At 70.4% G+C, this 54,259-nt stretch carries 62 protein-coding genes (2 of these 62 cut by a window edge); 31 read left to right on the forward strand and 31 right to left on the reverse strand.

Annotated features, from left to right (window positions below):
• From ACIBP6_RS43035 to ACIBP6_RS43045, 3 genes are all read right to left on the reverse strand, one after another.
• Nucleotides 1-584, reverse strand: the 5' portion of a protein-coding gene (locus ACIBP6_RS43035) for a conjugal transfer protein (protein WP_397060533.1). It extends 172 nt beyond the left edge of the window; 584 of the gene's 756 nt are visible here — the first part of the coding sequence; the start codon lies at nt 582-584; its stop codon lies off the left edge, out of view.
• 587 nt (nt 585-1,171) lie between these two features.
• Entirely contained in the window at nt 1,172-1,471 is a 300-nt protein-coding gene (locus tag ACIBP6_RS43040) for a hypothetical protein (protein ID WP_397060535.1), read from the reverse strand.
• A 344-nt stretch (nt 1,472-1,815) separates the two neighbouring features.
• Nucleotides 1,816-2,073, reverse strand: a complete 258-nt coding sequence (locus tag ACIBP6_RS43045) for a type II toxin-antitoxin system prevent-host-death family antitoxin (protein WP_397060536.1) — start codon at nt 2,071-2,073, stop codon at nt 1,816-1,818.
• 88 nt (nt 2,074-2,161) lie between these two features.
• On the opposite strand from ACIBP6_RS43045, the gene ACIBP6_RS43050 reads away from it, so the two are divergent.
• The 8 genes from ACIBP6_RS43050 to ACIBP6_RS43085 all read left to right on the forward strand — a co-directional run bounded on the left by ACIBP6_RS43050 (nt 2,162) and on the right by ACIBP6_RS43085 (nt 7,375).
• A complete protein-coding gene (locus ACIBP6_RS43050; RefSeq protein ID WP_397060538.1) occupies nt 2,162-2,350 on the forward strand; it encodes a hypothetical protein in 189 nt (62 codons plus the stop codon).
• A 112-nt stretch (nt 2,351-2,462) separates the two neighbouring features.
• Complete coding sequence (locus ACIBP6_RS43055; protein WP_397060540.1) at nt 2,463-2,933, forward strand: HNH endonuclease signature motif containing protein; 471 nt, start codon at nt 2,463-2,465, stop codon at nt 2,931-2,933.
• A gap of 79 nt (nt 2,934-3,012) precedes the next feature.
• On the forward strand, nt 3,013-3,756 hold the full coding sequence (locus ACIBP6_RS43060) for a DUF6907 domain-containing protein (RefSeq protein ID WP_397060542.1): 744 nt from the start codon (nt 3,013-3,015) through the stop codon (nt 3,754-3,756).
• Nucleotides 3,753-4,037, forward strand: a complete 285-nt coding sequence (locus ACIBP6_RS43065; RefSeq protein ID WP_397060544.1) for a hypothetical protein — start codon at nt 3,753-3,755, stop codon at nt 4,035-4,037. Before ACIBP6_RS43060 ends, ACIBP6_RS43065 begins: the two co-directional genes overlap by 4 nt.
• Complete coding sequence (locus tag ACIBP6_RS43070; protein WP_397060546.1) at nt 4,034-4,765, forward strand: DUF2637 domain-containing protein; 732 nt, start codon at nt 4,034-4,036, stop codon at nt 4,763-4,765. Before ACIBP6_RS43065 ends, ACIBP6_RS43070 begins: the two co-directional genes overlap by 4 nt.
• Nucleotides 4,762-4,995, forward strand: coding sequence for a hypothetical protein (locus ACIBP6_RS43075; RefSeq protein WP_397060548.1), 234 nt, complete (start codon nt 4,762-4,764; stop codon nt 4,993-4,995). The genes ACIBP6_RS43070 and ACIBP6_RS43075 overlap by 4 nt, the downstream gene beginning before the upstream one ends.
• A complete protein-coding gene (locus tag ACIBP6_RS43080) occupies nt 4,992-5,378 on the forward strand; it encodes a hypothetical protein (RefSeq protein ID WP_397060550.1) in 387 nt (128 codons plus the stop codon). Before ACIBP6_RS43075 ends, ACIBP6_RS43080 begins: the two co-directional genes overlap by 4 nt.
• Nucleotides 5,378-7,375 (forward strand): hypothetical protein, encoded by a 1,998-nt coding sequence (locus tag ACIBP6_RS43085; RefSeq protein WP_397060551.1) that lies wholly within the window; start codon nt 5,378-5,380, stop codon nt 7,373-7,375. The genes ACIBP6_RS43080 and ACIBP6_RS43085 overlap by 1 nt, the downstream gene beginning before the upstream one ends.
• 167 nt (nt 7,376-7,542) lie before the next feature.
• On the opposite strand, the gene ACIBP6_RS43090 is transcribed toward ACIBP6_RS43085, so the two are convergent.
• Nucleotides 7,543-7,815, reverse strand: coding sequence for a winged helix-turn-helix domain-containing protein (locus ACIBP6_RS43090; protein ID WP_397060553.1), 273 nt, complete (start codon nt 7,813-7,815; stop codon nt 7,543-7,545).
• 236 nt (nt 7,816-8,051) lie between these two features.
• Here ACIBP6_RS43090 and ACIBP6_RS43095 point away from each other — a divergent pair, with 236 nt between their 5' ends.
• Entirely contained in the window at nt 8,052-8,288 is a 237-nt protein-coding gene (locus tag ACIBP6_RS43095; RefSeq protein WP_397060554.1) for a hypothetical protein, read from the forward strand.
• A 70-nt stretch (nt 8,289-8,358) separates the two neighbouring features.
• Here ACIBP6_RS43095 and ACIBP6_RS43100 read toward each other — a convergent pair whose 3' ends face one another.
• The 12 genes from ACIBP6_RS43100 to ACIBP6_RS43155 all read right to left on the reverse strand — a co-directional run bounded on the left by ACIBP6_RS43100 (nt 8,359) and on the right by ACIBP6_RS43155 (nt 14,307).
• A complete protein-coding gene (locus tag ACIBP6_RS43100) occupies nt 8,359-8,607 on the reverse strand; it encodes a hypothetical protein (RefSeq protein WP_397060556.1) in 249 nt (82 codons plus the stop codon).
• Nucleotides 8,597-8,890 (reverse strand): hypothetical protein, encoded by a 294-nt coding sequence (locus ACIBP6_RS43105; RefSeq protein ID WP_397060558.1) that lies wholly within the window; start codon nt 8,888-8,890, stop codon nt 8,597-8,599. The genes ACIBP6_RS43100 and ACIBP6_RS43105 overlap by 11 nt, the downstream gene beginning before the upstream one ends.
• Before the next feature lie 206 nt (nt 8,891-9,096).
• Nucleotides 9,097-9,441: an HNH endonuclease signature motif containing protein gene (locus ACIBP6_RS43110; RefSeq protein ID WP_397060559.1), complete on the reverse strand. Its 345-nt coding sequence runs from the start codon at nt 9,439-9,441 to the stop codon at nt 9,097-9,099.
• Entirely contained in the window at nt 9,434-9,823 is a 390-nt protein-coding gene (locus tag ACIBP6_RS43115) for a DUF7715 family protein (RefSeq protein WP_397060561.1), read from the reverse strand. Before ACIBP6_RS43115 ends, ACIBP6_RS43110 begins: the two co-directional genes overlap by 8 nt.
• Complete coding sequence (locus ACIBP6_RS43120; protein WP_397060562.1) at nt 9,795-10,022, reverse strand: hypothetical protein; 228 nt, start codon at nt 10,020-10,022, stop codon at nt 9,795-9,797. Before ACIBP6_RS43120 ends, ACIBP6_RS43115 begins: the two co-directional genes overlap by 29 nt.
• 88 nt (nt 10,023-10,110) lie before the next feature.
• Entirely contained in the window at nt 10,111-10,863 is a 753-nt protein-coding gene (locus ACIBP6_RS43125) for a hypothetical protein (protein ID WP_397060564.1), read from the reverse strand.
• A gap of 291 nt (nt 10,864-11,154) precedes the next feature.
• Nucleotides 11,155-11,592 (reverse strand): helix-turn-helix domain-containing protein, encoded by a 438-nt coding sequence (locus ACIBP6_RS43130; RefSeq protein WP_397060566.1) that lies wholly within the window; start codon nt 11,590-11,592, stop codon nt 11,155-11,157.
• Nucleotides 11,589-13,124, reverse strand: coding sequence for an AAA family ATPase (locus ACIBP6_RS43135; protein ID WP_397060568.1), 1,536 nt, complete (start codon nt 13,122-13,124; stop codon nt 11,589-11,591). The genes ACIBP6_RS43130 and ACIBP6_RS43135 overlap by 4 nt, the downstream gene beginning before the upstream one ends.
• Complete coding sequence (locus tag ACIBP6_RS43140) at nt 13,121-13,303, reverse strand: hypothetical protein (protein WP_397060569.1); 183 nt, start codon at nt 13,301-13,303, stop codon at nt 13,121-13,123. Before ACIBP6_RS43140 ends, ACIBP6_RS43135 begins: the two co-directional genes overlap by 4 nt.
• The gene (locus tag ACIBP6_RS43145) at nt 13,303-13,551 is read right to left on the reverse strand and encodes a hypothetical protein (RefSeq protein ID WP_397060571.1); all 249 of its coding nucleotides are present in this window, start codon (nt 13,549-13,551) and stop codon (nt 13,303-13,305) included. The genes ACIBP6_RS43140 and ACIBP6_RS43145 overlap by 1 nt, the downstream gene beginning before the upstream one ends.
• 79 nt (nt 13,552-13,630) lie before the next feature.
• Complete coding sequence (locus ACIBP6_RS43150; RefSeq protein ID WP_397060573.1) at nt 13,631-14,056, reverse strand: GIY-YIG nuclease family protein; 426 nt, start codon at nt 14,054-14,056, stop codon at nt 13,631-13,633.
• Nucleotides 14,056-14,307, reverse strand: a complete 252-nt coding sequence (locus ACIBP6_RS43155; RefSeq protein ID WP_397060575.1) for a helix-turn-helix transcriptional regulator — start codon at nt 14,305-14,307, stop codon at nt 14,056-14,058. Before ACIBP6_RS43155 ends, ACIBP6_RS43150 begins: the two co-directional genes overlap by 1 nt.
• A 30-nt stretch (nt 14,308-14,337) precedes the next feature.
• Between ACIBP6_RS43155 and ACIBP6_RS43160 the strand changes: the two genes are divergently transcribed.
• Together ACIBP6_RS43160 and ACIBP6_RS43165 are read left to right on the forward strand one after the other, a co-directional pair.
• A complete protein-coding gene (locus ACIBP6_RS43160) occupies nt 14,338-14,934 on the forward strand; it encodes a helix-turn-helix domain-containing protein (RefSeq protein WP_397060577.1) in 597 nt (198 codons plus the stop codon).
• A gap of 7 nt (nt 14,935-14,941) precedes the next feature.
• Entirely contained in the window at nt 14,942-16,078 is a 1,137-nt protein-coding gene (locus tag ACIBP6_RS43165) for a tyrosine-type recombinase/integrase (RefSeq protein ID WP_397060579.1), read from the forward strand.
• Nucleotides 16,079-16,091: 13 nt separating this feature from the next.
• Here ACIBP6_RS43165 and ychF read toward each other — a convergent pair whose 3' ends face one another.
• Nucleotides 16,092-17,168, reverse strand: coding sequence for a redox-regulated ATPase YchF (ychF, locus tag ACIBP6_RS43170; protein ID WP_397060581.1), 1,077 nt, complete (start codon nt 17,166-17,168; stop codon nt 16,092-16,094).
• Between the two features lie 11 nt (nt 17,169-17,179).
• A complete protein-coding gene (locus ACIBP6_RS43175; RefSeq protein WP_397060582.1) occupies nt 17,180-17,917 on the reverse strand; it encodes a hypothetical protein in 738 nt (245 codons plus the stop codon).
• A 96-nt stretch (nt 17,918-18,013) separates the two neighbouring features.
• On the opposite strand from ACIBP6_RS43175, the gene rmuC reads away from it, so the two are divergent.
• Both rmuC and ACIBP6_RS43185 read left to right on the forward strand, forming a co-directional pair.
• A complete protein-coding gene (gene rmuC, locus ACIBP6_RS43180; RefSeq protein WP_397060584.1) occupies nt 18,014-19,270 on the forward strand; it encodes a DNA recombination protein RmuC in 1,257 nt (418 codons plus the stop codon).
• Between the two features lie 14 nt (nt 19,271-19,284).
• Nucleotides 19,285-19,797 carry a DUF6542 domain-containing protein gene (locus ACIBP6_RS43185; protein WP_132618195.1) on the forward strand — a complete coding sequence of 171 codons (513 nt, stop codon included), beginning with the start codon at nt 19,285-19,287 and terminating at the stop codon, nt 19,795-19,797.
• On the opposite strand, the gene ACIBP6_RS43190 is transcribed toward ACIBP6_RS43185, so the two are convergent.
• Complete coding sequence (locus ACIBP6_RS43190) at nt 19,794-20,759, reverse strand: 4-hydroxy-3-methylbut-2-enyl diphosphate reductase (RefSeq protein WP_132618193.1); 966 nt, start codon at nt 20,757-20,759, stop codon at nt 19,794-19,796. The genes ACIBP6_RS43185 and ACIBP6_RS43190 overlap by 4 nt on opposite strands.
• A 101-nt stretch (nt 20,760-20,860) precedes the next feature.
• On the opposite strand from ACIBP6_RS43190, the gene ACIBP6_RS43195 reads away from it, so the two are divergent.
• Nucleotides 20,861-21,919, forward strand: a complete 1,059-nt coding sequence (locus ACIBP6_RS43195; protein ID WP_397060586.1) for a hypothetical protein — start codon at nt 20,861-20,863, stop codon at nt 21,917-21,919.
• A gap of 27 nt (nt 21,920-21,946) precedes the next feature.
• Entirely contained in the window at nt 21,947-23,164 is a 1,218-nt protein-coding gene (gene xseA, locus ACIBP6_RS43200; RefSeq protein ID WP_132618189.1) for an exodeoxyribonuclease VII large subunit, read from the forward strand.
• Between the two features lie 3 nt (nt 23,165-23,167).
• Here the strand turns inward: xseA and ACIBP6_RS43205 are convergent, their stop codons facing one another.
• The 3 genes from ACIBP6_RS43205 to ACIBP6_RS43215 are packed head-to-tail and all read right to left on the reverse strand — an operon-like array spanning nt 23,168 to nt 24,562.
• A complete protein-coding gene (locus tag ACIBP6_RS43205; protein WP_187368248.1) occupies nt 23,168-23,401 on the reverse strand; it encodes an exodeoxyribonuclease VII small subunit in 234 nt (77 codons plus the stop codon).
• Nucleotides 23,402-23,411: 10 nt separating this feature from the next.
• Nucleotides 23,412-23,942 carry a DUF4245 domain-containing protein gene (locus ACIBP6_RS43210; protein WP_132618185.1) on the reverse strand — a complete coding sequence of 177 codons (531 nt, stop codon included), beginning with the start codon at nt 23,940-23,942 and terminating at the stop codon, nt 23,412-23,414.
• A gap of 11 nt (nt 23,943-23,953) precedes the next feature.
• A complete protein-coding gene (locus ACIBP6_RS43215) occupies nt 23,954-24,562 on the reverse strand; it encodes a TetR/AcrR family transcriptional regulator (protein WP_397060589.1) in 609 nt (202 codons plus the stop codon).
• Between the two features lie 169 nt (nt 24,563-24,731).
• Between ACIBP6_RS43215 and glpX the strand changes: the two genes are divergently transcribed.
• Entirely contained in the window at nt 24,732-25,766 is a 1,035-nt protein-coding gene (gene glpX, locus ACIBP6_RS43220) for a class II fructose-bisphosphatase (protein ID WP_397060591.1), read from the forward strand.
• A gap of 3 nt (nt 25,767-25,769) precedes the next feature.
• Here glpX and ACIBP6_RS43225 read toward each other — a convergent pair whose 3' ends face one another.
• Entirely contained in the window at nt 25,770-26,420 is a 651-nt protein-coding gene (locus ACIBP6_RS43225; RefSeq protein WP_165970001.1) for a DUF1707 SHOCT-like domain-containing protein, read from the reverse strand.
• Between the two features lie 571 nt (nt 26,421-26,991).
• Between ACIBP6_RS43225 and ACIBP6_RS43230 the strand changes: the two genes are divergently transcribed.
• A complete protein-coding gene (locus tag ACIBP6_RS43230; RefSeq protein WP_397060593.1) occupies nt 26,992-27,648 on the forward strand; it encodes a DUF998 domain-containing protein in 657 nt (218 codons plus the stop codon).
• A gap of 88 nt (nt 27,649-27,736) precedes the next feature.
• Nucleotides 27,737-28,894, forward strand: coding sequence for an MFS transporter (locus tag ACIBP6_RS43235; RefSeq protein ID WP_397060595.1), 1,158 nt, complete (start codon nt 27,737-27,739; stop codon nt 28,892-28,894).
• Nucleotides 28,895-28,940: 46 nt separating this feature from the next.
• Here ACIBP6_RS43235 and ACIBP6_RS43240 read toward each other — a convergent pair whose 3' ends face one another.
• Both ACIBP6_RS43240 and pdxR read right to left on the reverse strand, forming a co-directional pair.
• On the reverse strand, nt 28,941-29,879 hold the full coding sequence (locus ACIBP6_RS43240; RefSeq protein WP_397060597.1) for a Gfo/Idh/MocA family protein: 939 nt from the start codon (nt 29,877-29,879) through the stop codon (nt 28,941-28,943).
• 22 nt (nt 29,880-29,901) lie between these two features.
• Complete coding sequence (pdxR, locus tag ACIBP6_RS43245) at nt 29,902-31,278, reverse strand: MocR-like pyridoxine biosynthesis transcription factor PdxR (protein WP_397060599.1); 1,377 nt, start codon at nt 31,276-31,278, stop codon at nt 29,902-29,904.
• 68 nt (nt 31,279-31,346) lie between these two features.
• On the opposite strand from pdxR, the gene ACIBP6_RS43250 reads away from it, so the two are divergent.
• Both ACIBP6_RS43250 and ACIBP6_RS43255 read left to right on the forward strand, forming a co-directional pair.
• Nucleotides 31,347-32,222 (forward strand): DMT family transporter, encoded by an 876-nt coding sequence (locus ACIBP6_RS43250; RefSeq protein ID WP_397060601.1) that lies wholly within the window; start codon nt 31,347-31,349, stop codon nt 32,220-32,222.
• 79 nt (nt 32,223-32,301) lie between these two features.
• Nucleotides 32,302-33,954: a fumarate hydratase gene (locus ACIBP6_RS43255; protein WP_397060603.1), complete on the forward strand. Its 1,653-nt coding sequence runs from the start codon at nt 32,302-32,304 to the stop codon at nt 33,952-33,954.
• Nucleotides 33,955-34,022: 68 nt separating this feature from the next.
• Here ACIBP6_RS43255 and ACIBP6_RS43260 read toward each other — a convergent pair whose 3' ends face one another.
• Nucleotides 34,023-34,211: a DUF5999 family protein gene (locus ACIBP6_RS43260; protein WP_132618170.1), complete on the reverse strand. Its 189-nt coding sequence runs from the start codon at nt 34,209-34,211 to the stop codon at nt 34,023-34,025.
• Between the two features lie 740 nt (nt 34,212-34,951).
• Here ACIBP6_RS43260 and ACIBP6_RS43265 point away from each other — a divergent pair.
• The 3 genes from ACIBP6_RS43265 (at nt 34,952) to ACIBP6_RS43275 (ending at nt 39,461) form a co-directional block, all read left to right on the forward strand.
• Nucleotides 34,952-36,061 (forward strand): serine/threonine-protein kinase, encoded by a 1,110-nt coding sequence (locus ACIBP6_RS43265; protein ID WP_397060605.1) that lies wholly within the window; start codon nt 34,952-34,954, stop codon nt 36,059-36,061.
• 35 nt (nt 36,062-36,096) lie between these two features.
• On the forward strand, nt 36,097-38,001 hold the full coding sequence (locus ACIBP6_RS43270; protein ID WP_397060607.1) for a serine/threonine-protein kinase: 1,905 nt from the start codon (nt 36,097-36,099) through the stop codon (nt 37,999-38,001).
• 74 nt (nt 38,002-38,075) lie between these two features.
• Nucleotides 38,076-39,461 carry a class II fumarate hydratase gene (locus tag ACIBP6_RS43275; RefSeq protein WP_397060609.1) on the forward strand — a complete coding sequence of 462 codons (1,386 nt, stop codon included), beginning with the start codon at nt 38,076-38,078 and terminating at the stop codon, nt 39,459-39,461.
• 12 nt (nt 39,462-39,473) lie between these two features.
• On the opposite strand, the gene trpD is transcribed toward ACIBP6_RS43275, so the two are convergent.
• Entirely contained in the window at nt 39,474-40,535 is a 1,062-nt protein-coding gene (trpD, locus tag ACIBP6_RS43280; RefSeq protein ID WP_397060611.1) for an anthranilate phosphoribosyltransferase, read from the reverse strand.
• Between the two features lie 242 nt (nt 40,536-40,777).
• Between trpD and ACIBP6_RS43285 the strand changes: the two genes are divergently transcribed.
• Genes ACIBP6_RS43285 through ACIBP6_RS43305 form a run of 5 tightly spaced genes read left to right on the forward strand, consistent with a single transcriptional unit; the run spans nt 40,778 to nt 46,854 of the window.
• Nucleotides 40,778-41,530 carry a 3-hydroxybutyrate dehydrogenase gene (locus tag ACIBP6_RS43285; protein ID WP_397060613.1) on the forward strand — a complete coding sequence of 251 codons (753 nt, stop codon included), beginning with the start codon at nt 40,778-40,780 and terminating at the stop codon, nt 41,528-41,530.
• Complete coding sequence (locus tag ACIBP6_RS43290; RefSeq protein WP_397060614.1) at nt 41,530-43,392, forward strand: helix-turn-helix domain-containing protein; 1,863 nt, start codon at nt 41,530-41,532, stop codon at nt 43,390-43,392. The genes ACIBP6_RS43285 and ACIBP6_RS43290 overlap by 1 nt, the downstream gene beginning before the upstream one ends.
• 31 nt (nt 43,393-43,423) lie before the next feature.
• Nucleotides 43,424-44,698 (forward strand): MFS transporter, encoded by a 1,275-nt coding sequence (locus tag ACIBP6_RS43295; RefSeq protein ID WP_397060616.1) that lies wholly within the window; start codon nt 43,424-43,426, stop codon nt 44,696-44,698.
• Nucleotides 44,695-45,699, forward strand: a complete 1,005-nt coding sequence (locus ACIBP6_RS43300) for an alpha/beta fold hydrolase (RefSeq protein ID WP_397060618.1) — start codon at nt 44,695-44,697, stop codon at nt 45,697-45,699. The genes ACIBP6_RS43295 and ACIBP6_RS43300 overlap by 4 nt, the downstream gene beginning before the upstream one ends.
• Nucleotides 45,700-46,854, forward strand: a complete 1,155-nt coding sequence (locus tag ACIBP6_RS43305) for an alpha/beta hydrolase family protein (protein WP_397060620.1) — start codon at nt 45,700-45,702, stop codon at nt 46,852-46,854. It abuts the gene before it with no gap.
• On the opposite strand, the gene ACIBP6_RS43310 is transcribed toward ACIBP6_RS43305, so the two are convergent.
• The gene (locus tag ACIBP6_RS43310) at nt 46,839-48,833 is read right to left on the reverse strand and encodes a glycosyltransferase family 2 protein (RefSeq protein WP_397060621.1); all 1,995 of its coding nucleotides are present in this window, start codon (nt 48,831-48,833) and stop codon (nt 46,839-46,841) included. The genes ACIBP6_RS43305 and ACIBP6_RS43310 overlap by 16 nt on opposite strands.
• A gap of 70 nt (nt 48,834-48,903) precedes the next feature.
• A complete protein-coding gene (locus ACIBP6_RS43315; protein ID WP_397060623.1) occupies nt 48,904-49,623 on the reverse strand; it encodes an aggregation-promoting factor C-terminal-like domain-containing protein in 720 nt (239 codons plus the stop codon).
• A 266-nt stretch (nt 49,624-49,889) separates the two neighbouring features.
• On the opposite strand from ACIBP6_RS43315, the gene ACIBP6_RS43320 reads away from it, so the two are divergent.
• Genes ACIBP6_RS43320 through ACIBP6_RS43330 form a run of 3 tightly spaced genes read left to right on the forward strand, consistent with a single transcriptional unit; the run spans nt 49,890 to nt 52,476 of the window.
• Nucleotides 49,890-50,564 carry a response regulator gene (locus ACIBP6_RS43320; protein ID WP_397060625.1) on the forward strand — a complete coding sequence of 225 codons (675 nt, stop codon included), beginning with the start codon at nt 49,890-49,892 and terminating at the stop codon, nt 50,562-50,564.
• Nucleotides 50,561-51,973: an ATP-binding protein gene (locus tag ACIBP6_RS43325; RefSeq protein ID WP_397060627.1), complete on the forward strand. Its 1,413-nt coding sequence runs from the start codon at nt 50,561-50,563 to the stop codon at nt 51,971-51,973. The genes ACIBP6_RS43320 and ACIBP6_RS43325 overlap by 4 nt, the downstream gene beginning before the upstream one ends.
• Nucleotides 51,970-52,476, forward strand: coding sequence for a hypothetical protein (locus ACIBP6_RS43330; protein ID WP_397060629.1), 507 nt, complete (start codon nt 51,970-51,972; stop codon nt 52,474-52,476). The genes ACIBP6_RS43325 and ACIBP6_RS43330 overlap by 4 nt, the downstream gene beginning before the upstream one ends.
• Here the strand turns inward: ACIBP6_RS43330 and ACIBP6_RS43335 are convergent, their stop codons facing one another.
• Nucleotides 52,477-53,796 (reverse strand): PhoH family protein, encoded by a 1,320-nt coding sequence (locus tag ACIBP6_RS43335; protein ID WP_397060631.1) that lies wholly within the window; start codon nt 53,794-53,796, stop codon nt 52,477-52,479. It abuts the gene before it with no gap.
• A gap of 207 nt (nt 53,797-54,003) precedes the next feature.
• Nucleotides 54,004-54,259, reverse strand: the final stretch of a protein-coding gene (locus tag ACIBP6_RS43340) for an isoprenyl transferase (protein ID WP_132610418.1). The gene runs 506 nt beyond the window's last position; only the last 256 of its 762 coding nucleotides appear in the window; its start codon lies beyond the right edge, outside the window — the gene reads right to left on this strand; its stop codon occupies nt 54,004-54,006.

The following is a 54,259-nucleotide window of genomic DNA, read 5'->3' on the forward strand; positions in this document are numbered from 1 at the left end:
TGGATCTCTCGGGTGGCACCCCCCACAGGCACCACGACTTCCTTGAGCTGCGAGAACGTGAACGCGCCCGCGAAGCTCGGCAGGCTCTTGCCCGCCGCGACGTAGCGTTCCAGCCCGGCGGCCTCGCCGGACGCGTAGTCCTTGAAGAAGCCCTCCAGCTGGGGCTTCAGCTCCGCGGCGGCCGCCTCGTCGATCTCCGGCTCGGCGACCTGCGGCAGCTCGGCCGGAGCGGGCGCCGGCAGGATCGCCGGGCGGCCCGCCACCACGAACCTCCTGCCGGCCTCATCGCCGGAGTAGTAGATCGGCACCGACAGCATCAGCCTGCGCGGACCCGTCTGGAAGGCCACGCTGACCACGGCGTTGTGGGCGTCGGTCGCCTCGATGTCGTACGGCTGGATCGCGACGGCCGCGTAGCTGCCGAAGCCGTCCCAGCCCATTTGCGGGTCCATGCCCTCGGCCAGGAACGCCGTCAGTTTACGCGACCTGCTCGCCGCGTCTTCCGGGTTGAAATTGAGATAGACCCCAGCGAACTGGGCGGCGAAAGCCATGCCCTGCGCAGCGGGGAATCCGTTGTACGCCGGCACGGCACTGTTGGACGTAACGGGCCCTTGCTGGGTAAACCTCTCAAATGGGGCACGAACCCCATTCACCAGGATGACCAGGATAAGCGCCCAGAGAATGATGCGGCCGGTCCACACCAGCCACCGCCCGCCGCCGCCGGACCAGCCGCCGCGCCGCGGCCTGCGGGGAGGCGGCGCTTCGTAGTCGGCCGGGTCCAGGGTCGCGGAAAGCCCGGGCCCGTCAGCGATCCGAGGATCGTGGACGGTAGACCTACGAGCCATCACGCCTCCGCTCGCGCCGATCCCCCCGGCTGGCGCGGTGTCGTCCGTTGCCGATCCCCATCATCCGCGGTGAAGTAGTCACCCTATCCGGTCTCCGCCATTGTTCCAGGAAAGCCACGCCCATGCTGCGGCATGACGGTCCTGCACGGCAAACCGGGCTCGGACGACAGGCCCCAGTGCCGATTCCTGTCAGTTCCCGGTCGAATCCCCTTTCGACCAGGCCATTCGCCTAAAAGTGCATAGCCCGGTGGCCACGGATTCCTGTCCAAAACAGGCAAGTACTCTCACGACCTGCGGATTCGGTATGGGTCGCGAACGGAGAGACCGGGTCAGGCCGGCTCGGGGTCCTGACGGGTGCGCGCCTGGCGCCTGCTCTGCAGGTCGACGACCGTGGGCCGGACCGAACGCTCCAGCGAGCCGCGCAACTCGGCCAGCATCTCGGCCGGCTCGGTCTCCCGCATGCGCGTGGCCATCTCGTTGCGCTCGTCCACCTTCCTGCGCAGGTACGCCTCCCGGTTGACGCGCAGGCCGTACATCAGCTCGACCCTGATGAGGGCGAGCTCCTCCTCGAGGCTGATGCCGGTGAGGGTGGGCGCGGGGCGTCGTTTCCGGATGATGCGACGGATCATGAGGGGCCTCCCGAGTCAGCGTGAACGCCGTGTCGATTCGACGCGCGGCGACCCGAACCGGTTGACGCCGCAGCAGTCCCGGGGTCAACCGATCAGCCGCCGCAGGCGTGCCAGGACGGGAAGCGGGCACCGGTCAGGCCCATGAGTCGCGCAGTCGTCCTGACCGTGTGCTCGCCGACGCACCGGCCGCGGGCGAGCACACGCGCACAGTCAGGCGGCCACTCCCCCGGAGTGGCTCGGGCCCCTGGTGGCAGGGTCAGACGTTGAAGCGGAAGCTTTGACACACTGCGATGACCTGCACAAACGCGGCGATCGTCAGCCTGACCTGCGTCTATGCGCGTTGGCTAGCGTTGATCGTCTTCGAGCGTCTTCGAGGGTTCTGCGGACTGGTTGCGGACCGCTGCCGTCAAGAGCGCCACTGCGGCATCTACTCCTCCGGCCGCCACGACTGCATCTCCCAGTTCCGCCGGCACGATCGCTGCCTGAGGCTTGCCTCTGCTCGTCAGGAAGTACACGCGACGCAGCAGGCGCACAGCGGCCAGCAGCTCGGAGAGGTTCGCACGGGCCTCGGCGATGGGGTGATCAAGCTTCTCAGCGTCCATAGCGAAAATCTTAGCATCGGGTCTTGATGTACATGAAGACCCGATGTACATTTAAGTCAGAGCAAGGGACGCCGACCAGGGAGACGAGATGACGATCACCGAGCTGAAGGCCAAGAGGGACCAGGTGCAGGCCGAGATCGAGGCGGACCTGCTCGCCGAGGGCATCGACCCCGAGGCCGGCGACTGGCTGCACCCCAGGAACGAGGAATGGCTGCTCCTCGACGAGGCGGTCACGGAGGCCACCCGCGAGGCCGTGAACGCGATCTTCCGCCGCTAGACCCAGGGGCCCGGGTAGCCGGGCCCCCAAGCCCCCTACCAGCAGCCAGCCGGGCGCGAGGCCCGCAGGGGGCACGCAAGACGAACGGGCCAAACCGAAGGGAGCGATGCCCGTGCCGACAATCCCCAAGCCCCGTCCTACGCTCCGGGAGCGCATCCTCGCCAAGGTTGAGGAGAACGAGGCCGGCTGCTGGATCTGGCAAGGCGCCCGCGACAGCAAGGGCTACGGCAAGATCAAGGTGGACGGCATCCAGCGAGGTGCCCATCGCGTGGCCTATGAAGCGCTCGTCGCTCCCATCACGCCAGGTCTGGTCATCGATCACCTGTGCCGGGTCACGTTATGCGTGAATCCCGAGCATCTGGAGCCGGTGACGTACCTCGTCAACAATCTGCGCGGTGAAGGGCTGCCGGCTCGATACGCCGAACGTACGCACTGCGACAAAGGGCACGAGTTCACCCCCGAGAACACCTACTTGTGCAAGCAGCCCAGAAATCCATCCCGGTTCAGTCGCCGATGCCGGACGTGTGAGCGCATACGGGACGGCGAACGGCGCAGAGCGAAGAAGGCTCTCAACCGGTCCTAATAGGCGACCTCGGCACAGCGATTCCAGCGCTGCACCGAGGTCTTGATCCCCAACCTGGCTAAACAGGAGGAGACCCAACGTGGATTCCATCACACGCACGTACGACCCGGCCACGCTGACGCCCACGCAGCTCGACGGGATCGCCTGCGTCGCCTGCCACGCCGAGGCCGACACGATGCGGCCGGTCGGCATCATCAACGGCGCCCAGGTGTTCGCCTGCCTGGGCTGCGTCACGACCATCGTGACGCAGGAGCCCCAGGCCGCGCCGCAGCTCCCGCCCACCGTCGAGGCTCGCGCCCACGACGCCAGCGTCTACGCCTACCTCGGCTTCAAGGCCCAGTGGAACGCCGAGATGGAGGCGTACGAGACGCAGAGAGCGCGCAAGGCGAACGGCGAGCTGCCGCCGCCCGCGTGGCTGGCCGAGGACCCGTGCCCGGCCTGGTGCGTCGGCGACCTCGACCACGAGGCGTCCACCCACCCGGCTGACCGCAGCCACTTCGGCGCCACGATGACCGTGCCGCTGGTCACTGAGGAGCCCGTCGCGGCCGGCCACCCGTACGAGTGGACGCAGCCCGAGCTACAGGTCTCGATCGATCAGCGCTACAGGGAGAAGGAGGCCCGCGTCCGGCTGGCCAAGGACGACGACAACGGCGTCTACGCGACGCTGGAGGAGGCCGAGCAACTCGCGTTCACGCTCCTCGACCTCGTCCGGCAGGCGCGCGGCCAGGAGCCGCCGAAGCTGCAGTTGTTCGACTCTCAGGGCCGGTGCGTCACCCGCGAGTGCGTCACCTGCCACGCCGAGCACCAGACGGGCGCAGCGTGAGCCGTAGCCCGCGGCCCCGCCGGCGGAACGTTGACCTGATCGTGCACCTGGACAACCGGGACTGCTTGATCGAGGTCAACGTTTCGCTCGGCGACGAGCCGCACGTACAGGTCATGTTCACCGACATGGACGGTGAGCGGACCGACCTGCAGCTCACCAGAGACGAGGCATGGACGGTCGCTCGAATCATCGACCTGTTCGACCGCCGCGGCCTGCGCGAGTTCGGCCAGGCCCTCATGGAGTCCGTTCACGACATCACCGCCGAGGAGTCTGAGCAATGATCCGCTGGTCTACGACCTTCGTCGTCGTCGTCCTCGCCGGCGTGGCCGCGGTCGTCTCCTACCGCCACGCGTACGAGGTGATCGTGGCCAACGGTGAGACGGGATGGGTTGCCTACCTGGTGCCGCTCACCATCGACGGCCTGATCTTCGCGTCGTCCATGGTGATGCTCGACGCCGCCCGGCGAGGCCTCGGGGTGCCGTGGCTGGCACGGGTGGCGCTGGTGCTCGGCATCGCCGCCACCCTCGCGGCGAACGTCATGCACGGGTGGGCGAACGGTCCGATTGGTGCCATCGTCGCCGCCTGGCCGGCCGTCGCGCTGGTGCTGTCGTACGAGCTCCTGATGGGGCTGATCCGGAGGACGGCCGCTGTACCCGCAACTGTGGGCGTAAGCCCCACGGTTGAGCCCGAGAGCGTCACCAGTGACACTCTCCAGGTACACGCCCCCCTCGTACCTGCGCAGGTAGAGCCGCTGACCCTGACGGCAAATCGGCACCATGGTGCCGATCTTGATGAGCCTGCCCCCGAGGTCGAGGTACAGCCCGATCTTGTACCTGAGGCCGACCCTGACGCGCCTTACAAGCCGGTCGCGGTGGCTACCTTCCTCGCCGAAGTCACGCAGGGAGAGCCGCCCACCGTACGCACCATCAAGGACCGGCTCAACGTCGGCACCGACCGCGCCCGCCGGCTCAAGGCTTACCTGGACGGCCTCGTGGCGGTGACCCAGTGAGAACCAAAGTTCACGTCGACCGGCGCGCCCTGCTGCAGCACGCCCGGCTCCTGACCCTCCGCGCCGCCGTGGGCCTGGTGCTCATGATGGCCATCCTCGGCCACGTCCTCGTACTCCTCCTCGGCGCGCTCGACGCGCTCCTGACGGCGTGGCTCGGTGTGCCGCGCCTGTCCTCCACCACCCGCCGATTCGTGCAGGTCGTCCGTGAGACCTGGGAGGCAGACCTATGAGCGACAAGACCGGCCGAGGCCGGATCCCCGAACTGTCCGGCATCCCATGGGAAGGCCCCGTGGCCGTCACTCAGTACGCGCGTGTGGGCCGTGACTTGTGCCGCGACCTCGGCGAAGAGTTCAACATCGGCTCTGACGAGCTGTACGCCGTGCTCATCCGCAGCTTCAAGGGTCACCCGATCCTCGCGGTGCTCGGCGCCCCCGACGTGCGCATGAGAGCGCGGCGGGTGGTGAAGCGGCTCAAGCGGGCCGCGGAGCTGCAGAAGGGCGCCGGCGTCGAGCTCGTGAAGTTCCACGCCCAGTTCAGGAAAGAGTTCGTCGACGTCCTCCCGCAGGCCAAGCCCGAGAAGCGTAAGAGCACCTTCGACTGGAAGAACGTGTGATGTCGCGCACCAAAGAGATCGCCGTACAAGAGGAGTCCTCCCTGGCCAAGGTCGCGGCCAGGGAGGTTTCCCGCCTCGTCGCGCTCGTCACGCCGTGGGTCGTCGGCATGTTCGCCTTCGGCCTCGCCGCGGCGCTTCACTACATCCTGTTCAGCCCGGACACGATCGCCGGCTGGTCGAGCTTCACCACGATCTGCGTCCTGATCCTCACCGGCGTCACGTACGGCCAGAGCCACGCCCGCGGGGTGTGGGGGAAGGCGCACACGACGCTGTCGACGTTCCTGGCCGGCATGTGGACGGTGGCGGTCGTCATCTCCGGGCCTGGGCATCCGATCCTGTGGCGGCTCGGTGTCGTCGGCGGCATCACCATGGCGTTGACGTGGAACATCCGGACCGTTATCCGCATGAAGGGCTGGGATCAGCCGGGCGCCATCTCCGACCCGCTGTCGATCCTGTTCGGCCAGGGCGCCGAGCGGGCCGGCATGCGGGAGGCCGAGGCCAAGACCATCAAGGCCAGCACGCACAAGGTCGAGGGAGAGGTGCAGTTCGACCCCGGCCGGCACATCGCCGAGGACCTGCAGAAGAAGGTTGCGTACGTCGAGTCCGGCATCGGCCTGCCGCCCGGCTCGATCACGGCGAGCGTCGACCCCGACCGCGCGGACAAGGCGCGGGTGGTCATCTCCGACCCGCGGGTGATGAAGCGTCCGATTCCGTGGGATGCCCCGTCCCGGCCTGGCCTGTCGATCGCCGACCCGTTGGGGATCGGGCTGTGGCAGGACTTGGACCCGATTGAGTACGTGATCGTTGGTCACCACCTGCAGATCATGGGCATGACCGGCGCCGGCAAGTCGATCGGCGGGGCGTGGAACATCCTCGCGGAGGTCGTGACCCGCTACGACGTGGCGGTGTTCGCGGCCGACGTCACCAAGGGGAAGCAGACGCTGGGCCCGTTGGAGGAGTCGCTGCACCGGTTCGAGACGACCAAGGCCGGCGTCAAGAAGATGCTGTCGGAGATCCAGGCGAAGGTGCAGGAACGCACCAATTACCTCGCGTCCAAGGGGCTGCAGAAGTGGAAGCGCGGGTGTGGGCTGACGTACTGGCTGGTCTGGCTGGAGGAGTGCCCCGACATCCTCGACGCGCTCAGCGACAAGGAGATGGAGGCGTTCCTGTCGATGATCAAAGCCATTCGTTCGGCCGGCGGCACGGTGGTGTTGTCCCTGCAGCGGTCCGACTTCACGCAGATGCCGACGCTCGCGCGAGGCCAGCTCGCGAAGATGACGTTCGGCGTGGAGAACGCGGCCGACGCCTCGTTCGGTCTGTCGGAGCGGCAGCAGGACGCCGAGTGCCGTCCGGAGCTGTGGACCAACGCTCAGCCTGGCATGGCCTACATCGACGCGCCCACGCTCGGCGATGGCCGGTTCGCGATGCCGCTCCGCACGTATGCCTGGGGTGTGGACGACACGGGGCAGTTCGACGATGAGCGCGCCAACGCAGCGATGCGCGCTCACGCCGCACAGTGGCCGGCCGCGGCCAAGCAGGTCGACCCCACCACCGCGGAGGTGTCCCGCCTCGCCGGCGGCGCCAGCGCAGCGGCCACGATGCCGGCCGAACTGGAGGAAAACGACGATGATGAAGAGGTGCGCGACGTGACCAAGGAGTACCTGGAGACCGACGACCCCGACCCGGAGCTGCAGGCCGGCCTCGACGACGAGATCCCAGACCTGGAAGACGGAGAGCCGCCGCTGACGTTCGCTCCGCCTGCCCAGTCGATGACGCCCGAGGAGCGCGGAGCGGCACTCATGAAGCGACTGCAGGAGATGTGGGACGATGGCGCCCGCGACTTCTCCTCAGGCGACCTGAAGCCGCTGTGGGAGACCACCGACATGTCGAGGGCGTGGGTGCAGAAGACCCTCAAGAAGCTCACCGAGGCGGGCATCCTCGGCGGCTACGACGACGAGGCCCAGCGCTACCTGATGCCGGAGCGCCCGGAGGCGTGACGCGCGCGGCTGCGCGTGGGCTGCGCGGCCACGACTTTTGATCTTGCTGCCACGGGGTGCCACAGCGGGTGCCACGAAGGGGTGCCACAGACCGTGGCACCCCTTCTGAGCTGTAACACCACCCCCAAGCCCCCGCTCGTGGCACCCTGCGTGGTCCAGAGCACCATTCAGGCGTCCTGCGGCCAGTCCTCGGCGGCCTTCACGTACGTTCCCTTCGCCGGCAGGGTGACGAGCCACCCGCCATCCCGAAGGTGCTCGATCGCGCGGCGGATGGTGCCGAGCGCAACCCCGTACTCCTCCGCAAGAGCACGTTCACCGGCGAGGCGGGCACCCGGCGAGATCTCGCCCGCCTTGATCCTGGCCACGACGTGATTCGCCAACGCGACGTAGGTGTACTCCAGCCGCGGCGCGTCCGGTTCCCACTGCGGTGCATCCGACATGCAGAACACCCTAGAAGGGCCTTGAGCTGCATATATGTATAGGTAGCGGCCTGCCGCTGTACACCGCTCTATACCGCGTCATACGATCCGGGCATGCACCCGCTGTGCCTCAACTGCGGCGCCGAACTGGAGGCCTCCCCGGACGGTTGGGCAGGCCCGGACGGCAGCACGGCATGCCCGCGGGGCGGCTCTCACCGGGTGGAGCAAGTCATTCCGGACCCTCCGGAGGACCGGCCATGAGCGGCGCCATCATCACCGCGTGGCTGGACATGCAGGGCCGCGTCTGGCTGGAGACCGGCCACCTGCACCCCAAGACCAAAGAGCCGCTGATAGAGCTCCTCAACGGCGCCGCCAGGGGCGCACTGAGTTGGGTCGACAAGGAGTTCGGCCCACTCGAACAGCTCGGCGTCCAGAGACGATCGAGCACCGAAGCTCCTCGGCGCGTCACCGCCGAGGACGGCCCCGCCCGCTGAACTGGAGGGTTCCCACGGGTGGGGCCACCATCGCGCACGCGCGCGTAGAGCCTCGCAAAACTCTCAATACCTACAGGCTGCACTCGTCGCGCCACGCATCCAACGGCGTGTACGACCCCGACAAGCCCATATCCTCCAGCGGCGGTGGCGCCGGCAACCCCAACCGCTCGACAGCGGCCACCAGACGCCCATACGAGACGTTCGCCATCTCCTCAAGATCCGGGTTGAGCATCTGCGCGTACATAGCCAACATGGCCTGTTCCTGCACCTCGTCGCGCAGCTCCCCCAGATCATCAGCCTCGATCCACCTACGCGCCACGATCCCACCTCGCCCTCGACGCCTTCCGCGCGTTCTGCGCCACCGTCAACTGTCCGCCGGCGCCACGCGACCCCAGCTCATCCGGCAATGCCAGCGACGAGGCCAGACCACGCAACGCCAACCGCTGCTGCCGGATCTCCGCGAACAACCTGTTAGGCACCAAGCCCTGAGACGGGCTTTTCACCATCGTCGGGGCGTCCTGCAACTCCTCGGCGAGTCGTTCCAGCACATCCAGAGTCCGGCAGAACTCCCGAACCACCTGCAGCTCGTCCGTACGGAACACGTACTCAACCGTGAGCCGATTCCACGCCTCCAAACCACGCTCAGCGAGCCCAGGAGGAGCCGGAAGAGGCTTCCTGACCGGCGCCATACGCGCCCTCCCCTCGAAACTTTGTCATGGATGGTCAGCCGGAAGCGCTATACCCGTCCGCGCTCGCGGTGAGATCAAACCGGGGGTTACCCCCCAGGTTGGCACGAATCGCACATGGATCATGTGGTGAGTCCGGGATGCGGCTCGTCGGGTCGCTTGCGGGGGTTGCGTGCTCGCCATGCCGCAGCTGCTTGCGCTCCCTGCTGCCCTGTACGCCTGCGGTGGTGGCTGCGGCATAGCAGCCTGAGGTTGTCGAGACTGTGGTCTGCCGGGTCGTTGATGTGGTCGACCTCGACGTTCTCCACTGAGCCGCACACGTTGCCGTTGTCGATCCATCGGCAGGACTTGTCTCGCTTCTTGATCGCCTCGACTCTGGCCGGCCAGTCGACGGGCCTGGCTGTGGTGCGCCACATCTGCTGTGACTCGACGCGGTCGCGTGGGTTCTGCTGGATGCGCCTAGCCACGGTCGACCTCCAGTGCGTCGAAGACGTGGCTGTCGCCGTCGATGTCGATGGTGACGAGCGCGCCTGCTCCGAAGTGTTCGGCGGTGTCGGCGAGCTCTGCGGCTTCGGTGAAGGCGTCCTGGTCGCTGTAGCCCCAGGCGTCCATGAGATACAGGCCGATGGTGCCGAGGTATTCGGCTCTGGTCATGTGGGGCCGGTCAACGACCTCGGCAAGGGTGGTGGCCTTCTGGCTGCCGATTCCTGCCCAGCTTCGCTCGCACCCGCATCCGCCGTCTCGGCCGGCGTCGCAGACGATGGGACGGCAGAGGAGTTCGCCGGGGATGGCGTGGTTGAATCCGCCGTCTCTGGGGTCGTCAGTCTTCGGGGCTGTGAGTACGAGCATCGGCGTTCCTTGTCTGCTGCTGGACGAGTGCCTCGAATTCGGCGCGGCCGAGCCGGTGTTGGGTGGCCCATCGGTCCTGCGCCTGCCGGAATTTCTCCCAGGCTCGGCTGGTGGGGAAGTGGCAGACCCTCTCGACTTGGGGTAGCCATCGCGCTGGGTCGTAGGTGAGCAGGTGGTCTGGGATGACGAGGTCGCTCATGTGCGCTCCTGTTTGGTGAGGCGGACCAGCCGCACGGGTAGCTGGTCCGCCTCGCTCGCCCCGTGCCTGCGGTGCGAGTGATCTGTGGTCAGTAGGTCTGCTTGACCCACGCGTCGAGGTCGTCGTACAGCTGCTCGGGCGGCTGGCCGCTGAGGCTGATGTCGATGGAGGACGCGTGGAGGCCGGCTTCTCTGAGCGCGATGAGGAGGGCGTTGCTGATGGAGAAGCCGTAGTACTTGGCTTTGATGGTGCGGTCGTCGACGAAGACGGCGTTCTTCGTCCATGAGGAGTCCCGCAACTGCCAGCCGAGGTGGGCGTGTTCGGGGCTGACCTCGCGGTAGATGGGGATCTCGTTGCCGTCGCTGTCGAACCGCCGCTTGGCGCCGGGCTGCAGGAGCGGCACCTTCTCCTCTTGCAGGGCTTTGATGTCGGCTCGCAGCGCTTGGTCGGTGATGACCTCCAGGCGGAGGAGTTCCGCGGCGCCTTCGGCTACCTTGCGGATGGCTGCGGCGATCTGGTCGTGGTCTCCGACGCGGGCGAGGATGCCGGCCTTGACGTTTTCGAGGCGGGCGAGGCGGGCGGCTTTGATGGCTGCGTCGACTCGGAGGCGGGCGGCTTCGACGATGAGGTCTGCGGCTTCGACGGCGTGGACTGCTGCGCCGAGCTGGGCGCCGTCTACGCTGTCGTCGCCGTCGAGGAGGCGGGCTTTGAGCGTGTCGAGGTGTCCGCGGACGGTCGCGGCTTCGGTCTGGGCGGCCTGGAGGGCTTCGAGTGCGTCGAGTTCAGCGCGCTGGGTGCGCTGGATCTCGTCCTCCGGGGGTGCTGTCGTCTTGGTCGCCACGGGCGCCGGCCTCCACTGTGATGGTCCATTCGCGGCGGTTGAGCCGTCGCGCTTGCAGGCGTCCGGTGCGGCATAGGTGGCGGACCCATTGCGGGCTGCATCCCATGTAGATCGCCATTTCGGTAACGCCTACATCTAGGGTCTCAGTGGGGCCTGAAAGGCTTTCTTTAGCGAAAGTGTGTTCGGTCATGAGGTCGCGGACGACTTGGGGTAGTTCGGCTGGGACGGCACGCCCGCGCTCGATGTCGGCGCGGGCGTGGTCGAGCATCCACGCGACCAGGTCGCGTTGGGTCATGCGTTGCCGTACCGCCGTTCGAGGCGGCGGGCGAGGGCCATGGCGACGCGGGGGTCGCGGGCGATGACGTCCATGATCCCGTCAACGATGAGTTCGGCGCGTTCGTCGAGGACCTGCTCGATGAGCGGGCCGGCTTCCTCGGGGGTGAGGCCGTAGTCAGCCGGGTTGGGCACGGTCACGGGGTCTCCTTGGGTCGGTTGTGGGGCGCCGCCGCGCAGGATCGCGGCGGGCACCGAGGGGCTCCATCGGAGTGCGGAGGCGATGGCGTGCATGCTGCGCGGGCGTACGGCAATGCCACGTTCGGCGTTGTTCCAGGTGTTGAGATGGACGCCCGCAAGGGTGGCGGCTTCCTGCTGGCTGGCGATGCCCAGATCTATGCGGCGCTCGGCGATGCGCCGGCCGAGTTCCTTGTGCCTGTCGGACGTTCGGCTCATGAGGTCCCCTTGGTCCTGGCCTTGGCGCGGGCCTTGTACGCCTTCTGCTGGCAGGGCTTGCCGCAGTACTTGGCGTCCTTGCGGGCGCCCTTGGGGATGGCCTTGCGGCACACCTCGCACTTGGGCCTAATGGCGCGGGCAGGTGCGTCCGGGGTGACGGCTACAGGCTCAGAATCGGTAGGCAGGGTGCCAGGGTGCCAATCCTGTGTGACGTCACCCTGGTTGGCACCCTGGCTATCTGCCCTGGTCAAGGCGTCACCCTTGGCACCCTGGCTACCGGGGGTGGCATCCTGCCCTTCGCTATCCGTCTCTGTGGCACCCTGCGGTTCACCCAGCTCTTCCACCTGAGAAGCGAGCGTCAGCCACCACTCGTTCTTGCCGTTCTTGCCGGTCGGGAACTGCTGCGCATGGACGTTCAACTCTCGGCGCGCCCGGTTGAGCGTCCGCTCCGAGATGAGCGCCTTGTGCTTCGCCAGGTCTTGTATCTCTGCGGTCCTGCGCCACTGGTTTCGCAGCTCCTCCAAGAGGAAGCCCTTGGCGTCGACCTTGTCCTGTCGCTGGTCTCCGTCGTCTCCGCCGGCAGACAGGATGTCCTGAACGGAGCGGGCGGCCTCTCCGTCGAACACGAATTTGCCGACGTCGGCCATGCCCTTCTTCGTCTCGATCTTCGCCGAGTCGATCCGGTAGGCCAAGCTCGGGATGTCAAGCTTGCCGAGCGAGTTCTTCGTCTGCGTCATGACGCGCGAGTCGTCCTCGGGATCTACGGCGAACCCGAACACTGACCGGGGTACGTCCTTGAACGCTCCCGATCCGGTGATCAGCGACGAGGGGTCCGAGCTTGATCCCTTGTTGAAGTGGGCGATACCGAGCACCACGGCGCCAGTGCGGTCTGCCAGCGCCGCGAGCGGGTCGAGGGCGGTACGCACGGGCCTCGACTTGTGGGTGTCGATGCCTTCCGAGATGAGACTCAGCAGCGGGTCCAGCACAATCAACTTCACGCCGTTCTCGCTGACGGTCGCCTCAAGCATGCTGAGGTCCGTAGGCAGATTGAGCGTGCCCAACTCCAGTTCGCTCACGGCCACCTCGGCACGCCAGACCCGAGTCAGGTCCGCGCCGGCGGCCATCAGCCTGGGGACAAGGGTGAACTTCCACGAGTCCTCAACGGCCACGTAGATCACGTCGGCGGGCCTGCCGAGCATCGGACCTGACAGCGTGCCCGTGGTGATGCCCGCGGCCATCCAAATGCCGAACGAGGACTTGCCGGTGCCCTCCCTGCCTGCAGCCACCGACAACGAACCGGCGGGGATGCGGCCGTGGCCGTTCTCCTCCCACGCCCACACCACCGGCTCGGGCTCGATCGTCGAGGCGCGGGTGAGCTTGATGTGCCGGACGAACGGCGTGTCAGCCGCGGCCTTCCGCACTTCGCACCCGCAGTCGTCCGGCTCCTTCTCGCACACGGGGCATGCCTCGTACGAACCCTGCTCGTCGAGCAGTTCGACGAGCAGGGCACCGCAACGACAACGGCTGGTCACGCGGCCTCCTGTCGGGCCTGCTGGATCTCGTCGAGCGTCCGCATGCGGGCGTGCTTCTGGACGTGCTCGGCGAGGGCCTTCCACTCGGCCTCTTCCTCAGCGCAGCGGCGGCCGTAGCCGACCTCGACGCCGGCGGCGAAGCCCAGGCGGTAGGCGATCTCGAACTCCTCGTCGGTCATCACGCCGCCCTTCGGTTGCGGCGCGACTTGGGAGCGTGCAGAACGAGCTCGTACCGCTGTCCGCACCGTGCCTTGCGCGCGACCAGGACGGGCGCCGGCCACTTGATGCGGTGGCTGTGCCAGAACCCGCACGCCGGACAGGCGTCGTCGGGCACGACCAGGGCGAGACTCATGCCGTACGCGGGGGTGTAGATCGTTGCGCCCAGCACTAACGGAAGTTGCTGGGAGCTGTTCCTCTTGTCGTTCACCTCGGTTACGCTGTCCCTGTCGTTGGCGTCCTGATGGGCGTTTGTGCGGGCTTCGGAGGTGGTGCTCCGGGGCCCGTTTTTATTTGTGGGCGGCGGCATCGACGCCCTCCTCTGCGAAATTGGCGATCAGCTTCGTGACGAAGTCGTAGGGGTCGAGCCCCGTCTTCGCCTTGCGCTCAGCACGAAGCTGGTCTCTCTCGTGGCTCCTGGAGACCAGCTCGTCGATGTGCACGCAGCTTGCAGGCGCCGGGCTGCGGCGGCCGGCGTGCTGGGTGTTGTACTTCGGCCCCTCGGCCTCGATGGCGGCCTTTTCGGCGGACAGCGCCTCCAGGCGGTTCGGGTGGCGCTCAACCCGGAGTGCGGCGACTTCCGGCCACCACCACTGGCAGATGTGCTGCCGGAGGCGCTTCTTTAGGTCGATGGCGATACCGACATAAAGCAGCTCTCCACCGTCCCCAAAGAGCCGGTAGAGCGTCGTCCTGAAGTGCTCGTGACGGTGCGACATCAGGCCGCACTCTCCGCCAGCTCGCGCTCGCGCTCCCAGCGCTGCACCTCCGACTCGCGGTACAGAACCTTCGTCCCGAACTTGGTGCCGCGGGGACCAGCGCCGATGTGGCGCCAGTACCGGACAGTGCTCGGAGACGTCCGGAAACGCGCTGCGACCTCGGCTGTCGTCAGAAACGAATCCTGTGTCGTCATGACACTAACCTCCAATGGTTGTGAGTCACAGACACACGCTCTCAAACGCCGTCGCATTCTGTCAACGCGAGTGGTTATTGTGTCCCTGTGACACAGAACGAGTGGCCGGCGCGATTGGCCCGAACGATCGCCAAGGAAGTCCAGCGCCGACGAAACGCGCGAGGGATGAGCGCGCAGGAGTTGGCCAACGCCTGCGAAGCCCTGGGCGTACCGCTCTCGCGGTCGGCTATCGCGAACTTCGAGAGCGGCCGGCGTCCAAGCATCAGCGTTGCTGAACTGCTTGTTTTTGCTCGGGCGCTTGATGTGCCGCCCGCCCTGCTCGTCTTCCCTCTCGGGATCGAGGAGGAGGTCGAGGTCCCTCCTGGCGAGACGATCGACACGTGGGAAGCCGTTCGATGGTTCGGCGGCGACCATGTCAAAGGCCTCTCGGCTGACGCAGACGCCACCATCGTCGAGGACTACCGCTGGCATGACGACCTGGTGCAACGCTGGCGTAGCACTCAAGAGGAGCTGAACCGGCTCATCCTGATCGGCGGACCCGAGAACGATGAGCTGATTGCCGCCAACAATCGACTGCTAGGGGCCATCAGGCAAAACCTCATGGCCGGCAGGAAGCGAATGCGTTCCGACGGAATGAAGCTGCCCAAGCTGCCAGCAGCGCTCGCCGATCCAGACGCAGAGTAGAGGTCCTATGGCCAGCATCAAGAAGCGACCCAACGGCAAGTGGCGTGCTCGATACCGCGATGTCGAGGGCAAAGAACACGCTCGCCACTTCGACAAGAGGGTCGATGCTCAGCGGTGGCTCGATGAGGTGACCGCGAGCATTCTCACGGGCCAGTACGTCGACCCGCGGGCCGGCCGTGAGACGTTTGAGACGTACGCCGAGCAGTGGCGCGCTGCCAAGCCGCACCGGCCTGGGACTGCGAAGGCGGTCAAGCAGCACCTGACGCGGTACGCGTATCCCGTGCTCGGCCGGCGGCATCTGTCAGCCATCACGACGTCGGACATGCAGAGCTGGGCCACCGGCCTGACGAAGACGCACAAGCTGGCGCCCTCGACGGTCCGCACGGTGTTCAACACGGTGGCCGCGGTGTTCCGTGCTGCGGCGAAGGACCGCAAGATAGCCCGTACGCCGTGTGAGGACATCGACCTACCGGCGGTGCCTCGAAAGAAGATCGTGCCTCTGTCGGTCGCTCAGGTGCTCGCGCTCGCCGAGCAGATGCCGGCGCGGTACCGCGCTCTGGTCATCTTCGGGGCTGGTACCGGGTTAAGGCCTGGCGAGCTGTTCGGCGTGCAGGTGCGCCACATCAACTTCTTCAAGCGGACGTTGGACGTCGAGCAGCAGGTCCAGCAGACGCCCGGACAGGGAGTCCGGGTGTGCGAGCTCAAGACGGCCAGCTCGTACAGGACCGTTCCGCTCCCCCAGGTCGTCATAGACGCTCTGGCGCAGCACCTACAGGCTTTCCCTGCCGAGCATGACGGTTTTGTGTTCACGGCGCCTGAGGGCGGCCCGATCACCTACTCGCACTTCATGGACAACGCGTGGCGGCGGTCGGTGAAAGCCGCGGGCCTGCCGGTCGGCACCGGTCCGCACGCTCTACGCCACGCGTACGCCTCGGCGCTCATCGCCGCCGGCGAGTCCGTGAAGGCGGTGTCGGAGCGCCTGGGGCACACGAACGCGGCCATGACGCTGAACGTCTACGCCCACTTGTTCCCGGACTCTGAGGACCGGACTCGCCGAGCGATCGACGCCGCTTTTCAAGATCATGCGGACTCTGTGCGGACTGGGACGGACGGCGTAACCACTCCGCCCCAGGTCAACCCCTAGAAAACAAGATCCATCACACGTTGAAGCGGAATTCGACCACGTCGCCGTCGCGCATGACGTAGTCCTTGCCCTCGATGCGGGCCTTGCCGGCCGCGCGGGCGTTGGCGATGGAGCCGACCTCCACCAGGTCGTCGAACGAGACGACCTCGGCCTTGATGAAGCCGCGCTGGAAGTCGGTGTGGATCACGCCGGCCGCCTCGGGCGCGGTGGCGCCCTTCGGGATCGTCCAGGCCCTGGTCTCCTTGGGGCCGGCGGTGAGGTAGGTCTGCAAACCGAGCGTCTCGAAGCCGACCCGGGCCAGCTGGCGCAGGCCCGACTCCTCCTGGCCGACCGACTGGAGCAGCTCCAGCGCCTCCTCCTCATCGAGCTCGACCAACTCGGACTCGATCTTGGCGTCGAGGAAGACGGCCTCGGCCGGGGCGACCAGCTCGGAGAGCTGCTTCCGCAGCGCGGTGTCGGTCAGCTCGTCGGCGTCGAGGTTGAACACGTACAGGAAGGGCTTGGCCGTCAGCAGGTGGAGCTCGCGCAGCTCCTCGCGGTCGAGGCCGCTCTCGAAGATCGTCTTGCCGGTCTCGAGGACGGCGAGCGCCGCCTCGGTGGCCTCCAGGGCGGCCTTCTTGTCCTTGTTGTTGCGCGCTTCCTTCTGCAGGCGCGGGATGGCCTTCTCGACCGTCTGGAGGTCGGCCATGATCAGCTCGGTGTTGATCGTCTCGATGTCGCGCTTGGGAGAGATCTCACCGTCGACGTGGGTGACGTCGGGGTCGCCGAAGACGCGGATGACCTGGCAGATCGCGTCGGTGTCGCGGATGTTGGCGAGGAACTGGTTGCCCCTCCCCTGGCCCTCGGAGGCGCCCTTGACCAGGCCCGCGATGTCGACGAACTCGACCTTGGCGGGCAGGATGCGGGCCGAGCCGAAGATCTCGGCCAGCACGGGCAGCCGGTCGTCTGGCACGCCCACGATGCCCACGTTGGGCTCGATCGTGGCGAACGGGTAGTTGGCCGCGAGCGCGTTGCCGGTCTTGGTCAGCGCGTTGAACAGCGTGGACTTACCGACGTTGGGCAGGCCGACGATGCCGATGGAGAGACTCACGGAGCCTGAGTTTACTTGCTCAGCACGTCCAGACAGGTCACCGGCCGGTAGGCCCCCTCGGCCCTGAGGTAGCGCTGCGCGCTGGACGGGCAGTCGCCGGGCGCGCGTTCGAACGACACGACCGTCGCCCACGCCTGCCGGGAGTCGCACGGCACCCGTACGACGGACGAACGGGAGATCACCTCGGTGACGGGCCTGGCCACGCAGTCCCCCCGGTCGAGCACCTGGCCGCCGCGGCCCAGGCAGATCGCACGGGGGTCGTCGTCGAGCGTGTCCAGGGTGCCGGAGGGGCAGGAGGCGGCGTCGCGGGCGATCGCGATGGCCTTGCCGTACCAGCCGGGGCGGTCGCAGGCCTGCTCGCGGCCGTTCAGCGTGACGCAGTCGCCCGGGCGCAGCAGTCCGCCGCCGCCGCCGGGGGCGCCGGGGTGGGGCTCCAGGAAGTTGCGCACGCACGCCGTACGGTTGGCGCCGATGCGCAGCACGTTGTCGGTGTCCACGGGGCAGTCGCCGGGCCTGGGCGGGTCGGGGGCGAGGGCCACGACCTCCGACTCGCCGCCGTTGCACGCGGTCAGCGCGTAGTCGCGCGTCACGCACGCGCCGGGTGTCCAGCGCAGCACCGGACGGGGGTGCCCGGCCGGGGCGGCGGCCTGACGCCCGTCGGCCGCGTCGCTCCCAGCGCAGGCGATCAAGGTCGCGGCCAGCACCACCAGAGCGGCCCCCACCGCCGCGGGTCTCGCTAGCGTGCTCATCCCCTTACTCTGTGTGACTCCGGACGCGGCGCACAAGCGGAACGCCCAAGCGTGTCGGGAAGATTCGCGCCCCGCGGTGCTGCAATCATCGATCGAATGGACGTCGTCGCGCTTCTCATAGGTCTCGCGGTCGGGTTGCTCGTCGGGTTCCTCGTGGCACGGACGCGGTCGGCGGTCAGGGTCGCCGAGGCGGACGCCAGGGCCAAGTCGGCCGCCGAGAAGCTGGTCTACGTCGAGGAGCAGCTCGCCGAACGCTTTCAGGCCCTGTCCACCCGCGCCCTCGACGTCAACAACGTACGGTTCCTCGAACTGGCCGAAACCCGGCTCGCGGCCAGCCGCGCCGAGGCCACCGGTGACCTCGACCAGCGCAGGCAGGCCGTCGAACACCTGGTGGAGCCGCTCAAGGACGCCCTGACGCGGGTCGAGGCGCAGCTGCGCGACACCGAGTCGGGCCAGCGCGCGGCGCGGGCGGAGCTGGCCCAGCAGATGGAATTCGTCCGGCAGAGCCACGAGCAGCTGCGCGCCCAGACCAACGCACTCGTACGCGCCCTGCAGCGGCCCGAGGCGCGCGGCCGGTGGGGCGAGCTGCAGCTGCGCCGGGTCGCCGAGATCGCCGGCATGCAGCGTCACTGCGACTTCGACGAGCAGGTGACCGAGGGCTCGATGCGCCCCGACATGGTGGTCAGGCTCGCCGGCGGCAAGAACATCGTGGTCGACTCCAAGGTCTCGCTGGCCGCCTACCTGGAGGCCGCCGAGGCGGGCGACGAGTCGCTCGCCTCCGTACGGCTCGACGCCCACGCCCGTCACCTGCGCGAGCACGTCGACCGGCTGGCGGCCAAGTCGTACTGGCAGGGGTTCAACCCGTCGCCGGAGTTCGTGGTGCTGTTCATCCCCGGGGAGGCGTTCCTCGCGCCCGCGCTGGAGCGCGACCCGAGCCTGCTGGAGCACGCCATGTCACGGCGCGTGCACATCGCCACCCCGACGACGCTGATCACGATGCTGCGCACCGCCCACTACGCCTGGCAGCAGGCCGCGCTCAGCGAGAACGCCCGCGCCGTCTTCGAGCTGGGCAAGGAGCTGTACGAACGCCTGTCGTCCCTCGGCAGGAACGTCGATTCGCTGGGCCGGGCGCTGACGCGCGCCGTGGAGGCGTACAACAAGTCGGTCGGGTCGCTCGAAAGCCGCGTGCTGGTCACCGCTCGCAAACTGCACGATCTGGGCGTCGTGGACGGCGACCTCGACTCGCCCGAGATGCTCGAAGGGCTGCCCAGACCACTGGCATCGCCCGAACTGCTCGAAACCTCACCTCTGATTTCCCACGCGAACGGTAAGTTGGCCCACGGGTCGCAGTAAATGGGGGTGGGCCAGTGGCTGAGAAAGGCAGGCGTTCGACCGTACGGTTGACCGCTCGCGGCGCCATCGCGCTCGCCCTGATCGCCACCCTGGCGGGCTACGTGCTGACGGCGCTGATCGGTGTCGAGCAGATCGTGGGGGCGGCGTTCGTGGTGGCCACCACGCTCGGCGTGCTGCTGGTCAACCGGCGCGAGCTGCTGTCCCTGGTGGTGACGCCGCCGCTGGTGTTCTTCTGCGCCACGCTCTTCGTCGAGCTCGGGCGGGCGTTCGGGTCGGTGTCGATCGTGCAGTCGCTGACGCTCGGGCTCTACACCTCGCTCACCCGCGGCGCCCCGTGGTTGTTCGCCGGGTCGGCGATCGTGCTGGGCGTGGCCTGGCGGCGGGGGCTGCGTGACAACGTACGGGAGCTGCGCGAGGAGCTGAAGGCGGGCGCGGAGGTGTCGCGCCCGCGCCAACAGCCGTTCGTGCCGGAGCCGGAGGGCTACTTCGAGCCCCGCGTCTACGGCACCCCGCGCGGCGAGGACTAGGAAGCCCGCAGGTCCTTGCGCAGCTCGTGGGGCAGGGAGAAGCGCATGCTCTCCTGCACCGGCTCGACCTCGCTCACGTCACCGAACCCGTGCTCGGCCAGCCGCGCCAGCACCCCGTCGACCAGCTCCTCCGGGACGGACGCGCCGCTGGTCACGCCGACCGTGGTGACGCCGTCGAGCCACTCGTCGCGGATGAGTGAGGCGTCGTCGACGAGGTAGGACGCCTTCGCGCCGTAGTCCTTGGCCACCTCGACCAGGCGCTTGGAGTTGGAGGAGTTGTCAGAGCCCACCACGATGACGAGGTCGGACTCGGCGGCGATCTCCTTGACCGCCGTCTGGCGGTTCTGCGTGGCGTAGCAGATGTCGTCGCTCGGCGGGTCGATCAGCGACGGGAAGCGCTCCTTGAGACGGGCGACCGTCTCGTTGGTCTCGTCGACCGACAGCGTGGTCTGCGACAGCCACACCAGCCTGCTCGGGTCCTTGACCTGCACCTTGTCGACGGAGTCGAGCCCGTCGACGAGCTGGATGTGCTCGGGCGCCTCACCGGAGGTGCCCTCGACCTCCTCGTGGCCCTCGTGGCCGATCAGCAGGATGTCGTAGTCTTTCGCGGCGAACCGCTTGGCCTCATTGTGCACCTTGGTGACCAGCGGGCAGGTGGCGTCGATCGTGCGCAGGCTCCGCTGCCTGGCCTCCTGGTGCACCGCGGGCGACACGCCGTGGGCGGAGAACACCACGATCTCGCCCTCCGGCACCTCCTCGGTCTCGTCGACGAAGATGGCGCCCCTGGCCTCGAGCGTCTTGACGACGTGAGTGTTGTGGACGATCTGCTTGCGCACGTAGATCGGCGCGCCGTACTGCTCCAGCGCCTTCTCGACCGCGATGACGGCTCGGTCGACTCCGGCGCAGTAGCCGCGCGGCTTGGCCACGAGGACTCGGCGGGAAGTGGGGGTCTGGGGCTCCATACTTTCTATGCTACGTGGAATGGCCGACAGGCCCCAGCGTGCGTGCTTGCCTGCGATTTGCCAGACTGGCCGTCCAATACTGACCTCCCAGGGAGACGTTCATGTCCCTCAGCGACGTGATACGCAACATCGCCAAGACCGTCACCGACAAACAGCAACTGAAGGAAAAGGCCAAGGACCTGCCGCTGCTGGTGGTCCAGGGCACGCTGAGCGCCGCCGGGCAGGTGCTGCTCGTCGTCGACCGGGTGAAGAACTCCATCAAGGGCTCGGGCCGCAAGGAGGAGCGCGAGGAGGAGTACGACTCCCGTCCCTCCGCGGCCGAGCAGGTGGCCGCCGGGCCCGCGGAGACGGCGGAGGAGAAGCCCGCGCGCAAGGAGCCGGTCATCTTCGCGCCCCGTTCCGGTGAGGCGGAGCCGAACGGCGCCGCCAGGACCAAGCCGGAGCCCGTCATCTTCACCCCGGCCGCCAAGGCGGAGCCGGAGACCACCGCCGAGCCCACCGCGAAGCCGGAGACCGTCGCCGAGACCAAGGCCACCGCGCAGCCCACCGAGTCGAAGGCCGCCGCCCCCGCGAAGCAGGAGGCCCCCGCGCCCGCGAGGCAGGAGGCCGCCGCCCCCGCGGAGCCGGAGGCGCCCGCGGCCGCCAAGCCGGCGGCCGTGGCCGCCGCCGAGCCGGAGGTCGCGGCCGCCGCGCCAGCGCCCGTGGCAGAGCCCGCCGTCGAGCCCGCTGTCGAGCCCGCTCTCGCGGAGCCCACGGTGGAGAAGCTCGCTGCGACGGCCACCGAGAAGCCCGTCGAGGAGGCCACGAAGAAGGCCGCCGAGGAGGCAGCTGAGAAGCCGGCGAAGAAGGCCGCGGCCAAGGTCACCGGGAAGACGGCCGAGAAGGCGACCGAGAAGGCCGGAAAGGCCAAGAAGGCCGAGCAGAGCACGGAGAAGACCGAGCCCGCCAAGCCCGCCGACAAGCCCGCCGCCGCCGGGGAACTGGCCGAGCCGCTGCCCGGGTACGCCACGCTCACCGTCGCGTCGCTGCGCGCCCGGATGCGCGGCAAGACCGCCGAGCAGATCGGCGACCTGCTCGCCTACGAGAAAGCCACGTCGGCGCGGCCCGAGGTCGTCCGGATGTTCGAGAACCGCCTCGCCAAGCTCCAGGCCGGCGAATAGGTCGTACCGAGCCCGTAGTCTTCCGCCATGACCTCGAAGACCACGCCAGAGTCTCCGCTGCCGATCCGCACGGTGCTGCAGATGGTGGGTGGCTGGATCGGCAGGCTCGGCACGATCTGGGTCGAGGGCCAGATCACCGACCTGAGCGCGCGTGGCGGCACGGTGTTCCTGACCCTGCGCGACCCGGTCGCCAACGTGTCCGCCCGGGTCACCGCGCCCAGGGGCGTCTACGAGGCGGCCGTGCCGAGGCCGGCCGACGGCGCGCGGGTCGTGATGCACGTCAAGCCCGACTTCTGGGTCAACAAGGGCTCGTTCGCCTTCACCGCGATGGAGATCCGTCCGGTGGGCGTGGGCGAGCTGCTGGCCAGGCTGGAGCGGCTCAGGCAGCTGCTGGCGGCCGAGGGGCTGTTCAACGCCGACAGGAAGCGGCGGCTGCCGTTCCTGCCGGGCACGATCGGGCTCGTCTGCGGGCGTGAGTCGGCGGCCGAGCGCGACGTGCTGGAAAACTCCCGCCGGCGCTGGCCGGCCGTGCGGTTCAAGGTCGAGGAGGTCGCCGTCCAGGGCCCGTACGCCGTGGGCGAGGTGACCGAGGCGCTGCGCAAGCTCGACGCCGACCCCGAGGTCGAGGTGATCGTCATCGCGCGTGGCGGCGGTTCGCTGGAGGACCTGCTGCCGTTCTCCGACGAGACGATGGTGCGGGCGGTGTCGGCCTGCCGCACTCCCGTGGTGAGCGCGATCGGCCACGAGCAGGACAGCCCGCTGCTCGACCTGGTGGCCGACGTGCGCGCGTCCACCCCGACCGACGCGGCCAAGAAGGTCGTGCCCGACGTCGGCGAGCAGCTCACGCTGGTGCGCCAGCTGCGCGACCGGGGCCGCCGGGTGCTGAGCGGCTGGCTCGACCGTGAGATGTCCTGGCTGACGTCCGTACGCTCACGGCCCTCGCTGGCCGACCCCGTACGCGAGCTGGAGCGCCGGGCCGAGCAGGTCGAGGCGTTGCGCGACCGGACGAGGCGGTCGTTGTCGGGCTCGCTCGACCGCGCCACCGACGACCTCACCCACCTGCGCGCCCGCCTCGTCGCCCTGTCGCCCGCGGCCACGCTGGAGCGCGGCTACGCGATCGTGCAACACCCGTCGGGCGAGGTGGTGCGCCGGGCCAAGGACGTCGCGCCCGGCGCCGTTCTGACGATCAGGCTGACCGACGACCGGCTGACCGTGCGCGCGGAGGACGCGCCGGAGGGCGAGTAGCGCTCAGAAGGGGGCGTCGTCGGAGCCCTGGGTGGGCTCGGCTCGCCTGGCCATGGCGGCGGCCAGCTTGACCCGGGCCCCCTGCAGCCACTCCTCGCAGACGGCCGCCAGCTTCTCGCCGCGCTCCCAGAGCTCGATCGACTGCTCCAGCGTGAGCCCGCCGGTCTCCAGGCGGCGCACCACCTCGGTCAGCTCCTCGCGGGCCTGCTCGTATGAGGGTGCCTTCTCGTCTGCCACGTCACCCACCCTAGCCCTGCGGACGCTGCTGAAGCTGCGCGGCGAGCTGACCCAGCTCCTCCCAGTCGGCCGTGCCGGTGATGACGAGGGTCACCTCGGGCAGGAAGCGGACGAGCGAGCGCTGGTCCTTGTCCTCGCGGAAGCGCTTCTCCCAGGCGACGCCGCCGACCTGCTGGGTGCCCGTGGCCTTGTCGGTGTTGGCCATGCGGCTGGCGAACCCGGCCGCGGGCTGCTCGTCGCTCTGCGCGAACATCGCGTGCTCGCGCTTGGCGGTGGCGTAGCCGAGGTGGAGGACCTGCGCGCCGTTCTCGCCCTTGGCGATGCGGTTGCTGTTGGGCACCCAGCCGGGCGGGTCCTGGCGCGGGGCCCAGACGCCGTAGGGCACCTCGTGGCCGAAGTTGGCGACGGTGATCGAGTAGTCGAGCCGCGGGATGTGCTCCTCCCGGCTCTGCGGGGTGACCAGCAGGAACAACCCGGCCCCCGCGAGGCAGACGAACAGGGCTACCGCGTAGCCGTAGAAACCATCGGTGAACCGTCGCACACTCGCTGAGGTTACCCGTTGGAGGGGGCGGTCACCGACGTGGCCGGGCGGATGCGGCCGATGATGGCGAGCACCTCTTCGGCGAGGCGGCGGTCGCCCGAGAGCACCACCTCCGACACCGCCGCGGCCAGCGCCCCGGTGATCACCACGACGAGCGCCTGCTCGTCCTCGAACAGCGCCGCGTTGCGCTGCGCCCACGTACGCAGGCGGTCGCGCATGATCACGTCGAAGCCGGGCGGGCCGTCACCGCGCAGGAACAGGGCGGCGAGCTCGCGTTCTTCGAGGCAGCCGTCGAGGTAGGCGCGGGCGGCGCCGATGAACACCCGCATGGGGTCGCTCTCACCGGCGGCGCGGGCCGCGCGGGCGGCCTGCTTGGTGCGCTGGGTCTGCCGGGCCTGGAACTCCTCCCACAGGGTGAGGTAGAGGTCGGCCTTGCCGGAGAAGTGGTGGTAGAGGCTGCCCACGCTGGCCTCGGCCTTCGACACCACATCGGTCACGCCGGCCTCGGCGAAACCCTTGGAGACGAAGACCTCGCGCGCGGCGGCCAGCAGGGAGCTGCGCGTCGCCGCGCCGCGCTCGGACAGGCGCGACTGGGTGACCACGTCTTCCACTTCGCTCATCGGGACCTCCTCCACAGCGGGGCGGCTCGCTCCATGGTGGAGGCAAGATCCGTGGCGCGCACACGATATGGCGCAAATTCCGTTGTCCGTTAGCAGATTATCCCCCTCTGAGTGGGAAAAGAGGGGCAACTACCATCGAGGGAGACGTCCCCACGAGGAGGCCACCATCATGTCCGACCAGACTTCCGTGCCGCCGCCGCTCGCCACGAGCGAGCACGCCCCTGACCGCAACCTGGCGCTTGAGCTCGTCCGCGTCACGGAGGCGGCCGCGATGGCGGCGGCCCGGTGGGTGGGCCGCGGTGACAAGAACGGCGCCGACGGCGCGGCGGTGAACGCCATGCGCCAGCTGATCAGCACGGTCTCCATGAACGGCGTGGTGGTCATCGGCGAGGGCGAGAAGGACCACGCCCCGATGTTGTACAACGGCGAGCACGTCGGCGACGGCAGCGGCCCCGACTGCGACGTGGCGGTCGACCCCATCGACGGCACCCGCCTGACGGCGCTGGGCATGCCCGACGCGGTGTCGGTGATCGCGGTGAGCGAGCGCGGCTCGATGTACGACCCGTCGGCGGTCTTCTACATGCACAAGCTCGTCACCGGCCCCGAGGCGGCCGACGTGGTGGACATCGACGCGCCCGTGGCGGCGAACATCAACGCGGTGGCCCGGGCCAAGCACTGCTCGCCGTCCGACGTGACCGTGGTCGTGCTCGACCGCCCCCGGCACGAGCAGATGGTCAAGGAGATCAGGGAGGCGGGCGCGCGCATCAAGTTCATCACCGACGGCGACGTGGCCGGCGCGATCATGGCGGCCCGCGTGGGCACCGGCATCGACCTCATGATGGGCATCGGCGGCACGCCCGAGGGCATCGTGGCCGCGTGCGCGCTCAAGTGCCTCGGCGGTGTCATCCAGGGCAAGCTGTGGCCGCGCGACGACGCCGAGCGGACCCGCGCGATCGACGCCGGGCACGACCTCGACCAGGTGCTGACGACCAACGACCTGGTCAGGTCCGACGACGTCTTCTTCGCCGCGACCGGCATCACGCAGGGCGAGCTCATGCAGGGCGTACGCTTCCGGGCCGGCTCGGCGATGACGGAATCGCTGGTGATGCGCGGCCGGTCGGGCACCATCCGGAAGATCGCGAGCGAGCACCAGCTGTGGAAGCTGCGCGCGTACAGCGCGATCAACTTCGACACGGCCGGCTGATCGCTAGCGGCGGCGCTTGCGGCGCGGGGGCTCCTTGACCTTGACCTCGCCGGCGAAGTTGGTGGTGCGGACCTCGACCACGGGCGCGCCCGGCTCGGTGGGCTGCTTGGTGAGGCGGACGGTCTTCTCCTTGGCCACCCGGATCACCTCGAGGCCCTCGGGCACGTGGATCTCGAGGCCGCCGAAGACGAGCGTGGCGTTGATGACGATGCGCCGGTTCTGCAGGATCGCGTCGCGGAAGTCGAGCTTGGTGGTGCCGAACATGGCGGTGACGGCCAGCTCGGCCGGCACCACCCAGCGGCCTCCGCGCTCCTCTTTCTTGAAGACGGCCGAGACGGGGCCGCTGTCGAGGTTGAGCGGTTGCTCCTCGGCCGGCAGCAGGTCGGTGGTGAGGGTGGCCAGCTCGCCGAGTGTCCGGGCGGAGTAGAGAGTGCCGAGGCGCTCGTCGAGCTCCTCCAGGGTGAGCCGGCCGTCGGCGTGGGCGTCCTGCAGGATCTGGGCGATGCGCTCGCGGTCGGCGTCGGAGGCCCGCAGCTCGTGGGGTTGCGGCAGGTCGGACCGGGCGGGCGGGCGGCGGGCGGAGACCCACTCCTCGGCCAGCCGCTCTCCGACTTCCTGCAGTTTCGGCAACCACGATCCCGCGCGTTCGTTCACACTTCTGACGATATCCGCCCTCCGCTCCGTTCGCTCGTCTCGAATCGGACGGGTCAGCGGATCCGCGCGAGCAGCCCGGCGATCGACTCCGCGAGCGTGTCGTCCAGCTCGGCGTGGCGGTTGAGCAGGCGGTACCCCATGGTGCCGAACACCAGGTCGACGGCCGGTTGCGGGTCGACGTCGGCGGAGCGGCCGGCGGCGGCCCGCCGTCTCCCCCGGCGTGATCGACACCGGCTGGTGGGACGGGCTCGGGGAGGCGCGGGCCGCGTTCCTCGAAGGCACGGCCGCCGCCCTGCCCCGTCGGACGGGTCGGCACGCCCGACGACGTGGCCCTCGCCATCGAGGACGCCATCCGCGACGCGTGCCTGACCGGCACCGTCCGCACCGTGGACGGAGGCGGGCGGCTGAAGGCGGCAAGAGGATCCTGATCACCGGAGCGGCCTCCGCGGCGATCCGGTGCGGGAGGCGCTGAACGGCGCGCATCCCGCGCTGCGGAAGGCCGGTTTCTCGGGGATTTCAAGGAATCTCCCTACGGGTTCGCCCGTTGATCCGGGCAAAGGGAGGTGGCCGCGTGCATCAACCGGCGCGATGGGGTCTCGGCGCGGCAGGCGCGGGCGTGGCGGTGATCGCGGGCCTGGAGGTCGCCGCCCTCGACGAGATGAACCCGATCAGGCGCACCATCAGCGAGCACGGCCTCGGCCCCGACGGCTGGATCTTCGCGCTCGGGGTGGGGCTGCTCGCGGCCGGATCGCTGGCCATCGCGGTGTCGCTGGCGCGCAAACGGCTGGCCGGCGTCTTCGGCACCCTCGCGCTGCTGGGCTGGAGCGCCGGGCTGTTCGTGACGGCGTGGTTCGAGAAGCACGACTGGTCGGTCGGGCCGAGTCTGAGCGGCAGCATCCACCGGGTGGGCAGCCTCGTCGCCTTCCTCAGCCTGCCGCTGGCCGTGCTGGTCATCGCGCGGCCGTGGCGGCGGGAGCGGTCGCGGGCCACACTGGTGGCGTTCGGGCTCGGGGTGTGCTCGGTGCTCTGGGTGGCGGGCATCGGCACGGCGGCGCTGGTCGGGGCGAGCAGCGGGCTGGCCTGGTGGCGGGTCATGCCGCTGGGGCTGGTCGAACGCGGCCTCGCGATCACCGAGGTGGCCGCGCTGCTGGCCCTCGGCGTGTGGGCCGCCGCACGGCGACTGACCACGTCGTCCCCGCAGGCCACCGTCGCGCGGACGGACGGTTAGCGCGGGCACCCGCAATGGGTCTGGCGGAGTGGTGTTGCCGGAGCTAACCTGACCGCGCCTCACGTTTCCTCCCGATCAGGAGGCCGCCGTGCCGTCCGTACGTGATCGCCAGGCCCGGTTCGCCACGTACGTCGTCTACGGCGTCCAGGGGCTCTCCTTCGCCTCCTTGCTCATCCAGGTCGCGAACCTGCAGGCCAAGCACCGCCTGGACGAGGGAACGCTGACGTTGCTGCTGCTCATCGTGCCCGTGTTCGCGGGAGTCGGCAGCGTGGCGGCGGGCGCGTTCGCGGCGCGGGTGGGGAGCAGGCTGCTGTTACGCGTCGCCCAGCCCGTGGTGGCCGCCGCCGTGGTGCTCGCCGGGCTCGCGCCCGACCTCGCGCTGCTGGTGCCGGCGCTGCTGGTGTTCGGGGTGGCCGTGGGCGCGGTGGACGCGGGCATGAACATGCAGGGCGTGGCGGTCGAACGCCGGTACGGCGTCGAGGTGCTGAACGGCTTCCACTGCGTGTGGAGCGCGCTCGGCATGGCGGCGGCGCTGTGGGCGTCGGCGGCGGCCGGCCTGCCGCTGGAGCTGGTCATGGCGCTCCCGATGGTGCTCGCCGTGGCCGGCTCCCTCTACGCCGGCCGTCATCTGTGCGCGCCCGAGGAGGAGAAGGTCCCGGCCGTGGCCGAGGTCGCCGGCCGGCTCCCGTGGCGGCCGATCGTCCCCCTCTGCCTGGCCATGGGCTTCCTGTACGTCGGCGACGCCGCCGTCTCCAACTTCAACACCGTGTTCATGAAGGACGTCCTGGAGGCCGGCCCGAGAGTGATCCCGCTCGCGTACGTCGCCTACCAGGCCGCGACGCTGGCCGTCCGGCTCGGCGGCGACCTCGCGGTCCGGCGCCACGGTCCGGCCGCCGTCGTCAGGATCGGCGGCGTGCTGGCCGCCCTCGGGTTCCTGGGCGTCGTCCTGGCCCCGAACCAGGTGCTGGGCATCGTCGCGTTCGGGCTGACCGGGGTGGGGTTGTCGGTGGTGGCGCCGCAGTCGTTCTCGGCGGCCGGGCGGCTCGACCCGGCGGGCACCGGATTGGCCATCGCCCGGGTGAACCTCTTCAACTACGTCGGCTTCGTCGTCGGCGCGGCCCTGGTGGGCGGGCTGGCCGACGTCGCGGACATGCGGGTGGCGTTCGCCGCGCCGCTGGTGCTGGCCGCCGCGATCGTCGCGCTCGCCCCCGGCTTCGAGCCGAAGCGGGCCCGCTCAGCCGCCTGACAGCCCCTCCAGGTACGCGACGCCGCCGGCGGGGCGAGCGTGAGGATCATCGCCGCACCTCGGCGACCTCGACGGGACGGCGCTCGCGCAGCGACAGGTCGGCGGCCTCGGCGACGTAGAGGGCCTCCAGCGCGTCCTCGATCGTGCACGGACTCGGCCCGCCACGCAGGAAGTGGTCGATCTCGGCCCGGTAGGCGTCCTCGAACCGGGCCACGAAGTCCGGCCAGGGCCGGTCGGGCTCCGGCAGGCCCTCGGTGGAGTGCAGCGGGGCCCGGGGGCCGAGCCCGACGGCCTGGGTGCGCTCGGTGCCGGCCAGCTCCATGCGCACGTCGTAGCCGCCGCCGTTGTAGCGGGAGCCCTGCACGGTGGCCAGCGTGCCGTCGTCCAGGGTGAGCAGCGCGGCGCTGGTGTCCACGTCGCCCGCCTCGGCGAAGAACGCGGCTCCCCTGTTGGCGCCCGTCGCGTAGACCGAGACGACCTCGCGGCCGGTCACCCAGCGCAGGATGTCGAAGTCGTGGATGTGGCAGTCGCGGAAGATGCCGCCGGACAGCGGGATGTACTCGGCGGGCGGGGGCGCCGGATCCGCCGTCACCAGGTGCACCCGGTGCAGCTCGCCCAGCTCGCCGGCGCGCAGCGCCGCCGCCGCTGCCGCGTAGCCGGGGTCGAACCTGCGCTGGAACCCGATCTGCACCCGGTGGCCCGCGCACTCCTCCAGCACCTTGACGGTGTCGGGCACCGTGCCCGCCACCGGTTTCTCGCAGAAGGCCGGCACGCCCCGGCGGCACGCCTTGACGATCAGCTCGGCGTGGGTGCTCGTCGGGGTGGCGATCACCACCGCGTCCGCCTCGAAGGGGTCCCCCGGCCTGCCGTACGGCGACGTACGCACGGGGTCGGCCACGACGAGCTCATCGACCAGCGGATGCGCGGCCAGGGTCGCGGCGTGGAAGGCTCCGATCCGGCCTAGACCCAGCAATCCCACACGCATGGCACCTCCAACGTTTTATCCCTCAGTCAACGTTTTGTCCTGACATGTTGACCTTTAAGCCTCGAACGGCCTCCGCAGCCTTGTGCGCGGGCAGCCGCGCGAACCCCACGACGACGGCCGCCGGCCCCTCCGCCTCGCGCATCGGCCCGACGGACTCGGCGGACAGGCCCAGCTCCGTGGCGATCCTGGCCGTGCGCTGCTCGTCCCAGCCGTCCGGCAGCTCCAGGTAGACGTGCAGGCCCGCCTCGATGCCCCCGACCCGCACGCCGGGCAGCTGCTCGGCCAGCGCGGTGACCAGCGCGTCGCGGCGGCGGCGGTACTCCCTGCGCATGCGCCGCAGGTGCCGGTCGTAGCCGCCGGTACGCAGGAAGTGCGCCAGCGCGTACTGCTCGACGACCGGGGATCCCAGGTCGAGCTGGCCCCGGGCGCGGCGCACGGCCTCGGCCAGGTCGGCCGGGGCCGCCACCCAGCCCAGCCGCAGGCCCGGGGCGAGCGACTTGCTCACGCTGCCCGACAGCACCACCCGGTCGGGGGCCAGCCCCTGCAGGCACCCGACGGGGTCGCGGTCGTAGCGGAACTCGGCGTCGTAGTCGTCCTCCAGCACGATCCGGTGGCCGGCGTGGGCCCACTCCACCAGCGCCGCCCGCCGCTCCGGCGAGAGCACCACACCCGTCGGGAACTGGTGGGCGGGCGTCACCAGGACGGCCTCGCCGCTCAGCCCGCGTACGTCGAGGCCCTGCTCGTCCACCCGCACCGGCACGAGCTGCGCTCCCGCCCGCCTGAGCAGCGGCAGCTGGCGGTGACTCGCCGGGTCCTCCACGGCCAGCCGGAGCGGACGCTCGCCGGCCAGCACCTGCAGGACCAGGCTGAGCCCCTGCGCCACACCCCCGACGATGACGAGGTTCTCGGGGCGCACGTCGGCCGCCCTGACCCGGCGCAGGTATCCGGCCAGCTCTTCGCGCAGCTCTGGCACGCCGCCGGGGTCCCCGTAATCGAGGGCGTCGGAAGGTACGGTGGTCAGGACGTGCCTGACGGCCGACAGCCAGCGTTCACGGGGGAAGTGGCCGAGGTCGGGGGAGGTGGGGCGATGACCGTAGTAGGGAGCGCTCGCGGAGGGGTTCGCCGCGTGGGGTGCGGGCGAGCGCCGGGAGGCGTTCATCGGCGCGACGCGCGTGCCGGCGCCCACCCGGGAGACGAGGAAGCCCTCCGCCACCAGCTGCTCGTACGCCTCCACCACCACGCCCCTGGAGACCTGGAGGTCGGCGGCGAGGTCGCGGGTGGCGGGCAGGCGGGTGCCCGGCGCGAGCCGCCCGACCCGGATGGAGTCACGCAGCTCGGACGCGACCTGCCCAGCGATTCCACCTCGTTCGCGATTGATGCGGATGTGGAGGTCGGCCATATTGGTCCTGTCTTCCGGCGCGGCATTGGACTGTTTCCGGGAACCATTGCCTTCCTAGCATCCAACGCATGAAAAGCGGCATCGCAGGGGCCGCCTCGGCCATGTTCCTCGTCGGGACACTGGCCGGGGTCTCGGGGCTCATCGACTCCTATCCCGTCTACGGCGGCCAGGCCGTGCGCTATCTCGTGGCCGCGGTCATCCTGCTGGTCATCACGCGGGCGCTCGGCCTGCGGTTCGTCCGGCCGACGCCGCGCGAGGCGCTGTGCCTGGGCGGGCTGGCCCTGCTCGGCCTGGTCGTCTTCAACATCTGCGTGATCGAGTCCGCCCGCGCCTCGGGCCCGGCGCTGGTCGGCACGGTGCTCGGCACCGTCCCGCTGGCCCTGGCGCTGGCCGGCGGACGTCCGGCGCCCCGGGTGCTGATGGGCGCGTGCGTGGTGGTGGCCGGGGCGACGCTGGCCACCGGGCTCGGCAGCGGCAACACGATGAGCCTGCTGTGGGCGCTCGGCGCGCTGGTCGGCGAGGTGAGCTTCTCCCTGCTGGCCATCCCGCTGCTGCCCAGGCTGGGGCCGATCCGGACGTCGGCGTACTCGACGGCGCTCGCCGTGCCCATGCTGGCCGTCATCGGGCTGGCCGCCGAGGGGTCGGGGATGTTGCGGACACCGACGGCCGCGGAGGCGTTCGGGCTGGCCTACCTCGCGATCGTGGTCACGGTGGTGGCGTTCTTCCTGTGGTACCGGTCGCTGCCCAAGCTCGGGCCTGGGCGGGCCGGGCTGTTCGCGGGGCTGATCCCGGTGGCGGCCATCGTCACGGGCGCGGTGCTCGGGGTCGCGCTGCCCACCGCGTACGACCTGCTGGGCGCGGGCCTGGTGGTCGTGGGCATCCTCGTCGGGCTGAGCAGCGGGCGGCCGGCGGCGGAGCCGGCCGCCAGACCGTCGCGGGCGTGAGCCCTCGGTCCTCCACGCCTCCAGGGGCTGAGCACCTGCCCGGAGGCGCGTAATCTCTTGGGGGACCGAAAGGATGGACATGGGCGAGTTCGACTACACCGACCTTCTTCCGCTGGGCGCCGACGACACCGAATACCGGCTGATCACATCGGAGGGGGTGCGGAAGGTCGAAGCGGCTGGGCGTACGTTTCTCGAGGTCGACCCGGAGGCGTTGCGGCTGCTGACCGAGACGGCCGTCCACGACATCTCCCACTTTCTGCGGACGTCTCACCTGGCGCAGCTCCGGAAGATCATCGACGACCCCGAGTCGAGCGGCAACGACCGGTTCGTCGCGCTCGACCTGCTGAAGAACGCCTCCATCTCGGCCGGCGGCGTGCTGCCGATGTGCCAGGACACCGGCACGGCGATCGTGATGGGCAAGCGCGGCCGCCACGTGCTGACCGACGGCCAGGACGCCGAGCACATCTCGCGCGGCGTGTACGACGCCTACACCAAGCTCAACCTGCGCTACTCCCAGATGGCCCCGCTGACCATGTGGGAGGAGAAGAACACCGGGAACAACCTCCCGGCCCAGATCGAGCTGTACGCCGAGGACCCCCACGGCCACGCCGACGAGTACAAGCTGCTCTTCATGGCCAAGGGCGGCGGCTCGGCCAACAAGTCGTTCCTGTACCAGGAGACCAAGGCCGTGCTCAACGAGAAGCGCATGATGGCCTTCCTGGAGGAGAAGATCCGCTCGCTCGGCACGGCGGCCTGCCCGCCGTACCACCTGGCCGTGGTCGTCGGCGGCACCTCCGCCGAGTACGCGCTCAAGACCGCCAAGTACGCCAGCGCCCGCTACCTCGACTCCATCCCCACCGAGGGCTCGCCGTCCGCGCACGGGTTCCGCGACCTGGAGATGGAGCAGAAGGTCTTCGAGCTGACGCAGAAGCTCGGCATCGGCGCGCAGTTCGGCGGCAAGTACTTCTGCCACGACGTCCGGGTCATCCGCCTGCCGCGCCACGGCGCGTCCTGCCCGGTGGCCATCGCCGTCTCCTGCTCGGCCGACCGCCAGGCGCTGGCCAAGATCACGCCGGAGGGCGTGTTCCTGGAGCAGCTGGAGACCGATCCGGCGCGCTTCCTGCCGGAGACCACCGACGAGCACCTCTCCGACGACGTGGTCAAGATCGATCTCAACCGCCCCATGCGGGAGGTCCTCGCCGAGCTGTCGAAGTACCCGGTCAAGACGCGGCTCTCGCTCACCGGCCCGCTCGTCGTGGCCCGGGACATCGCGCACGCCAAGATCGCCGAGCTGCTCGACAACGGCGGCGAGATGCCGCAGTACCTCAAGGACCACGCGGTCTACTACGCCGGTCCGGCCAAGACCCCCGAGGGTTACGCCTCCGGCTCGTTCGGGCCGACCACGGCCGGGCGCATGGACTCCTACGTCGAGCGCTTCCAGGCGGCGGGCGGCTCGATGGTGATGCTGGCCAAGGGCAACCGCTCGAAGCAGGTCACCGAGGCGTGCCAGAAGCACGGCGGCTTCTACCTGGGCTCCATCGGCGGCCCGGCGGCCCGCCTGGCGCAGGACTGCATCAAGAAGGTCGAGGTGCTCGAATACCCCGAGCTGGGCATGGAGGCGGTCTGGAAGATCGAGGTGGTCGACTTCCCCGCATTCATCGTGGTCGACGACAAGGGCGACGACTTCTTCACCGACAAGACGGGGCCGGTGCTGAGCATCGGCCGCCGCTAGTAGCGGTCAGACGGCGAACGGCGCCGGGTGGGCGATCCTGCCGCCCGGCGCGGGCGCCAAGGTGACTCTCAAGCGGCCACCGCGGTGCGGTGGGGCGCGACCACCGAGCCGTCGGGCAGCAGCAGACCGGTGTCCTCGAAGAGCACGACACCGTTGCACAACAGGCTCCATCCCTGGTCGGGGTGGAACGCGATCACATGTGCCCTCTCACGGTCGGGAGAGTCGGCACTCGGGCAGACGGGGTGGTGTGGACACATGGCGCACCTCTCAGATAGGGCTCCTGATCGCGGATGGTCAAAAGGGCAGCTTCCGCCCCGACGGCGTGCGAAGATCCAGCGAGGCCTCGGTCGGCTTCTTGGGCCGGCGTCTGACCTGGGTCTGGCGCATCTTCATCACGTCCTCCAACGGTCTGTCTTCAGTGCTGGACCGGGGCGTTCGCCTCAGTCTGACGTTCGGGACCGACAGTTTCCGGTGGCCTGCGGGTGCTTGCCGTCTTTCATGGCTCCACCATGCACCCGCTCCCTTACGACACTCTTACAGCTCGCTGACGGGACCCGAACGGTTCATGTCAGCCAGACTGCCGCAGGCGGGAAAACCCCCTCCCGGGCATCATGCACAACCTCACCGCCGGTGACTGTGCCGATGGACACACGCCACGCCCGGCCCGGGCGTACGTCGCAGCCATGCAGGGCGGAAACGCACGGGCGGACGGGGGTAAGCCGACCGCGCGGCGGGACCAAACCAACCCTCGGCACACGGCCAAGGGCGGACCTAGGGCGCCGGCGGGACACTCGACGCGCCGGAACGAAGGTCATGGCGTCTTGTGCCGCCGGGCCCGCGCCGGTGCGGGCCCGAGAGCGCGGGAACCTCGTCAACTGCGCGGATGTGACGCCGAGGATTGCTGACGTGACCAGTCAGACGAGTTGACTGAAGTTCGCAACAAATTATCGGCCCCGCCTCTACTGGTCGGTTTACACAAATAGGTAAGCTGCCTGCCATGCGTGCGCCCTCCGGTTACCTCCTCGCCGCGCGCTATCGGCTGATGGAGCCGGTCGGACGCGGCGGTATGGGCACCGTGTGGCGGGCGCACGACGAGCTGCTCGACCGTGACGTGGCGGTCAAGGAGGTGCGGCTGCCGGCCGTGCTCGACGAGGAGCTGCGCGCCGAGCTGTGCGCCCGCACCGAGCGCGAGGGCCGGGCGACCGCGATGGTCGCGCACCCGTCGGTCATCACCGTCTTCGACGTCGTCACCGAGGACGACCGGCCGTGGATCGTGATGGAGCTGCTGCGCGCGAAGTCACTGGAGCAGCTCATCCAGGAGGGCGGCCCTCTGGAGCCGCGCCGGGCCGCCGAGATCGGCCGGCAGATCCTGGGGGCGCTGCGCGCCGTGCACGCCAAAGGCATCCTCCACCGCGACGTCAAGCCCAGCAACGTGCTGGTGACCGAGGACCGCGCGGTGCTCACCGACTTCGGCCTGGCCGCACTCGAAGGTGACGTCTCCATCACCCAGGCGGGCATCGTCCTGGGGTCGGCGGGCTACATCGCGCCCGAGCGGGTGCTCGGCGCGAAGGCCAGCCCCGCGGGCGATCTGTGGTCGCTCGGGGCGACCCTCTACACCGCCGTCGAGGGCCGGGGCCTGCATGGCCGGCGTACGGCCGCCGCCGCGCTCGCCGCGCTCACCACCGGCGAGCCGATCCCCATGCCGAAGGCGGGGCCGCTGGCGCCCGTGCTCGACGCGCTGCTGCGCATCGACCCGGCGACCCGGCTCGACTCCGTACGCGCCTCGCTCATGCTGGCCAGGGTCGCCGCGGGCGGGTCGGCCGAGGAGCCGCTGCCGCGCCGGCCGTCACGGCCCGGGTCGGTGATGACGCAGCCGCCGTTCACCCGCCGGCCCGCCCACCGCGGGCTGCACCGCGCCGACGCCGCCCCCGCGCCGACGCTGAACGTGCCCTCACCCCGGCAGGAACGCAGACCAGGAGAAGGCGTTCACCGCAAACGCGGAGAAGCGCGGCCTGCCCCGTCCGCTTATGCCCGCCTCAAAGCGACGGTGATAAAGTTGTGCCTTCCTCGGCGGTTCTGGCCACGAGAACTTCGCAAGCGAGGGTAAAGCACTTCCCAAGCGAGAATCGATATCTTCTTCTCATGCCGGAACAGCAGACACGCCTGCTCGCGGACCGCTATGAGCTCGTCGCCCCCATCGGTCGGGGCACCATGGGCACCGTATGGCGCGCCCGCGACCGCGCGCTTGGGCGCGAGGTGGCGGTCAAGGAGATCCGCCAGGACCCGGGGCTCACCGAGGAACAGCGGGCTGAGCTGCGCGAACGCATGGTGCGCGAGGGCCGCATCGCCGCGCGCATCAGCCACCCCTCCGTGGCGTCCATCCACGACGTGCTGATCCAGGACGACAGTCCGTGGATCATCATGGAGCTCATCGAGGCCCGCTCGCTGGAGCAGGTGATCGACGAGGAGGGTCCGCTGCCGCCGCGACTGGTGGCGGAGCTCGGCGTCGACCTGCTCGGCGCGCTGCGGGCGGCGCACGCCCAGGGCATCACCCACCGCGACGTCAAACCGGCCAACGTGCTCATCACCGAGAGCGGCCGGGTGGTGCTGACCGACTTCGGCATCGCCAAGGCCGAGGGCGACTCGCGGCTGACGCGGACGGGCATGGTGATCGGCTCCCCGGGCTACACCGCGCCCGAACGCGCAAGGGGCGAGTACACCGGTCCGGAATCCGACCTGTGGTCGCTCGGCGCGACGCTGTACTTCGCCGTCGAGGGGCGGCCGGCGTACGAGCGGGCTACGGTCGCCGAGACGCTGGCGGCGTTGCTCAGTGAGAACGCCGACCCGCCGACGCAGGCGGGACAGCTACGGCCGGTGCTGAACGGACTGCTCAACAAGGACCACCGGCAGCGGCTGAGCGCTGCGCAGGCGGAGACCATGCTCCGCATGGTCGCCGACACCCCCACCAGCGAGATGCCGGCGATGACGGCCGAGGCTCTCAACGCGCAGGAGGCCGCATTGCCCGACCCGTCTTCCCACCCCCAGAAGACCCCACCCCCTGCCCGACCAGGCCCCCAGGGGCCCGGCGCTCCCGGCTCCGGCCCTCAGCCGCCCGGCAAGCCGGGCATGCCCCCGCAGGCCGCCCGGCCCGGGCAGCCCGGAGTGGCTCCCGCCGGCCACGGCGCCCCGCCCCCCACCGGGCCAGGCGCGCCGACGCCGGGTGCTCCCCGTCCCGGGATGCCGGGTCCCGGCAGACCCGCAGGCGCAGGACCCGGCGGGCCGCACGCCGGTAGCGGCGCCCATTACGTCGGTGGCCCCAACCCCGGCGGCCCCAACCCCGGCGGCCCCAACCCCGGCGGTCACGCGCCCGGGGGGCAGGGAACGCCCTCTCGCCCGGGGCCGGTCTCGGGGCCCCAGGCGCCAGGCCCGCAAGCGCCGGGAGCCGTGTCAGGGCCACAAGGGAGAGGGCCCGTTTCTGGGCCGCAGGGGCCCGGGTCAGGGCCGCAGGGGCCCGGGTCAGGGCCGCAGGGGGCGGAAGGTGGGGCGGCTACCGTGCCGCACATCTCACCGCCCGGGCGTGCGCCGCAAGGTGGCGCGGCCGGTCACCCCGCTTCCGGGGCCGGCGGACCCGCGGCCGATCCGCATCCGGATACGTCCGGTGAAGCGGGGTTCGATCCGGATCGGACGATCAGCGTCTCGCGCCCCAAGGGGCCGGTGCCCGGTCCCGAGCAGGGCGGATGGCGGCCTCCGGTCGACGAGGGGGCGCTGACGACCAGGCGCGTACCGTCTCCGCAGGGTGGCGTGCCGGGGCAGCAGGTCTACCCGGCGCCGGGAGGCGGGCAGCCGCAGGGCAACCAGCAGGGCAACCAGAGGGCGCCCCAGGGCCCGTACGCGGGTCATGGCCTCGGCACCGACCTGTTCTCCATCGCCGGCCCGCCGGAGAAGCAGTCCAAGGGCAGCCGCAACGGCATGCTGGTCCTCATGGGCGTGGCCGCCGCCGCGGCCGTGGTGATCGCCATCCTGATCGTCGCCTTCATCACCAGCTGATCCCGGCGCTCGCGAAACCAGAGCCCGGCCCCGGCTCCGGCTCTGGTGCGCGAGCGTGGGACAGACTGGACGTCATGAGCGAGTTCAGAATCGAACATGACTCGATGGGCGAGGTACGCGTGCCGGCCGGCGCCAGGTGGCGTGCGCAGACCCAGCGGGCGGTGGAGAACTTCCCGATCTCGGGACGGACGCTGGAGCCGTCCCACATCGCCGCGCTGGGCCTGATCAAGGCGGTGGCCGCCGAGGTCAACGGCGAGCTGGGCGTGATCGACAAGGACCTGGCGGAGGCGATCGCGCAGGCCGCGGCCGACGTGGCGGACAACGAGCACGACGACCACTTCCCGATCGACGTCTTCCAGACCGGCTCCGGCACCTCGTCCAACATGAACGCCAACGAGGTGATCGCGACCCTGGCCGAGGAGCGGCTGGGCCGTCCCGTCCACCCCAACGACCACGTGAACGCGTCGCAGTCGTCCAACGACGTGTTCCCGACCTCGATCCACGTGGCGGCGGCGACCGAGGTGACCTACCACCTGCTGCCCTCGCTGCGGCACCTGGCCGAGACGTTGCGGGAGAAGGCGGTCGAGTTCGACGGCGTGGTGAAGTCGGGGCGCACGCACCTGATGGACGCCACCCCGGTGACGCTCGGGCAGGAGTTCGGCGGGTACGCCACGCAGATCGAGAACGCCGTCGTCCGCGTGCTGGCCGCGCTGGAGCACGTGCTGGAGCTGCCGCTCGGCGGCACCGCCGTGGGCACGGGCATCAACACGCCGCCGGGGTTCGCACAGGAGGCCATCAGGAAGCTGCGCGAGGCGACCGACATCCCGTTCGCCGAGGCGCGCGACCACTTCGAGGCCCAGAGCGCGCAGGACTCGATCGTCGAGCTGTCCGGCCAGCTCAAGGTCGTGGCCGTGTCGCTCAACAAGATCGCCAACGACCTGCGCTGGATGGGCTCGGGGCCGCGGGCGGGGCTCGGCGAGATCAACCTGCCCGACCTGCAGCCCGGCTCGTCGATCATGCCGGGCAAGGTCAACCCGGTGATCCCCGAGGCCACGGCCATGGTGGCGGCCCAGGTGATCGGCAACGACGCGGCGATCACGTTCGCGGGGGCGTCCGGCACCTTCGAGCTGAACGTGCAGCTCCCGGTCATCGCGCGCAACATCCTGGAGTCGATCAGGCTGCTGGCGAACGTCTCGCGGCTGCTCGCCGACCGCTGCGTCTCCGGCATCACGGCGAACGTGGAGCGCCTGCGCGAGTACGCCGAGTCGTCGCCGTCGATCGTCACCCCGCTCAACCGGTACGTCGGCTACGAGGAGGCCGCGAAGATCGCCAAGCAGGCCCTGCGGGAGCGCAAGACCATCCGCCAGGTCGTGATCGAGCGCGGCCACGTCGCCGACGGCACCCTGACCGAGGAGCAACTCGACGCCGCGCTCGACGTGCTGTCGATGACCCGGCCCTGAGCCGCCCCTGAGCTACCTGCGCGTCGCGGCGGCGCGCGTGGCCTCGGCCCAGCGGTCGAGCAGCGCCAGGGCGGCGCCGGAGTCGACGGCGTCGGCCGCCCGCTTGACGGCTCCGCCCAGGGCCGGGGTCAGCTCGGCCACCGGCGGGGTGCCGTCGGCGGCCACCAGCGCGGCGGCCGCGTTCAGCAGGACGATGTCGCGGACGGGCCCGTGCTCGCCGCCGAGCACGGCGCGGGCCACGCCGGCGTTGTGCCGGGCGTCGCCGCCGCGCAGGTCGTCGAGCCGGGCCCGCGGGATCGACAGGTCCAGCGGGTCCACCGTCGTACGCGTCACGCTGCCCCGGCGTACGACCCAGACGGCGGACGGGCCGGTGGTCGTCAGCTCGTCGAGCCCGTCGTCGCCCCTGAAGACCAGCGACGATCCGCCGCGCTCGGCCAGCACCCCGGCGATGACCTCCGCCATGGCCGGGTGGAAGACCCCGACCGCCTGGGAGGGCGGCAGGGCGGGGTTGGTGAGCGGGGCCAGGAAGTTGAAGACCGTGGGCACGCCCAGCTGGCGGCGCGCGCCCGAGGCGTGTTTCAGCGCCGGGTTGAAGACGGGCGCGAAGCAGAAGGTGATGCCGACCTCCTCCGCCACGGCGACCGCGGCGGCGGGCGGCAGGTCGATGGCCACGCCCAGCGCTTCCAGCACGTCGGCCGCGCCCGCCGTGGACGAGGCGGCCCGGCCGCCGTGCTTGACGACCTTGGCGCCCGCGGCGGCGGCCACGACGGCGGCCATGGTCGAGACGTTCACGGTGTTGGCGCGGTCGCCGCCGGTGCCGACCAGGTCGACCGGCTCGCCGGAGACGCGGATGGCCGCCGCCCTGGCGAGCATGCCGTCGGCCAACCCGGCCACTTCGGCGACGCTCTCGCCCTTGGCCCGCAGCGCGACCGCGAACGCGGCGATCTGGGCGTCGGTCGCCCGCCCCGACATGATCTCGCCCATGGCCCAGGCGGCCTGGCGGGAGGTGAGCGACACGCCTTCGAGCAGCGCGGTGAGCAGCGCCGGCCAGGTGGTGCCGGTGGTGGAGACCATGAGCGTCCCTTCTCGTCAGTGCTCGACGGGGGGACACCCACCAACAATGGTGACGGCCGCCTCGTCGAGGCGGCCGTGTGCGCATTCGCTGGAGGTCCGCCTTAGGAGGCGGGCCACCACTGGAACGAATGCGTGATCATGCCCACAACCTTACCAGATGCCCTTGATCCACATATCCCCTCGCCTATCTATGTCGGCGGCACCCATGCGTCGCGGCGGGGCGAACGCCTAGGGTTCGGGATATGGCGAAGGATCTGACGGGGCGGACCGCGCTGGTGACGGGGGCCGGGGGCGGCATCGGAGCGGCGTGCGCCCGGCGGCTGGCCGCGGCCGGGGCCCGGGTGCTGGTGGTCGACATGCGGGCCGAGCCCGCGGCGGAGGTGGCCGCCGAGATCGGCGGCGCGGCCGTGGTGGCGGACCTGAGCTCCGCCGATTTCGTGGCGTCGCTGCCCGACGAGCCGGTCGACATCGTGGTGAACAACGCCGGGTTCCAGCACGTCGCGCCGATCGAGGAGTTCCCGCCCGAGGTGTTCTCCGCGATCCTGCGGGTCATGGTCGAGGCGCCGTTCCTCATCGCGCGCAAGGTGCTGCCCGGCATGTACGCCAGGGGCTGGGGCCGGTTCGTGAACATCTCGTCGGTGCACGGGCTGCGGGCCTCGCCGTACAAGTCGGCGTACGTGACGGCCAAGCACGCGCTGGAGGGGTTCTCCAAGGTCGTCGCGCTGGAGGGGGCTGCTCACGGGGTGACCTCGACGTGCGTCAACCCGGCGTACGTGCGCACGGCGCTGGTGGAGGCGCAGATCGCCGACCAGGCCAGGGTGCACGGCATCGCGCCGGAGGCGGTCGTGGAGGACATCATGCTGGAGCCGGCCGCGATCAAGCGCCTGATCGAGCCGGACGAGGTGGCCGAGCTCGTGGCGTACCTGTGCGGCCCGGCCGGGTCGTTCATCACCGGCGTCTCCCTGCCGATCGACGGCGGCTGGACGGCCCGGTAGTGATCGAATACCTGGAGCTGCTGGCCAGGGAGGCTTCCGCGGTCGAGTTCGAGGGGCCGATCATCCAGGCGCGGGCCGCGGGCGCCGATCCGGCGGCGATCGAGGAGCTGGAGCGGGCCAAGGTCCAGGCGTTGAAGGTGCGCGACCTGCTCAAACGGCGGGCCAGGCGCGAGGCCGAGCTGTCGGCGCTCTACGACACCGCCGGCGACCTGGCCGCGCTGCGCGACCTCGACGCCGTGCTGGAGGCGATCGTGCACCGGGCCAGGCAGCTGCTGGCCACCGACATCGCGTACATGACGCTGCACGACCCCGAGCGGGGCGACACGTACATGCGGGTCACCGACGGGTCGATCTCGGCCAAGTTCAGGGCGCTGCGGCTGGCCATGGGGGCGGGGCTGGGCGGGCTCGTGGCGCAGACCGCGGTGCCGTACGCGACCGCCGACTACTTCGCCGACGCCCGCTTCCGCCACAAGGACGACATCGACGAGGCCGTGCACGAGGAGGGCCTGGTCGCGATCCTCGGCGTGCCGCTGCGGCTCGGTCAGCGGGTGATCGGCGTGCTGATGGCGGCCAACCGCAGCGCGCGGCCGTTCCACCAGGAGGAGGTGTCGCTGCTGGCCAGTCTGGCCGCGCACGCCGCCGTCGCGATCGACAACGCCCGCCTGCTGCAGGAGACCAGGAACGCCCTGGAGGAGCTCTCCCACGCGCACAGGACGGTCAGGGAGCACGGCGAGGCGGTCGAGCGGGCCGCGATGGCCCACGACCGGATGACCTCGCTGGTGCTGCGCGGCGGCGGCATCGAGGACGTCGCCGCCGTGGTGACCGACGTGCTCGGCGGGTCGCTGGCCGTGCTCGACGACCTCGGCCGGGCGATCAGCGGCGACGTGGGCGAGCTCGACGCCGGGGTGTTCGAGGCGGCGCAGGCGTCACGGGCGCTGGGCCGCACGGTGCGCCGTGGCGACCTGCTGATCGCGTCCGTGGACGTCGGCGGCGAGCCGCTGTGCACGCTCATCCTGCGCAGCGATGACGCCGACGAGCGCATCCTGGAGCGGGCGGCGCTGGTGTGCGCGCTGCTGCTGCTGTTCCGCAGGAGCGTGGCCGAGGCGGAGGGCCGCGTCAGGGGCGAGCTGCTGGACGACCTGATCAGCCGGCCCGGCTCCCCCGGCCTGGCCGACCGCGCCCGCAGGTTGGGCGTCGACCTGGGCGCGCCGCACGTCGTGGTGGTGCTCAAGCACGGCGGCCAGCGGGAGCGGGCCGCGTTCTGGGCGTCCTCGCAGGCCACGATGCGGCACGGGCTGGCCGCGGGCCGGGGCGACGAGGTGGTGCTGCTGCTGCCGGGCCGCAACGCGGGTGCGGCCGCGCAGCGGGCGGCGGCCGAGCTGAGCGCGTCCCTGCACACTCCCGCCACGGCGGGCGCCTGCGACGTGCGCGGCCAGGAGGTCGCGGCGGCCTACCAGGAGGCACGGCGGTGCGCCGAGGCGCTGATCGCGCTCGGCCGGGCCGGCGACGGCGCGAGCGCGGCCGAGCTGGGCTTCGTCGGGCTGCTCGTCGGCGACGGGCGCGACGTGCGCGGTTTCGTCCGCCGGGTGCTGGGCGCGGTGGTCGACTACGACGCCCGCCGGGGCACCGCGCTGGTCGCCACACTGGCCGCGTACTTCGGCTCGGGCGGCTCTCCCTCCCGTACGGCCGAGGCCATGCACATCCATGTCAACACCGTCACCCAGCGGCTCGACCGGATCGGCAAGCTGCTCGGCGACGGCTGGCTGGAGCCCGAGCGGGCCTTGGAAATCCAGCTCGCGCTCCGCCTGCACCGGCTAGGCCACACATCCACCCCTGAGACTGTGGGTCCCGACCCCATATGAGTGACGCCGGTCACTCCTTACCGTGACCGGCATGGCCACTTCCATCAAGAAGATCGTCGCCGCGAGCCTGATCGGCACCACCATCGAGTGGTACGACTTCTTCCTGTACGGCTCGGCAGCCGCCCTCGTGTTCAACAAGCTGTTCTTCCCCGAGTCCGACCCGCTGACCGGCACGCTGCTGGCGTTCCTCACGTACGCGGTCGGCTTCGTCGCCCGCCCGCTCGGCGGCCTGATCTTCGGCCACTTCGGCGACAAGATCGGCCGCAAGACGCTCTTGGTCGTCAGCCTGCTGCTGATGGGCGCCGCCACGTTCCTGATCGGCTGCCTGCCGACGTACGAGACGCTGGGCCCGGCCGCGGCGCTGCTGCTGACGGCGCTCCGGCTCGTGCAGGGCTTCGCGCTCGGCGGCGAGTGGGGCGGCGCGGTGCTGATCGTCTCCGAGCACGGCGACAACGCGCGGCGCGGCTTCTGGGCCTCCTGGCCGCAGGCCGGCGCCCCCGGCGGCAACCTGCTGGCGACCGGCGTGCTGGCGGCGCTGGCCGCCTGGCAGTCGGAGGAGGCGTTCCTGTCGTGGGGCTGGCGGGTGCCGTTCCTGCTGTCGGGCGTGCTGGTGCTGATCGGGCTCTGGATCCGGCTGACGATCACCGAGTCGCCGGTGTTCCAGCAGGCCCCGCCCGAGGAGAGGGCCCCGATCGTCGGGGTGCTGCGGTACCACAGCAAGGACGTCGTCATCGCGATCGGCGCCCGCCTGGCGGAGAACATCTCGTTCTACCTGCTGACCGTCTTCGTCATCACGTACGCCACCACCAACGACATCCCGAACTCGACCGTGCTGAACGCGGTGCTGATCGCCTCGGCCATCCACTTCGCGACGATCCCGATGTGGGGCGCGCTGTCGGACCGGATCGGCCGCCGCCCGATCTACCTGGCGGGCGCCGCCGGCATCGGGGTGTGGATCTTCGCCTTCTTCCCGCTCGTGGACACCGGCAACTTCCTGGCCATCACCCTGGCCGTCACCGTCGGCCTGCTCTTCCACGGCATGATGTACGGCCCCCAGGCGGCCTTCTTCTCCGAGCTGTTCGGCACGAGGATGCGTTACACCGGCGTCTCCATCGGCGCCCAGCTGTCGGCGATCGTGGCGGGGGCGCTGGCCCCGGTCATCGCGGTCGCCCTCCTGCGGAGCTACGGGAGCAGCGTGCCCATCTCCATCTACCTCGGGCTGGCGGCGGTGCTCACCCTGGCCGCGGTCTACGCCGCCCGCGAGACGCAGGGCCGCGACCTGGCCGAAAGGACGCCCGCGCGATGAACGTCACCACGCCGAGACTCACCCAGCACGTCCTTACCGTGGACGGGCGGACGAGCGGCGAGCCGGTGCTGTTCGTGCACGGCAACGTCTCCTCCGGCGCGTTCTGGCGCGACACCATGGCGGCGCTGCCCGCCGGTTACCGGCCGCTCGCGGTGGACCTGCGCGGGTTCGGCGCGAGCGACCCCGCGCCGGTGGACGCCACGCGCGGGCTGCGCGACTACTCCGACGACGTGCTGGAGCTGCTCGACGCCCTCGGCCTGGACGGCGTCCACCTGGTCGGCTGGAGCATGGGCGGCGGGGTCGTGCTGCAGGCGCTGCGCGACCGGCCGGCCGCCGTCAGGAGCCTCACCCTGGTCAACCCCATCTCGCCGTACGGGTTCGGCGGCACCGAAGGCCCCGGCGGCCGGCTCACCCACCCCGACGGCACGGGCGCCGGCGCAGGAGCCGCCAACCCGGACTTCGTGGCGCGCCTCAAGGCAGGCGACATGTCGGACGAATCCCCCACGTCCCCGCGCAACGTCCTCCGCTCCGCCTACGTCAAGAACCCCGCCGTCCTCACCGACGAGGACTTCTACGTACGGTCGATGCTCACCACCCGCGTGGGCGACGCCCACTACCCGGGCGACGCGGCCTCCTCCGACGCCTGGCCCGGCGTCGCCCCCGGCAAGCACGGCGTGCTCAACGCCATCGCGCCCACCCACGTCCGCCTCGACGACCTGCACGAGATCGGCCCCCGGCCGCCCATCCTGTGGATCAGGGGCGCCGACGACGCGATCGTCTCGGACGCCTCGCTCTTCGACCTCGCCCACCTGGGCGCGCTCGGCGTCGTGCCCGGCTCCCCCGGCACCCCGGCCCAGCCGATGGTCACCCAGACCAGGACGGTGCTGGAGCGCTACGGCCGCTACCGCGAGGTCGTGTTCGCCGACTGCGGCCACAGCCCGCACCTCGAACATCCCGCCGAGTTCCAGCGCGTGCTGGCCGACCACCTGAAGGACGCCTAGATGTTCGTCGCACTCTCCCTGGTCGCGACCCTGCTGACCCCCGTGCAGCCCCTCACGGTGCCGGGCGCGGAGCACCAGGTCGTCACCGCGCTGGACGACCTGACGACCGCCGGCACGGCCGAGACCGGCCACACCGACCCCGCCGACTGGGCCGGGCTGCACTCGGCCGCCACCGTCAACCCCACCGGCGTGCCGGGCGTCCAGATCGACGGCTACTTCCCCGACACCTCCACCGGCAACACCACGCACGGCTGGAACCACGACGCCCAGTTCGTCGTCCGGCTCCCCGAGAAGTGGAACGGCGGCCTGGTCGTCAGCGGCACCCCGGGCAACCGCGAGCAGTACGCCAACGACTACACGATCTCCGACTGGGTGCTGGCCAAGGGCTACGCGTTCGCCGCCACCGACAAGGGCAACGTCGGCACGACGTTCCACGAGGACGGCCGCCGCCCCGGCGACGCCATCGCGGAGTGGAACGAGCGCGTCACCCAGCTCACCGTCGCCGCCAAGGCCGTGGTGCGGCAGCACTACGGCCGCAAGCCCAGCAGGACGTTCGCCGCCGGCATCTCCAACGGCGGCTACCTGGTCAGATGGCAGCTGGAGAACCGCGGCCACCTGTACGACGGCGGCCTCGACTGGGAGGGCACCCTCTGGCGGCTCAAGGGCGACAACCTGCTGAACTACCTGCCGCAGGCGCTGAAGGCGTATCCGGACCCCGACGGGGTGCGAGCCGCCGGGTTCGCGCCCGGCTCGGAGTTCCTCTGGCCGTTCCACCGGGACTACTACTGGGAGCTGACGCAGGAGATCTACCAGAAGGAGCTCGACCCGTCGTACGCGGGCGCGCCGGAGGACTACGACTACGAGGAGCGCCGGCCGTACGCGGCGATGGCGAAGATCGCGCTGACCGGCCGGATCACCAAGCCGCTGATCACCCTGCACGGCACGCTCGACACGCTGCTGCCGATCTCGCGCTCCTCCGACGTCTACGCCGAGATGGTCGGCCCGCACCGTCCGTTCCGCTACCACCGCGTCGAGGGCGGCAACCACCTCGACAGCCTCGTGGACGTCCACCCCGGCCGCCTGCAGCCGATGCTCCCGCTCTTCCGCACCGCCTTCGCGGAACTGGAGAACTGGACGCGTCACTCCTTGAGGTAGCGGTGCCTGCCGGCGCGCGCCCAGCGGACGAGGTGGCGTGCGCCGGGCAGTCGCCGGCCGAGCCGGTGCAGCGCGGTGTCGCGGCCCAGCGGCGAGCGCTGACGGAGTGCGGCGCTCGCGGGGCGCACCTCGACCCGGCCCCGGCGCACCTCCAGGGCGAAGCGCAGCCCGACCTCCTCGTCCGGGGAGCGCAACGAGCACGTCCAGCCGCCGGGGCCGAGGTCGTCGGCACCCGCGACGAGCCGCTTGACCGGCACCTTGGCGACCAGCTGGCCGGCGATCCTGCCCGGCACCCCGGCCTCGACCAGGGCGGGCGCGCTCGCCTCGCGCTCGCGCCGCCCGATCCCACGCAGCACCAGCTCCAGCGGCGGCCCGCCACTCGGCGGCACGTACGGCACCGGCAGCACGACGTACAGGGTGCCGTCGAGCTGCTTGACCGACACGCCCGGCGACACCAGCGCGATCGACTGGGTGAACGAGCGCGGCTCGATGGCCAGGCTCAGCTCGCCGCGATCGCTCCAGCACGGCACCACCAGCCGCATCCGGGGCCGCTGGGCGAGCACGCCCAGGCAGTTGAGCGGGCCCTCGGAGCTCCTGACGCGGCTTCTGGCCTGGTTGGCGCCGCTGTACATGCGCACGTGCACCTCCCACTGGCCGGGCTTGAGCGGCTCGCCCAGCGCGGCGCTGGTCACGTCGAGCCGGGCCTCGCCCCTGATGCGCACCCGGATGCGGCGGCGGCCGTCCTGGATCCGCTCGACCTGCTGGGTCAGCGGCAGGAAGTGCACGACGCCGGTCTCGACATGGCGGACGTACAGCTCGATGCGGGCGCGCTCGACGGCGTCGGTGATGTCGGTGGCCTCCTCCGCCAGGCTCCTGGTGTCCAGGGCGCGCGGCGGCACCCAGTGCACGCGCTCGCCGTCCACCCGGTAGCGATCGGGTGTGCCGTCGCCGTCCACGACCTCCACACTCAGCCCCAGCACGAGGACGTGGGCGTCCCAGCGCGCCTCGGTCAGGTCGGCGCGCAGGCCGGCCCTCCTGACGCAGTTCGCCATGAGCACGATCTGGTCCAGGCGGCCCGCGCGCACGTACGCGGCCACCACGCGCAGCTGCACGGGCAGGTAGCGGTCGAGCTGCTCGGGGAAGCGGCGGGCGGTGAGCTCCTGCACGACCCGGAAGTGCACCCCCCGGTCGACGGACGACTCGGCGAACCTCTCCGTCAGCAACGGGCGCAGGGCGGCGTAACGGAACCAGTGGGCGTACATGCGGTCACGCTGGCGGCCCTCGCCCACGTACGTGTCGATGTCGTCGAGCAGCGCGTGCAGCTCGCCGGCGATCGCGCGCGGCTCCTCCTCGGCGCGGGGACGCTCCCCGAGGTGGCAGCAGACGTGCTCGGCCAGCACGGCGATCACCTTGGCGTGCAGGTACGCCCGCATCACGAACGCCTGCTCGCCCATCCGGCTGCCGCTGGCCGGGAAGCCGAGCTCGTGCTCCTCCAGGAAGCCGCGGCGGTAGAGCTGTTGCGGGATGAGCAGGGTGAGCAGCCGGTCGCGCAGGACGTCCGCGCGGGCCGTGCTGCGTTCGAAGGCGGTCATCGGCGGGCCGTAGTCGCGGACCAGACGGCCGATCAGCACGTCGGCGTCGGTCTCCACGGCGCGGTCGTGCATGCGCTCCAGGGCGTCGCGCTCCAGGCGGTCGTGCTGGCCGAGGAAGTAGACGTAGTCGCCGGCGGCCGCGGCGAGGCCGACGTTGCGGCCGCGCATCGGCGAGCCGGTGTGCGGGAGGTGGAGGGCACGCACGTTCGCGCGGGTGGCGGCGATGCTGTCCAGGCGCTCGGCGATCCCGTCCGTGGACCCGTCGTCCACGAAGATCACTTCGTACGCGTCCGCGGGCATGGTCTGCTCCAGGGCGGAGCGGATGCACGCGTCGGCGGTGTCACCCGGATTGTGGACATTGACGATCACACTGACCTTCACACCCATGCGGCCAGCGTGCGCCGACATATCCGGCCGGGCTCGGCGGCTTGCCGATTAGAGGCGCAAAGTTGACCCGTTAATACCAGCCCACGGACTGTGAGTGACCCCAGGCGGCACAGGGCGTGCCGTAACGGCCCTTGATGTAACCGAGTCCCCACTTGATCTGGGTGGCGGCGTTGGTCTGCCAGTCGGAGCCGGCGCTGGCCATCTTGCTGCCGGGCAGCGACTGCGGGATGCCGTACGCGCCGGAGTAGCGGTTCATCGCCCGCTCGTTCCAGCCGCTCTCCTTCGTCCAGAGCGACTCCAGGCAGCCCCACTGGTCGGCGCCGAACCCGAACGAGGCGAGCATGGACTTGGCGGTGGCCTTGTTGCTGCCCGGCGAGGGGTCGCTGCCGGGCGGGAAGTTCATCGCGGGGAAGCCGCCGCCGGAGGGTGCCTGTTTGGGCACGACCCACTTGAGGCCCTTGCCGGTGCCGCCGCGCTCCTCCTCCAGCCGCTCGGCCCGGAACGCCTGCTCGGCCGCGGCCTTGAGCGCGTCCGTCTCGGGGTCGGGCGCGGCGAGGTCACCCGCGGCGAGCTTGCCCAGCTCGTTGAGGGTGAACTGCTCCGAGGGCGGCTCGTTGGCGTTCTGGACGGCGCGGTAGGCGGTGAAGCCACCGCCGCCGAGGACGACCGTGAGCGACAGGACGGTGACGATGACGCGCTTGGGGGTGAAGGGGGAAGGCCGGCGCGCCCGGCGCGCCGAGGGGAGGTCTTCCTTCGGGGGGCGCTCTCTCAGCTGCGGACGCGGGCTCACGAACCATGAGCTTGCCCTGTCATGGGGGGTGGTCCGCAACCGAAACGCGGGAATTCCTTGCCGCGAACTTTGCTAAATGCCCCTTTAGCACGATTTTTGGCAAAATATGTGACTTCAGTCACATAGAGCACTGGCTCCCCTTCGGGCACCCGTACCGAAGGGGAGCCGCCTTCAGAGTGACGGCTCCACGTCGTTGTCTCTTCCACACCACGTCACAGTTTGGTGACTTAGTTCGGGCATTCGGAACATTCATTAATAATGTGCGCGTGGCTGGCATCCTCCTCGTCGAAGACGACCCCTCGGTCCGCACGGCCCTGGAGCTCGCGCTGACCCGTCAGGGACACTCCGTCACGTCGTACGCCACCGGCGAGGAGGCTCTCGACCACATCAGGGCCCGCCGCCCGGAGATCGCCATCCTCGACGTCATGCTCCCCGGCATCGACGGGGTCGAGGTCTGCCGCCGCGTACGCAAGCTCGACCAGCTCCCCGTCATCCTCCTCACGGCCCGCGGCGACGACCTGGACGTGGTGGTCGGGCTGGAGGCGGGCGCCGACGACTACGTGGTCAAGCCGGTCGAGCCCCGCGTCCTCGACGCCCGCATCCGCGCCGTCCTGCGCCGGGCCGAGTCGGCCGCCTCCGACCGGATCACCTTCGGCGACCTCGTGATCGACCGCGGCGCGCTCAAGGTCGCGCTGGCCGGCAAGGAGATCCACCTGACCCCGACCGAGCTGCGGCTGCTGCTGGAGCTCGTCCGCCACCCCGGGCAGGTGCTCAACCGCCGCTACCTGCTGCGCGTCGTCTGGGACCACACCCACATCGCCGACTCCCGGCTGGTGGACGCCTGCGTCCAGCGCATCCGCGCCAAGATCGAGCCCAGACCCGCCGAGCCCGTCTTCATCCACACCGTGCGCGGCTTCGGCTACCGGTTCAGCCCTCCGTGATCCGCAAACCGACGGGGTTGCGCGCCCGACTGGTCATCACGTTCACGCTCGTCGCCGTCACCGCCACGCTGGCCGTCGCCACGATCGGGTACGAGCTGGCCAAGTCCGCGCTGGTCACCAGGACCGAGACCACCGCGCTCGACCTGGTGACCCGGGAGCTGAGCAGCATCACGTTCCCGATCGGCACGCTGCGGCCCGGCGAGGCCGCGCCGACGCACCGGGAGCTGGAGGTCCTGGCCCACGCGCTCAGCGGGCCTGGCCGTACCGTGCTGGTCGAGTACCACGGCACGGTCGCCTCCGAGGGCCCGCTGACGCTGACCGACGTGCCCAACGAGCTGTACGGCCGGGCCAACCAGAGCCTGGTCACCCAGCGGGTGATCGTTCACGACGAGCTCTACCTGCTCGTCGGCGCCGAGGTCTACCGCGACGAGGAGGGCGTGTCCGAGGCCACGGGCCTGCGGGCGTTCGCCTTCTTCCCGCTGCGGGACGACGAGGCCCAGCTCGCCACGCTCAGGACCACGCTGGCCAGGACGGGCGTGGTCATCGTGCTCATCGCCCTGGGGGTGGCGCTGGTGTCGGCCCGGCAGGTGCTGCTGCCGGTCAGGCGGCTGAGTGCGGCGGCCCAGGCGCTCGGCCAGGGGCGGCTGGACACCCGGCTGCCCGTGCACGGCAAGGACGAGCTGGCCGAGCTCACTTCGCAGTTCAACGACGCGGCGGCGGCGCTGGAGCTGAGCGTGGCGGAGCTGCGCTCGCTGGAGGCGATGTCCCGCAGGTTCGTCGCCGACGTCTCCCACGAGCTGCGCACGCCGCTCACGTCCATGACGGCGGTGGCCGACATGCTCTCGGAGGAGGCGAGCCGGCTGCCGCAGGCGCCCGCGGAGGCCGTCCGGCTGGTGCTCAAGGAGATCGAACGGCTACGCGAGCTGGTCGAGCACCTCATCGAGGTCAGCCGCTTCGACGCGGGCACCGCCACGCTGAACCTGGAGCCGGTGAGCGTGGCCGACGCCATCGACGACTGCCTCAAGACGCGCGGCTGGACCGACCAGGTGACGGTGCGGGCGTCGCAGGGCCTGACGGAGAACCTCGACCCCCGCAGGTTCGACGTCATCGTGGCCAACCTGGTCGGCAACGCGCTCAAGCACGGTGCTCCCCCGATCGTGGTCAGCGCCCGGGCCACGGAGAACGGACTGGAGGTGAAAGTGCGCGACCACGGTGAGGGCATCGCGCCCGAGGCGTTGCCCCACGTCTTCGACCGCTTCTTCAAGGCCGGCGCCGGACGGACCCGCAGCCAGGGCAGCGGCCTCGGCCTCGCCATCGCCAAGGCCAACGTCCAGCTGCACGGCGGCACGATCTCCGTACGCCGGCAGGAACCCGGCGCCCTCTTCACGGTCTGGCTGCCGCACGCATGAGGACATTCCGCGCCGCTCTGCTGCTCGCCTGCGTCATCGCGCTGCCGGGCTGCGGCATCACACCCACCGACGTGCAGGACCGGGGCCACGCGCCCACCGTCAGGATCCCGCCGCCGTCCAAGACGATCTACCTGCTCAGGGACGGCGAGCTCGCCCTGGAGCCGGCCGACGTCGCGGACGACACCGTCAACAGCCTGCTCGGGGCCCTCTTCCGCGCTTCCACACAGCCGCTCGGCGACCGGGACACCGCGCTGCGCGGCTTCACGTACCTGCGGACCAAGAACTCGGTCAACCCCGTCCACCGCGACGAGGTGCAGCTTCCGCGCACCTCCACGCTGACCGTCTACATCAGCGGCGAGGGCACGCTGACCAGGCTCGGCAAGGCGCAGATCGTCTGCACCGCCCAGCAGGACGCGGCGTACGAGATCGTCAGGATCGTGCGGGAGAACGGGAACCGCCCCCCCGAGTCGGAGGGGCGGTACACCTGCGGCGAGCTGAAGTGATCACATGGTGACGTCTTCGAGCATCTCGGTCACCAGCGCGGCGATCGGCGAGCGCTCCGACCTTGTCAGCGTGACGTGGGCGAAGAGCGGGTGGCCCTTGAGCTTCTCCACCACCGCCACGACGCCGTCGTGCCGGCCGACGCGCAGGTTGTCACGCTGCGCCACGTCGTGGGTGAGGACGACGCGGGAGTTGGCGCCGATCCGGCTGAGCACCGTCAGCAGGACCCCGCGCTCCAGCGACTGGGCCTCGTCCACGATCACGAACGCGTCGTGCAGCGACCGGCCGCGGATGTGGGTGAGCGGGAGCACCTCCAGCATGCCCCGGTCGAGCACCTCCTCGATCACCTCGGGCGAGGTGATCGCGCCGAGCGTGTCGTAGACGGCCTGCGCCCACGGGCCCATCTTCTCGCCCTCGCTGCCGGGCAGGTAGCCCAGCTCCTGGCCGCCCACGGCGTAGATGGGGCGGAAGACGAGGACCTTGCGGTGCTGGCGGCGCTCCAGGACCGCCTCCAGGCCCGCGCAGAGCGCGAGCGCCGACTTCCCCGTGCCGGCCCGCCCGCCGAGCGAGATGATGCCGATCTCGGGGTCCATGAGCAGTTCGAGCGCGACGCGCTGCTCGGCCGAGCGGCCGTGCAGGCCGAAGACCTCGCGGTCACCGCGCACGAGACGTACGGACTTGTCGGGCTGCACCCGGCCCAGTGCCGAGCCCTTGGCCGACAGCAGCCGCAGGCCGGTGTGCGTGGGCAGGTCTCTGGCCTCGTCGAGGTCGGCGGTGCCCTGCTCGAAGAGCGTCTCCACGTCTTCGGCGGTCACCTGGATCTCGGCCATCCCCGTCCAGCCGGACTCGTGGACCAGCTCGGCGCGGTACTCCTCCGCCGCCAGGCCGATCGAGGCCGCCTTGACCCGCAGCGGCAGGTCCTTGGAGACGAGGACCACGTCGCGCCCCTCGGCGGCCAGCGAACGCGCGACCGTCAGGATGCGCGTGTCGTTGTCGCCCAGACGGAATCCGACGGGCAGAATGGACGGGTCGCTGTGGTTGAGCTCAACCCTGATCGTGCCGTCCCCCGTGGGCATCGGCTCGTCCAGCCGGCCGTACTTGATCCGCAGATCGTCGAGGTAACGCAGCGCCTTCCTGGCGAAGTAACCGAGCTCGGGGTGATGTCGCTTCCCCTCCAGCTCGGTGATGACCACGATCGGAAGGACGACGTCATGCTCGGCGAAGCGGGTCATCGCGGCGGGGTCGGCTAGCAGAACCGACGTGTCCAGGACGTACGTGCGCTTGGCCGGCTGGTGAGTAGGGTTGCTCGAGGACACTGCCACACGTTCTCCCCCGGGCGCCCATCTGGTGCGGGCACCCTGCAGACGAGGTGGGAATCGGACCGGTCCCGCGTCCCCGACCGCGAACTGCTGTCGGCGCCGGAGGCCGGCCCCCTTGGCAGTTCACGGCGCAAAGGCGGGCCCTCTCCGAAATGTCCGGCCTGTGACCGGACACTTCCAACGTTACGTCCTGGATACCCGAATGTCGCGTCAGGAACCGTAACGTCGGTGTCTCGCAGCGTAGTCGCGCAGCGCCCGCAGGAAATCGACCCTGCGGAAGTCGGGCCAGTACGCTTCGTGGAAGTAGAACTCAGAATGAGCGCTCTGCCAGAGCATGAAGCCCGACAGCCGCTGCTCGCCCGAGGTCCGGATGAGGAGGTCCGGATCGGGCTGGCCGCGAGTGTAGAGATGCTTCGCGATGTGCTCGACATCGAGCACCTCGACGAGGTCCTCGATGCTCGCTCCC

The sequence above is a fragment of the Nonomuraea terrae genome (assembly GCF_044465245.1).
In the GTDB taxonomy this organism is placed as follows: domain Bacteria; phylum Actinomycetota; class Actinomycetes; order Streptosporangiales; family Streptosporangiaceae; genus Nonomuraea; species Nonomuraea terrae.

Bases quoted from the DNA above. Each gene is read 5' to 3' on its own strand.
- glpX (WP_397060591.1), top strand. From the start codon at position 24,732: ATGTCCGACCAGACTTCCGTGCCGCCGCCGCTCGCCACGAGCGAGCAC.
- ACIBP6_RS43250 (WP_397060601.1), top strand. From the start codon at position 31,347: ATGAAAAGCGGCATCGCAGGGGCCGCCTCGGCCATGTTCCTCGTCGGG.
- ACIBP6_RS43265 (WP_397060605.1), top strand. From the start codon at position 34,952: ATGCGTGCGCCCTCCGGTTACCTCCTCGCCGCGCGCTATCGGCTGATG.
- ACIBP6_RS43240 (WP_397060597.1), bottom strand. From the start codon at position 29,879: ATGCGTGTGGGATTGCTGGGTCTAGGCCGGATCGGAGCCTTCCACGCC.
- ACIBP6_RS43260 (WP_132618170.1), bottom strand. From the start codon at position 34,211: ATGTGTCCACACCACCCCGTCTGCCCGAGTGCCGACTCTCCCGACCGT.
- ACIBP6_RS43270 (WP_397060607.1), top strand. From the start codon at position 36,097: ATGCCGGAACAGCAGACACGCCTGCTCGCGGACCGCTATGAGCTCGTC.
- ACIBP6_RS43045 (WP_397060536.1), bottom strand. From the start codon at position 2,073: ATGGACGCTGAGAAGCTTGATCACCCCATCGCCGAGGCCCGTGCGAAC.
- ACIBP6_RS43080 (WP_397060550.1), top strand. From the start codon at position 4,992: ATGAGCGACAAGACCGGCCGAGGCCGGATCCCCGAACTGTCCGGCATC.
- ACIBP6_RS43195 (WP_397060586.1), top strand. From the start codon at position 20,861: ATGTCCCTCAGCGACGTGATACGCAACATCGCCAAGACCGTCACCGAC.
- ACIBP6_RS43050 (WP_397060538.1), top strand. From the start codon at position 2,162: ATGACGATCACCGAGCTGAAGGCCAAGAGGGACCAGGTGCAGGCCGAG.
- ACIBP6_RS43120 (WP_397060562.1), bottom strand. From the start codon at position 10,022: ATGAGCGACCTCGTCATCCCAGACCACCTGCTCACCTACGACCCAGCG.
- ACIBP6_RS43310 (WP_397060621.1), bottom strand. From the start codon at position 48,833: ATGGGTGTGAAGGTCAGTGTGATCGTCAATGTCCACAATCCGGGTGAC.
- ACIBP6_RS43095 (WP_397060554.1), top strand. From the start codon at position 8,052: ATGAGCGGCGCCATCATCACCGCGTGGCTGGACATGCAGGGCCGCGTC.
- ACIBP6_RS43090 (WP_397060553.1), bottom strand. From the start codon at position 7,815: ATGTCGGATGCACCGCAGTGGGAACCGGACGCGCCGCGGCTGGAGTAC.
- ACIBP6_RS43140 (WP_397060569.1), bottom strand. From the start codon at position 13,303: ATGACCGACGAGGAGTTCGAGATCGCCTACCGCCTGGGCTTCGCCGCC.
- ACIBP6_RS43150 (WP_397060573.1), bottom strand. From the start codon at position 14,056: ATGTCGCACCGTCACGAGCACTTCAGGACGACGCTCTACCGGCTCTTT.
- ACIBP6_RS43255 (WP_397060603.1), top strand. From the start codon at position 32,302: ATGGGCGAGTTCGACTACACCGACCTTCTTCCGCTGGGCGCCGACGAC.
- ACIBP6_RS43070 (WP_397060546.1), top strand. From the start codon at position 4,034: ATGATCCGCTGGTCTACGACCTTCGTCGTCGTCGTCCTCGCCGGCGTG.
- ACIBP6_RS43305 (WP_397060620.1), top strand. From the start codon at position 45,700: ATGTTCGTCGCACTCTCCCTGGTCGCGACCCTGCTGACCCCCGTGCAG.
- ACIBP6_RS43130 (WP_397060566.1), bottom strand. From the start codon at position 11,592: ATGAGCCGAACGTCCGACAGGCACAAGGAACTCGGCCGGCGCATCGCC.
- ACIBP6_RS43085 (WP_397060551.1), top strand. From the start codon at position 5,378: ATGTCGCGCACCAAAGAGATCGCCGTACAAGAGGAGTCCTCCCTGGCC.
- ACIBP6_RS43040 (WP_397060535.1), bottom strand. From the start codon at position 1,471: ATGATCCGTCGCATCATCCGGAAACGACGCCCCGCGCCCACCCTCACC.
- ACIBP6_RS43330 (WP_397060629.1), top strand. From the start codon at position 51,970: ATGAGGACATTCCGCGCCGCTCTGCTGCTCGCCTGCGTCATCGCGCTG.
- ACIBP6_RS43190 (WP_132618193.1), bottom strand. From the start codon at position 20,759: ATGGAGCCCCAGACCCCCACTTCCCGCCGAGTCCTCGTGGCCAAGCCG.
- ACIBP6_RS43155 (WP_397060575.1), bottom strand. From the start codon at position 14,307: ATGCGACGGCGTTTGAGAGCGTGTGTCTGTGACTCACAACCATTGGAG.
- ACIBP6_RS43295 (WP_397060616.1), top strand. From the start codon at position 43,424: ATGGCCACTTCCATCAAGAAGATCGTCGCCGCGAGCCTGATCGGCACC.
- rmuC (WP_397060584.1), top strand. From the start codon at position 18,014: ATGGACGTCGTCGCGCTTCTCATAGGTCTCGCGGTCGGGTTGCTCGTC.
- ACIBP6_RS43165 (WP_397060579.1), top strand. From the start codon at position 14,942: ATGGCCAGCATCAAGAAGCGACCCAACGGCAAGTGGCGTGCTCGATAC.
- trpD (WP_397060611.1), bottom strand. From the start codon at position 40,535: ATGGTCTCCACCACCGGCACCACCTGGCCGGCGCTGCTCACCGCGCTG.
- ACIBP6_RS43285 (WP_397060613.1), top strand. From the start codon at position 40,778: ATGGCGAAGGATCTGACGGGGCGGACCGCGCTGGTGACGGGGGCCGGG.
- ACIBP6_RS43275 (WP_397060609.1), top strand. From the start codon at position 38,076: ATGAGCGAGTTCAGAATCGAACATGACTCGATGGGCGAGGTACGCGTG.
- ACIBP6_RS43175 (WP_397060582.1), bottom strand. From the start codon at position 17,917: ATGAGCACGCTAGCGAGACCCGCGGCGGTGGGGGCCGCTCTGGTGGTG.
- ACIBP6_RS43300 (WP_397060618.1), top strand. From the start codon at position 44,695: ATGAACGTCACCACGCCGAGACTCACCCAGCACGTCCTTACCGTGGAC.
- ACIBP6_RS43215 (WP_397060589.1), bottom strand. From the start codon at position 24,562: ATGAGCGAAGTGGAAGACGTGGTCACCCAGTCGCGCCTGTCCGAGCGC.
- pdxR (WP_397060599.1), bottom strand. From the start codon at position 31,278: ATGGCCGACCTCCACATCCGCATCAATCGCGAACGAGGTGGAATCGCT.
- xseA (WP_132618189.1), top strand. From the start codon at position 21,947: ATGACCTCGAAGACCACGCCAGAGTCTCCGCTGCCGATCCGCACGGTG.
- ACIBP6_RS43115 (WP_397060561.1), bottom strand. From the start codon at position 9,823: ATGCTCGTACTCACAGCCCCGAAGACTGACGACCCCAGAGACGGCGGA.